51 protein-coding genes and 1 other annotated feature (1 of these 52 running past the window's edge) are annotated in these 57,671 nt (G+C 47.3%); of the genes, 13 read left to right on the forward strand and 38 right to left on the reverse strand.

The annotated features are described in order from the left end of the window. Positions 1 to 897: 897 nt before the first annotated feature. The 12 genes from FJQ58_RS07645 to FJQ58_RS07700 all read right to left on the reverse strand — a co-directional run bounded on the left by FJQ58_RS07645 (position 898) and on the right by FJQ58_RS07700 (position 14,113). Entirely contained in the window at positions 898 to 2,544 is a 1,647-nt protein-coding gene (locus tag FJQ58_RS07645; protein WP_139991917.1) for a putative polysaccharide biosynthesis protein, read from the reverse strand. A 20-nt stretch (positions 2,545 to 2,564) separates the two neighbouring features. Further along, positions 2,565 to 3,290, reverse strand: coding sequence for a ThuA domain-containing protein (locus FJQ58_RS07650; RefSeq protein ID WP_139991919.1), 726 nt, complete (start codon positions 3,288 to 3,290; stop codon positions 2,565 to 2,567). Between the two features lie 24 nt (positions 3,291 to 3,314). Continuing rightward, on the reverse strand, positions 3,315 to 3,797 hold the full coding sequence (locus tag FJQ58_RS07655; protein ID WP_139991921.1) for a DUF456 domain-containing protein: 483 nt from the start codon (positions 3,795 to 3,797) through the stop codon (positions 3,315 to 3,317). 7 nt (positions 3,798 to 3,804) lie between these two features. Further along, positions 3,805 to 4,557 carry a Cof-type HAD-IIB family hydrolase gene (locus FJQ58_RS07660; RefSeq protein ID WP_139991924.1) on the reverse strand — a complete coding sequence of 251 codons (753 nt, stop codon included), beginning with the start codon at positions 4,555 to 4,557 and terminating at the stop codon, positions 3,805 to 3,807. Positions 4,558 to 4,817: 260 nt separating this feature from the next. After that, positions 4,818 to 6,284, reverse strand: a complete 1,467-nt coding sequence (locus tag FJQ58_RS07665; RefSeq protein WP_139991926.1) for an ABC transporter substrate-binding protein — start codon at positions 6,282 to 6,284, stop codon at positions 4,818 to 4,820. 168 nt (positions 6,285 to 6,452) lie between these two features. Continuing rightward, entirely contained in the window at positions 6,453 to 7,322 is an 870-nt protein-coding gene (locus tag FJQ58_RS07670) for a metal ABC transporter permease (protein WP_139991929.1), read from the reverse strand. Further along, a complete protein-coding gene (locus FJQ58_RS07675) occupies positions 7,319 to 8,260 on the reverse strand; it encodes a metal ABC transporter permease (protein WP_139991931.1) in 942 nt (313 codons plus the stop codon). The genes FJQ58_RS07670 and FJQ58_RS07675 overlap by 4 nt, the downstream gene beginning before the upstream one ends. Positions 8,261 to 8,262: 2 nt before the next feature. Beyond that, on the reverse strand, positions 8,263 to 9,069 hold the full coding sequence (locus FJQ58_RS07680) for a metal ABC transporter ATP-binding protein (protein ID WP_139991934.1): 807 nt from the start codon (positions 9,067 to 9,069) through the stop codon (positions 8,263 to 8,265). A 33-nt stretch (positions 9,070 to 9,102) separates the two neighbouring features. Further along, positions 9,103 to 10,062, reverse strand: a complete 960-nt coding sequence (locus FJQ58_RS07685) for a metal ABC transporter solute-binding protein, Zn/Mn family (protein WP_139991936.1) — start codon at positions 10,060 to 10,062, stop codon at positions 9,103 to 9,105. Positions 10,063 to 10,351: 289 nt separating this feature from the next. Further along, complete coding sequence (locus FJQ58_RS07690) at positions 10,352 to 12,451, reverse strand: peptidoglycan D,D-transpeptidase FtsI family protein (protein ID WP_139991939.1); 2,100 nt, start codon at positions 12,449 to 12,451, stop codon at positions 10,352 to 10,354. Positions 12,452 to 12,500: 49 nt separating this feature from the next. After that, complete coding sequence (locus FJQ58_RS07695) at positions 12,501 to 13,637, reverse strand: transglutaminase domain-containing protein (protein WP_338016130.1); 1,137 nt, start codon at positions 13,635 to 13,637, stop codon at positions 12,501 to 12,503. A 26-nt stretch (positions 13,638 to 13,663) separates the two neighbouring features. Then, positions 13,664 to 14,113, reverse strand: coding sequence for a hypothetical protein (locus FJQ58_RS07700; protein WP_139991944.1), 450 nt, complete (start codon positions 14,111 to 14,113; stop codon positions 13,664 to 13,666). Between the two features lie 161 nt (positions 14,114 to 14,274). On the opposite strand from FJQ58_RS07700, the gene FJQ58_RS07705 reads away from it, so the two are divergent. After that, on the forward strand, positions 14,275 to 15,438 hold the full coding sequence (locus tag FJQ58_RS07705; RefSeq protein WP_139991947.1) for an MFS transporter: 1,164 nt from the start codon (positions 14,275 to 14,277) through the stop codon (positions 15,436 to 15,438). A 389-nt stretch (positions 15,439 to 15,827) separates the two neighbouring features. Beyond that, a complete protein-coding gene (locus tag FJQ58_RS07710) occupies positions 15,828 to 16,199 on the forward strand; it encodes a toprim domain-containing protein (protein ID WP_139991950.1) in 372 nt (123 codons plus the stop codon). Here FJQ58_RS07710 and FJQ58_RS07715 read toward each other — a convergent pair. After that, complete coding sequence (locus FJQ58_RS07715; protein ID WP_139991954.1) at positions 16,196 to 16,801, reverse strand: SCO family protein; 606 nt, start codon at positions 16,799 to 16,801, stop codon at positions 16,196 to 16,198. The genes FJQ58_RS07710 and FJQ58_RS07715 overlap by 4 nt on opposite strands. Positions 16,802 to 16,826: 25 nt before the next feature. Next, positions 16,827 to 17,705 (reverse strand): heme o synthase, encoded by an 879-nt coding sequence (cyoE, locus tag FJQ58_RS07720; RefSeq protein ID WP_139991957.1) that lies wholly within the window; start codon positions 17,703 to 17,705, stop codon positions 16,827 to 16,829. Between the two features lie 240 nt (positions 17,706 to 17,945). Here cyoE and FJQ58_RS07725 point away from each other — a divergent pair, with 240 nt between their 5' ends. Together FJQ58_RS07725 and gerQ are read left to right on the forward strand one after the other, a co-directional pair. Then, positions 17,946 to 18,368: a cell wall hydrolase gene (locus FJQ58_RS07725; protein ID WP_139991960.1), complete on the forward strand. Its 423-nt coding sequence runs from the start codon at positions 17,946 to 17,948 to the stop codon at positions 18,366 to 18,368. A 36-nt stretch (positions 18,369 to 18,404) separates the two neighbouring features. Beyond that, positions 18,405 to 18,965, forward strand: a complete 561-nt coding sequence (gene gerQ / locus FJQ58_RS07730) for a spore coat protein GerQ (protein WP_238403884.1) — start codon at positions 18,405 to 18,407, stop codon at positions 18,963 to 18,965. Here the strand turns inward: gerQ and FJQ58_RS07735 are convergent. Next, a complete protein-coding gene (locus FJQ58_RS07735) occupies positions 18,962 to 19,264 on the reverse strand; it encodes a hypothetical protein (protein WP_139991963.1) in 303 nt (100 codons plus the stop codon). The two genes, gerQ and FJQ58_RS07735, sit on opposite strands and share 4 nt — an antisense overlap. A gap of 90 nt (positions 19,265 to 19,354) precedes the next feature. On the opposite strand from FJQ58_RS07735, the gene FJQ58_RS07740 reads away from it, so the two are divergent. Beyond that, positions 19,355 to 20,341: a metal-dependent hydrolase gene (locus FJQ58_RS07740; protein WP_139991966.1), complete on the forward strand. Its 987-nt coding sequence runs from the start codon at positions 19,355 to 19,357 to the stop codon at positions 20,339 to 20,341. A gap of 131 nt (positions 20,342 to 20,472) precedes the next feature. On the opposite strand, the gene FJQ58_RS07745 is transcribed toward FJQ58_RS07740, so the two are convergent. Beyond that, complete coding sequence (locus tag FJQ58_RS07745; RefSeq protein WP_139991969.1) at positions 20,473 to 20,688, reverse strand: alpha/beta-type small acid-soluble spore protein; 216 nt, start codon at positions 20,686 to 20,688, stop codon at positions 20,473 to 20,475. Positions 20,689 to 20,821: 133 nt separating this feature from the next. Between FJQ58_RS07745 and FJQ58_RS32270 the strand changes: the two genes are divergently transcribed. Continuing rightward, complete coding sequence (locus FJQ58_RS32270; RefSeq protein ID WP_162341377.1) at positions 20,822 to 20,998, forward strand: DUF5325 family protein; 177 nt, start codon at positions 20,822 to 20,824, stop codon at positions 20,996 to 20,998. A 33-nt stretch (positions 20,999 to 21,031) separates the two neighbouring features. Here FJQ58_RS32270 and trpS read toward each other — a convergent pair whose 3' ends face one another. Continuing rightward, a complete protein-coding gene (gene trpS / locus FJQ58_RS07750) occupies positions 21,032 to 22,021 on the reverse strand; it encodes a tryptophan--tRNA ligase (RefSeq protein WP_139991972.1) in 990 nt (329 codons plus the stop codon). A 73-nt stretch (positions 22,022 to 22,094) separates the two neighbouring features. Continuing rightward, positions 22,095 to 22,352 (reverse strand) — a binding site (T-box leader). 178 nt (positions 22,353 to 22,530) lie between these two features. On the opposite strand from trpS, the gene FJQ58_RS07755 reads away from it, so the two are divergent. Both FJQ58_RS07755 and FJQ58_RS07760 read left to right on the forward strand, forming a co-directional pair. After that, complete coding sequence (locus FJQ58_RS07755) at positions 22,531 to 23,493, forward strand: permease (protein WP_238403885.1); 963 nt, start codon at positions 22,531 to 22,533, stop codon at positions 23,491 to 23,493. After that, positions 23,490 to 24,401, forward strand: coding sequence for a TIGR03943 family putative permease subunit (locus FJQ58_RS07760; RefSeq protein ID WP_139991978.1), 912 nt, complete (start codon positions 23,490 to 23,492; stop codon positions 24,399 to 24,401). Before FJQ58_RS07755 ends, FJQ58_RS07760 begins: the two co-directional genes overlap by 4 nt. 51 nt (positions 24,402 to 24,452) lie before the next feature. Here FJQ58_RS07760 and FJQ58_RS07765 read toward each other — a convergent pair whose 3' ends face one another. Next, a complete protein-coding gene (locus FJQ58_RS07765; protein WP_139991981.1) occupies positions 24,453 to 24,857 on the reverse strand; it encodes an O-methyltransferase in 405 nt (134 codons plus the stop codon). A gap of 514 nt (positions 24,858 to 25,371) precedes the next feature. Between FJQ58_RS07765 and FJQ58_RS07770 the strand changes: the two genes are divergently transcribed. Beyond that, complete coding sequence (locus FJQ58_RS07770; protein ID WP_139991984.1) at positions 25,372 to 26,637, forward strand: methyl-accepting chemotaxis protein; 1,266 nt, start codon at positions 25,372 to 25,374, stop codon at positions 26,635 to 26,637. A gap of 74 nt (positions 26,638 to 26,711) precedes the next feature. Here FJQ58_RS07770 and FJQ58_RS07775 read toward each other — a convergent pair whose 3' ends face one another. Further along, positions 26,712 to 27,527, reverse strand: a complete 816-nt coding sequence (locus FJQ58_RS07775) for a hypothetical protein (RefSeq protein WP_238403886.1) — start codon at positions 27,525 to 27,527, stop codon at positions 26,712 to 26,714. Positions 27,528 to 27,603: 76 nt separating this feature from the next. Continuing rightward, the gene (locus FJQ58_RS07780; protein WP_139991987.1) at positions 27,604 to 28,497 is read right to left on the reverse strand and encodes a fumarylacetoacetate hydrolase family protein; all 894 of its coding nucleotides are present in this window, start codon (positions 28,495 to 28,497) and stop codon (positions 27,604 to 27,606) included. Between the two features lie 150 nt (positions 28,498 to 28,647). On the opposite strand from FJQ58_RS07780, the gene FJQ58_RS07785 reads away from it, so the two are divergent. Continuing rightward, positions 28,648 to 29,472, forward strand: coding sequence for a polysaccharide deacetylase family protein (locus FJQ58_RS07785; protein ID WP_139991990.1), 825 nt, complete (start codon positions 28,648 to 28,650; stop codon positions 29,470 to 29,472). 65 nt (positions 29,473 to 29,537) lie between these two features. On the opposite strand, the gene FJQ58_RS07790 is transcribed toward FJQ58_RS07785, so the two are convergent. The 9 genes from FJQ58_RS07790 to yicI all read right to left on the reverse strand — a co-directional run bounded on the left by FJQ58_RS07790 (position 29,538) and on the right by yicI (position 38,521). After that, a complete protein-coding gene (locus FJQ58_RS07790) occupies positions 29,538 to 30,182 on the reverse strand; it encodes a 3D domain-containing protein (protein ID WP_139991994.1) in 645 nt (214 codons plus the stop codon). A 126-nt stretch (positions 30,183 to 30,308) separates the two neighbouring features. After that, the gene (locus FJQ58_RS07795) at positions 30,309 to 31,103 is read right to left on the reverse strand and encodes a CAP domain-containing protein (RefSeq protein WP_139991997.1); all 795 of its coding nucleotides are present in this window, start codon (positions 31,101 to 31,103) and stop codon (positions 30,309 to 30,311) included. A 233-nt stretch (positions 31,104 to 31,336) separates the two neighbouring features. After that, positions 31,337 to 32,023 carry a peptidoglycan recognition protein family protein gene (locus FJQ58_RS07800; RefSeq protein WP_139992000.1) on the reverse strand — a complete coding sequence of 229 codons (687 nt, stop codon included), beginning with the start codon at positions 32,021 to 32,023 and terminating at the stop codon, positions 31,337 to 31,339. A 145-nt stretch (positions 32,024 to 32,168) separates the two neighbouring features. Further along, a complete protein-coding gene (locus tag FJQ58_RS07805) occupies positions 32,169 to 33,065 on the reverse strand; it encodes a DUF4097 family beta strand repeat-containing protein (RefSeq protein ID WP_139992003.1) in 897 nt (298 codons plus the stop codon). Continuing rightward, entirely contained in the window at positions 33,062 to 33,619 is a 558-nt protein-coding gene (locus FJQ58_RS07810) for an HAAS signaling domain-containing protein (RefSeq protein ID WP_139992006.1), read from the reverse strand. Before FJQ58_RS07810 ends, FJQ58_RS07805 begins: the two co-directional genes overlap by 4 nt. Continuing rightward, positions 33,616 to 33,936: a PadR family transcriptional regulator gene (locus FJQ58_RS07815; protein WP_139992009.1), complete on the reverse strand. Its 321-nt coding sequence runs from the start codon at positions 33,934 to 33,936 to the stop codon at positions 33,616 to 33,618. Before FJQ58_RS07815 ends, FJQ58_RS07810 begins: the two co-directional genes overlap by 4 nt. Positions 33,937 to 34,150: 214 nt before the next feature. Then, complete coding sequence (locus FJQ58_RS07820; protein WP_139992012.1) at positions 34,151 to 35,170, reverse strand: Gfo/Idh/MocA family protein; 1,020 nt, start codon at positions 35,168 to 35,170, stop codon at positions 34,151 to 34,153. A 48-nt stretch (positions 35,171 to 35,218) separates the two neighbouring features. Beyond that, a complete protein-coding gene (locus FJQ58_RS07825) occupies positions 35,219 to 35,989 on the reverse strand; it encodes a sugar phosphate isomerase/epimerase family protein (RefSeq protein ID WP_139992015.1) in 771 nt (256 codons plus the stop codon). A gap of 210 nt (positions 35,990 to 36,199) precedes the next feature. Next, positions 36,200 to 38,521 carry an alpha-xylosidase gene (gene yicI / locus FJQ58_RS07830; protein ID WP_139992018.1) on the reverse strand — a complete coding sequence of 774 codons (2,322 nt, stop codon included), beginning with the start codon at positions 38,519 to 38,521 and terminating at the stop codon, positions 36,200 to 36,202. Between the two features lie 171 nt (positions 38,522 to 38,692). On the opposite strand from yicI, the gene FJQ58_RS07835 reads away from it, so the two are divergent. From FJQ58_RS07835 to FJQ58_RS07845, 3 genes are all read left to right on the forward strand, one after another. After that, positions 38,693 to 39,604: an AraC family transcriptional regulator gene (locus FJQ58_RS07835; RefSeq protein WP_139992021.1), complete on the forward strand. Its 912-nt coding sequence runs from the start codon at positions 38,693 to 38,695 to the stop codon at positions 39,602 to 39,604. A 160-nt stretch (positions 39,605 to 39,764) separates the two neighbouring features. After that, entirely contained in the window at positions 39,765 to 39,992 is a 228-nt protein-coding gene (locus tag FJQ58_RS07840; RefSeq protein WP_138754710.1) for a 3-dehydroquinate dehydratase, read from the forward strand. Positions 39,993 to 40,165: 173 nt separating this feature from the next. Further along, positions 40,166 to 41,065: an ArsR/SmtB family transcription factor gene (locus FJQ58_RS07845; protein WP_139992024.1), complete on the forward strand. Its 900-nt coding sequence runs from the start codon at positions 40,166 to 40,168 to the stop codon at positions 41,063 to 41,065. A gap of 109 nt (positions 41,066 to 41,174) precedes the next feature. On the opposite strand, the gene FJQ58_RS07850 is transcribed toward FJQ58_RS07845, so the two are convergent. From FJQ58_RS07850 to FJQ58_RS07890, 9 genes are all read right to left on the reverse strand, one after another. Then, on the reverse strand, positions 41,175 to 46,265 hold the full coding sequence (locus FJQ58_RS07850) for a golvesin C-terminal-like domain-containing protein (RefSeq protein ID WP_139992027.1): 5,091 nt from the start codon (positions 46,263 to 46,265) through the stop codon (positions 41,175 to 41,177). A 244-nt stretch (positions 46,266 to 46,509) separates the two neighbouring features. Further along, complete coding sequence (locus FJQ58_RS07855; RefSeq protein WP_139992029.1) at positions 46,510 to 47,718, reverse strand: SGNH/GDSL hydrolase family protein; 1,209 nt, start codon at positions 47,716 to 47,718, stop codon at positions 46,510 to 46,512. A gap of 7 nt (positions 47,719 to 47,725) precedes the next feature. Beyond that, positions 47,726 to 49,966, reverse strand: coding sequence for an FAD-dependent oxidoreductase (locus FJQ58_RS07860; RefSeq protein WP_202915231.1), 2,241 nt, complete (start codon positions 49,964 to 49,966; stop codon positions 47,726 to 47,728). A gap of 84 nt (positions 49,967 to 50,050) precedes the next feature. Next, on the reverse strand, positions 50,051 to 51,670 hold the full coding sequence (locus tag FJQ58_RS07865; RefSeq protein ID WP_238403889.1) for a response regulator: 1,620 nt from the start codon (positions 51,668 to 51,670) through the stop codon (positions 50,051 to 50,053). Between the two features lie 2 nt (positions 51,671 to 51,672). Further along, positions 51,673 to 53,412: a sensor histidine kinase gene (locus FJQ58_RS07870; protein WP_139992035.1), complete on the reverse strand. Its 1,740-nt coding sequence runs from the start codon at positions 53,410 to 53,412 to the stop codon at positions 51,673 to 51,675. Between the two features lie 77 nt (positions 53,413 to 53,489). Further along, the gene (locus FJQ58_RS07875; RefSeq protein ID WP_139992037.1) at positions 53,490 to 55,076 is read right to left on the reverse strand and encodes an extracellular solute-binding protein; all 1,587 of its coding nucleotides are present in this window, start codon (positions 55,074 to 55,076) and stop codon (positions 53,490 to 53,492) included. Positions 55,077 to 55,142: 66 nt separating this feature from the next. Further along, positions 55,143 to 56,012: a carbohydrate ABC transporter permease gene (locus FJQ58_RS07880; RefSeq protein WP_139992039.1), complete on the reverse strand. Its 870-nt coding sequence runs from the start codon at positions 56,010 to 56,012 to the stop codon at positions 55,143 to 55,145. 13 nt (positions 56,013 to 56,025) lie between these two features. Continuing rightward, positions 56,026 to 56,973, reverse strand: coding sequence for an ABC transporter permease (locus FJQ58_RS07885; protein ID WP_139992041.1), 948 nt, complete (start codon positions 56,971 to 56,973; stop codon positions 56,026 to 56,028). Between the two features lie 238 nt (positions 56,974 to 57,211). Then, positions 57,212 to 57,671 carry the 3' portion of a GNAT family N-acetyltransferase gene (locus tag FJQ58_RS07890; protein ID WP_238403890.1) on the reverse strand. 53 nt of this gene lie beyond the right edge of the window, so the window shows 460 of its 513 coding nt (coding positions 54–513); the start codon falls outside the window, past its right edge; it ends in the stop codon at positions 57,212 to 57,214.

The raw sequence follows: 57,671 nt of genomic DNA on the forward strand, positions 1-57,671 counted from the left end.
ATGGCTGCCTACCATGAATGGCGAAACAACCGTTGATATCCATTCCGATAAGCTAGATGAGATTTTACACACAAATTTGGACTTGACCCCAATCTGGCTGCTTTACTCAAAATAGGTCTAAAAACTAGCTCTATTCCAGCCTCAACCCACCAATTTACCGCTAAAACGCCATTCCAAAGATATTTAGATCTATAAAATAGACCTATTTCTCCCAATCTAGCTGCTAACTCAAAATAGGTCTATAAATTAGATTTATTCCAGCCTCAACCCACCAATTTACCGCTCAAATTCCATTCCAGAGACATTTAGATCTAAAAAACAGACCTATTTTTACCAATCTGACTACTTTGCTCGAAATAGGTCTAAAAATTAGTTCTATTCCAGCCTCAACCCACCAATTTACCGCTAAAACGCCATTCCAGAGTCATTTAGATCTAAAAAACAGACCTATTTTTCCCAATCTGGCTGCATTACTCAAAATAGGTCTAAAAATTAGTTCTATTCCAGCCTCAACCCACCAATTTACCGCTAAAACGCCATTCCAGAGTCATTTTAATCTAAAAAACATTCCAATTTATCCCAACCGATATAAGTTGAACTAAATTTACTCATACCGGCCGCTGCTTGAGTAGCTCTAAGAATCCGACTACAAAGGCGAATACTTCGTTCCTTCAGAACGATCTTCTCGCTTCGCTTAAACTTCATTTCTTGTGTTCAGCACCTAGCTTCTCGCAAGCAACAAAGGGGGTATCCCTCAAGGCCAATGGCCTTGAGGGATACCCCCTCTTTACGCAAAGTACACGGATAGAAACACGCTTTAATCCAAATGAAGAAGCTAACCTCAACCAGGCAAGGCATGAAGCCGTTCAGCATTCATATCTCACGCAGCAGCACAGCCTATCCTACTGTTTTCTTGTAGAACGGCTTGAGTAGCAGCGTCATGCCTTTGCGCAGCGGCCCGGGGAATGAACGGACATCCTCAGGCGTTATGACGCGCAGGGCTGCAAGCAGCAGCAAGTATAACCCGCCTACGATGGCTGACGTCACGGCTGCTGCCAGAAGATAGGACAGCTTGTCTGGCCAAGCTTTTGTCCATTCCAGGACCCCATATTCAGCGGCCCAGCCGGCAAGAGCAGGTACGGCAATCGCTGCGAGATAAGCGAACCATTTGCTGCCAAGAATATTAAGGCTGACTTCCTTGTTGATCTGTCTAACATTCAGCAGCGTTATGACAACGAAACAAATGGTAGAAGCAATAATAAGTCCATAAACGCCGAATACCGGCGCAAGCGCCAGACTGAACACAATCTTTAGCCCGAGACCGATAAAGGTGTGGTACATGGGCAGCTTGGATTTATTCAAACCATATAAGATCGAATTGGAAATCATCATCGTAATTTGAAAAATCGCGCCCGCGGTCAGCATAGCAACGGTACCGCTTCCTTCAGGGCTTGTAAACAGCAGCCCCGTAACGGAAAAAGAAGCTACGGTCAAAAGCAAGGCCACCGGCACGCCGGTAAAGCAAACGATTCGCATGACCAGCGAGGACTGGCGCTGCACTTCCTTCATATCATTCAATGAAAACGCAGACGAAATGACGGGAATGATCGAAGCGCCTAGCGCAATCGCCAAAATAGGCGGGATGCCGGCAATCCCCATCGCTTTCGTCGTGTAGTTAGCTAATACTTCCGTTGCAGCTGTCGCATTGTAGAAGGAATTCGTTAACCGCATAAACAGCGTCATATCAAAAAAGTACAAAAATTGCACGGTCATCGCCGTTACAACCGCAGGAATCGAAGTTGCGAATATTTCCCGGTAAATAGTGCGGTAAGGCAAAGCAACACCTGATTTCACAGGAGACTGCGGAGCGGCTACTGCTGCTCTAGCCTTCTCTGTAACGTCCTGCTTCTTCAGCTTGCGCCAAAACCACATCATGACCCCAAACGCCCCGATGCTGCCAAGGACCGAGCCAAAAGCAATCGCCGCGGCACCATACTCATCGCCCCAGCCCCAACCGAGCACGATAAGTGCCAAGCCAATACCGCCGATTAGACGCAAAATTTGTTCCATAATTTGCGAAATACCGCCTGCGGACATAATTTGCCTTCCCTGAAAATAACCGCGCATCATGGCAATGATCGGAAACAGCAGCAGTGCGGGAGCGATAGCTCGCAAGGACAGTACCGAATCCGGCACCTTGGATATTTTTTCGTACGCAGGCGCAAAGACGAACATGGCTGTAGCTAGAAGCACTCCCGTCACCGCTCCAAACATCAGAGCAGCTTGGTAGATCCGTTTCGCTTCATCGGGCCTGCCTAGCGCATAGCGCTGCGAAATCATCTTGCTAATCGAGAGCGGAATTCCCCCGGTAGCAATCGTTAAGAGCAATAGATAAATGGTGTTTGCAGAGTTAAACGCCGCCTGTCCGGCGGACCCCAGCATGTAATCAAGCGGTATGCGCTGAAATAGCCCTAGAAAACGCACGATCAGCGCAGCGGCCGCCAGTATGAGTGTGCCTTTAATTAATGAGTCTTTTTTTAGCATAGTCGTTTATACAAGTCTCCCTATCCTTTATTGCCAATGGGCTCCAGCGGCTGATGATTGCCGCGGACCGGCACAGCGGCATGTGATGGGGCAGCCCAGCGAACGCCATTTTGAATGACCTGAAGCACCTGAGGGTTATAGTAGGTTGGATATGTCTCGTGTCCCGGGCGGAAGTAGAAAATTTTGCCTTGCCCCCGGCTGAATGTACAGCCGCTGCGGAACACCTCTCCGCCTTCAAACCAGCTGACGAATACAATGTCATCCGGCGTCGGAATATCGAAATGCTCGCCATACATTTCCTCATGCTCTAGCGTAATGTACTCCGGCAAGCCTGCTGCAATCGGATGCGACGGATTGACGACCCACAGCCTCTCTTTCTCGCCTGCTTCCCGCCATTTCAAATCGCAGCTGGTGCCCATCAGTTTCTTGAATATTTTAGAGAAGTGGCCGGAATGAAGCACGATTAGCCCCATGCCTTCCCATACGCGCTGCTGAACGCGCTCTACGATCGCGTCATCGACTCGGTCATGCCCCATATGCCCCCACCAGATTAGAACGTCCGTATTGGCCAAACGCTCCACGGTTAGTCCATGCTCTGGCTCCTCCAGCGTTGCCGTTGCCACTTCGATCTCGCCGCTGGCAATACCATTTGCGAGTGCCTGATGAATGCCATCCGGGTATACGTTCTTCACTTCTTCATGAATTTTCTCATGCAAAAACTCGTTCCATACCGTTACTTTAATCATCGCAGCATCCACCTTTATCATCAATTAGAGTACAAGCCACAGTACAAACGCCACAATCATCGCCAGCTGCAATAGCACTTTGACAACTACACTTGTAAACAAGCCTACTACCGAACCAAGCCCTACCTTAAGTGAATCCTTCAGGTTTGTTCCGATAATAACCTCCCCAATAACCGCACCTGCGAAGGGACCGATGATCAGTCCAAACGCGGGAATAACGAAAGGACCAAGGATGAGACCGATCGTACTGCCTATAATGGAAGCTTTAGAGCCGCCAAACCGCTTGACGCCCCAGGCACTGACGGCATAATCGGCAATAAACAGCACGATGACAATAACGGTCTGGATGAGCCAGAACCAGAAACCAAATTCTTTGAAGGAAAAAAACCATCCGTAAATAAAAAACGCGCCATAAATCGCAAGCGCACCGGGGAGAATGGGATAGATGGCTCCGGCCATTCCCACCACGAATAATAAGATAACAAGACTCCAGCCTAAAATATCCATACGTTTCTCACCCTTTCAAAACGTATCGTTTAATTACCTCTGCAACGCCATGCTCATTGTTGGTAAAGGTAATAAAATCGGCGGCTTCCTTGACGGCCTCCTGAGCATTGCCCATCGCCACACCAAGCCCAGCCTCGCGAATAGCTGCAATGTCGTTCAGGCTGTCGCCTACGGCAATCACCTGCGACATTTCGATATCGAGAAGGCCGCACAGCTCTTGCAGCGCGCTAGCCTTGGATACGCCTAACGGGTTAAGCTCCAAATTCCAAGGAGAGGAATTCGTAATCTCGAGCGCCCCCCAGCTTTGCACCTCGGCGAGCAGCTTGGCTCTAATGCTGTCATCCTCGGTGTAATATCCGAATTTCAACCAGTGATGGGAGTCATAATCATCCGCTGGATTAATCCATTTTTCTTTATTGAAAATATCATTGGCGGTATACGCCCAAAACCATGGCTCTCCATGTGCGAGTGCCAGCTCATGCAGCCTTCTGACATAAACGGAGCTTAAATGCGTCCGTTTGTGCAGCACATGCGGGCGATGCCATATTTCGCTGCCGTTTACGGTAATCATAGGCGTTTCCAGCTTAAGCTGCTCCGCGTAGGGCAGTGCGCTGCGAAAGCCGCGTCCTGTCGAAAAGCTGACAATAACCCCTGCATCAAGCGCTTTTTGAATCCATTCCGCATTTTTCGCGCTAATTTCGCTTTGCTCATTCAGAAGCGTCCCGTCCATGTCGAGCGCAACCAGTTTGTAGTCTCCCAATATTGTGCCTCCTCGTAAAAGCCGATTCACTGTTGTTATCTCACTAGTAAATTATTTTAGCACATTTGCGTCAGATTCCAAATGAAATTGAAGTTTAAAGAACTGGACCGCACAAAGTGAACCGGCTATCGCCTTCCTTTGGCGGCGCGGTTCACTCCGATAAATATTGAGAATGAATGTCACAAAGATATACTTTCCGACTACTAAAAAAAGAACAGCCTCCGCCAAATGGCGAAAGCATGCTCTTCATTTCTCTTCCGTTATTGCTCCTCAACCGTAACGGATGATGAAGCCCCGCCCTCTACCGCAGGCACATTTGTAGCTGCAGCTGTATCTTCCTTCACTGGATCTTCTTTCATAATCATTTCCTGCCCTTGCACTTGAAGGAGATCAAGCGCAGCATCAAGCGACTGCTTGTCATCCTTCACCTTCTGAAGCTCCGTCTGCGCAGCTGTCATAAATTCATTCCAAAAATTTTGTGGCAGCTTGTCATAATCCTTGTAAGCATTAAAGGTGCTCGGCTTTAAATTATAATAAGCGGCATAATTGCGTCCTTCTGTATCTGTAATATATTTGGTTCTAACCGGCAAGCCATTATAATTGTTGGACTTGGACTTCACCCTCGCATATTCATCACTGCTCAAATAGCTAAGCAACTGCCATGCGGCTTCCGTATTCGTTGCCGTGGCGCTGATCGCTAGCAAATTGTGAAAGGATGTCATGCTTGACTGGTCGGGATTTTGCTGACCAACGGGCACGGTGACGAGATCCCAGTTTTTCACAATCTGATCCTTAACCTTTTCATTGCTGCTGGCTTGCTTGATTTGGTTTACAAAACTGCTGTCCCCAATCGCCATCGCAAGTCGCCCTGAGACAAAGGGATCTCTCAGCAAATAGTCTTCATAGCTGCTGGCAGAAGGTCCATCGGTTGACTGCTCGTACATGATGCTGTCATAAAAAAGAGCCTTTGACGAAAGTGCATCGAGCGCTGTTTGGAATACATTTTTCCAAGAATCCGAATTGATCGTTACCTGCTTCTGTGCGGGATTCACATAGCTGATCCCTTCCGATGCCGCAAAGATGCTCGCCATTTGAAACAAATCATCGTTATAGCTCATTTTCAAACCGTATACGCGCTCTTTAGGTTCGCCTTCCGTTGGAAAACGGCGAGCCAGCTGAAGCGTCTCGCTCCAGCTCATGCGATCGGTTGGATACTCGATTTGGTATTTATCGAATAAATCCTTATTATAGTACAACACTTGGCTATAGAAGCTCGGAGTCATCGCGTACAGCCTGCCGCCGCCCTGCTCGCGCAAGTAGTCCAGCATGCCCGGGATTAACCCTTCGGTATCGTATTTCTCCTTCTCGATCAACGTATCGAGATCATACAGCTTGCCATCCAATGCCCATTCTTTGTACTGATCGCCGCTCAGCATCAGAATATCAGGCTGCTTCTCTTCGATAAACTTATCGAAAGCCGCTTCATAATCTTCCTGCTCGCCAGAATAAATGCTTTGTGTGTTTAGAACTTCAATCTCAATATTGGGATACAAAGCCGAAAAAATCATTCCATAATCTTGAAAAAACGAACCTTCATCATAATACATCACCTTAAGCGTGGATGGCTCGTTTTTATCAAGCCCCTTATCGCCGCCTCCAAAGCTGCAGCCTGTTGCCACTAAGGCAGTCAGAGCGATTGGCGTAACCATTTTGAACCATGCTTTCATCTTTTCTCCCTCTCCCCTATCAATATATCCTAATATGTACCAAATATAGTACGTAGGTTACTGAAATAAAGTTGCAGTTTTATCTCATTTTTTGTATATACACAGCAAAAAAAGCATTCATAATTTGAATGCTTTTTTGTGCTGTAATGAATTCTTTTACATATTCGATTAAGCTAGCTTTCTGATCCGCAGCTTTTTGATGATAATGCCCTGTGACGGCGAGAACAAAAAAGCAAGGATGAACAGAAAGCCTGCCGCGCACACCATGCAGCCTGCAATGGACGCATCCAGCAGCACTGCTGCCCCGTACCCGAGGAACGTGCTTGCTACGCCTACCGCCACGCTTAAGGCAATCATCAGACCAAGACGGTCTGTCAGCAAATAAGCGGTCGAAGCCGGAATAATGAGCAGCCCTACGACCAAGATCGCTCCAACGCTCTCGAAAGAGCTGACCGTAGCCATAGACACAAGACCCATCAACAAATAATGAAAAAGGGCAACCGGTATGCCAATCGCGGCCGCAAGCGCAGGATCAAACGCGCAAAGCTTAAACTGTTTGTAGAATAGTCCAATTACCGTCGAAATAATCAGTAGGGTTGTGCCTAGCAGCCATACGGCTTTCGGCCCCATGTTTACGCCGCCCAGCTCCCATATATTCCAGTGCACATAGGCGATTTCACCGTACAGGATCGCATCCTGATCCAAATGCACCTGGCGTGCATACAAGCTAACCAAGACGACCCCTATCGCGAACAAAGCAGTAAACACTACGCCTATGGAAGCATCGGACTGAATCCCGCTTTGCTGAAACATTTGAATCAGGAACGTCGTCAGCAAGCCGCAAAGCAATGCCGCAAACATCATCAGCAGCGAGTCCCGAGAGCCGCTGAGCAGGAATGCAATTACGATACCCGGCATAACCGAGTGGCTGATGGCATCGCCAATCATAGCCATTTTGCGAAGCACAAGAAATACCCCAAGCACACCGCAGCAGCTCGCTACAAGCGCACCCGTTAGCAATATCCAAAAATCACTCATAAGGCTGCCTCCTTCTTTACGCTGCCCTCAAGCTGAAGCTCATTTTCCCGATGGTAACGCTGCTTGACGCTTTTGCGCAGCAGCCGTTTGGCTACCAATCCGCGCTGCGGCCCAAACAGGATAGATACTACGAATAGCAAAGTAGCAGCAAGCACCGTTACGGGGCCCGTCGGCAAATTAGATACCGAAGCGCTTATCCATGTGCCAATGGCTCCGCTGACTGCTCCAAACAAGCCCGATAGCACGACCATCAGTCCCAGTCGGTCGGTCCAATACCTAGCTGATACCGCCGGTGTAATGAGAAGTGCCGCAACAAGCACAACGCCTACCGCCTGTATGCCTGCTACTACGGCAACGACAATGAGCAGCATCAGCAATTGCTCCAGGAAAGCGACCGGATAACCAATACCTCTAGCGAAACCAGGATCAAACGAAATAATTTTGAACTGCTTAAACAGCAGCGTGCAAACGGTAATAAGCGAAATACATACGACAGTCATCGTGATGACATCCGAAGCAATCATCGAAGCTGCCTGCCCGAACAAGAACTTATCCAGTCCTGCTTGATTGCCATAGCTCCCATGCTGAATTAAGGTCAGAAGCACGATACCGAGTCCGAAGAAGGCAGATAGCACAATTCCCATTGCGGCATCCTGCTTCAGCTTGGAGTTGCGAGTAATATATCCGATGCCAAAGGTAGCGATGATTCCCGCTATACCGGCACCTATTAGGAAAAGCCCAATCGATTTTATGCCGGTAAGCATAAATGCGATACATATTCCGGGTAAAGCGGCATGCGCAAGTGTATCTCCCATAAGGCTTTGTTTCCTCAAATAAGAGAAGCAGCCGATAACGCCGCTGCTAAGTCCTAGCAGCGTACAGCCTAAGAAAATCCACTGCATATTCGGATCAGCCAGCATTGACCATATGCGTTCCATTCTTACTCACCCTTTCCGTCAAACCGGGACGGCGGCTGCAGACTGCGGTCCAGAAAAGCAAGCCTACCGCCATAAGTATGCTGAAGCAGCTCCTGCGTAAAGGTTTGCTCGGTCGGACCGAAACCTTGAACCTCGACGTTAAGCAGCAATACCGAATCAAAATAATCCTGAACCGTCGCGAGATCATGGTGAACGACAATAACGGTTTTCCCTTGCAGCTTCAGCTCCTGCAGCAGCGTAATAATCGCTTTCTCCGTTGCGGCATCCACGCCTGCAAAGGGTTCATCCATAAAATATAGCTTGGCGTCCTGAGCAAGCGCCCGGGCTAAAAATACACGCTGCTGCTGCCCGCCGGAGAGCTGGCTGATCTGCCTTCCTGCATAATCGGCCATACCGACCTTAGCCAGGCACTCCAGCGCAAGCGCCTTATCTTTGGCCCCTGGTCTACGGAACCACCCTAAATGTCCATAACGTCCCATGAGGACAACATCAAGCGCATTCGTCGGAAAATCCCAATCCACCGATTCCCGCTGCGGCACATAACCGATCATCTTCCGCTGCTGCCTATAAGGCTTTCCATACACTAGCACCTCGCCGCCAATGCTTGGGATAAGACCTAAAGCAGCCTTCATCAAGGTTGATTTGCCTGCCCCGTTTGGACCGATGACGCCAATCAGCTCTCCTTCGTTTACTTCAAAGGTCACATTCCGAAGCACGGGCTTCTTCTGATAGGCCACGCTCAGACCCGTTATGCTAAGCGGAGCAACGGTTGTTGTCCTTGATTTTACTGGTGTAGGTGTTTGAATCATCGTTATCACTCACTTTCGTTCCCTTTGTATTTGCTATTTCAAAGCGGCTACAATCGTATCCACATTGTGCCGTACCATTCCGATATAAGTGCCTTCCGCCGTTCCTGCATTGCCCATGGCATCGGAGAACAGCTCGCCGCCAATTTTAACCTCATGCCCTAGTTGGCGTGCGCCTTCAATGACCGATTCAATCGACTTTTTCGGAACGCTGGATTCAATAAACACGGCTTTGATTTTCTTCTCCACGAGATAGTCGCGCAGCTTGCTGACGTCCTTCGAACCGTACTCAGACATCGTATTCATGCCTTGCAAACCCGTGACAGTCAGACCATATGCCTCGCCGAAATACCCAAAAGCATCATGTGCAGTGACCAGTATGCGGCTTGCTTCTGGAATTGTTGCAATTTGTTCCTTCGCGTAAGTATCCAGCTCTTCGAGCTGCTTAATATAGGAATCTGCCTTTTCTTTGTAATAATCAGCATGGGCGGCATCCTTCTCGACCAACGTATCGCGGATGACCTCTGTAGCTGAAATCCAAAGCTTCACATTAAACCAAATATGCGGATCATGCATGCCTGCTCCTTGCCCTGGCGCTGCATGCAGCTGCTCTTCCGTTAAATACTCGGACACCGCAACCGTCGGCTTTCGCTTCTCCAGCGCTTCAAACATTTCCGCCATCTTGCCTTCCAAATGCAAGCCGTTATAAAAAATAATGTCGGCGTTATCCAGCTTCTTCACATCGCCTTGCGAAGCTTTGTACAAATGGGGATCGATTCCCGCCCCCATCAAGCCGCTCACCTCGACATATTCACCGCCAACGTTTTGCACAACATCGGTGATCATTCCTGTCGTTGCCGTAATATTCAGTTTGCCGCTCCCGCCGGTTGTCGCTTTATCCCCGCAGGCAGAAGTTACGATTGCCGTAACTGTCAAAAATACAATGGTCATAATAAATCTCCGTAAAGCCGAATTTGTCTTGTACCCCTTGCGCATGAATAAAAACCTCCCAGATCCTTGTCATTTTTTATATGCATAAACATTTGCCCTTATGAATCTTAGTTTGCCTAATGCCTTTTTTTTAATAATACACAAAAATGTTTCTCTAGTGCAACATTTATTTTAAAATGGGCCCTTCGTTCTTTTTCGTATGTATCCGGGAGGGCTTGAGAAGCTGGATGAATATACAAATGCCTTCCAAAAGAAAAGAACCTTCAACGCCGCTTTTAAGCGGCATGAAAGGTTCTTTTTGTGCTAATATGAAGGCCTAATTCTGCCTAATGGATTATTCGTTGTTGCCAAGAGCGGTATCAATAGCGTCTGTTCCATTTCCAGAAGCTGTATCATTATCCGCAGCACCGTCAGTATCGGTCGTCGCGGTTTTTTTCTTCGGTTCGCCATTCAAGCCGACTTCTTCGTCATACGCATCGAAGATTTGCCGCGCGATTGGCGATGCTCCGTAGCTTCCGAAGCCGCCATCCGGCACAACTACGGCGACTGCAAGCTTAGGGTTTTCGGCAGGGGCATAAGCGATAAATACCGCGTTCTCTGCCCGCCGCTTGGCTACATCCTGCTCGGAAGTACCCGTCTTCCGCCTGTAGGTGTAGTCAACGCCTTCAAAGCCCTGCGAGCTTACCTTAGACATACCAAGCTCGATTTCTTTCCAGTATTCTTCTTTAAATACCACTTCGTTCAAAATTTCAGGCGTAAATCCTTGCAGAAGGTTTCCATCCGCGTCTTTAATTTCATTAACGAACTGCGGCTTCATCCGTTTGCCGTGATTGGCAAGCATCGCTGTATACTGGGCAAGCTGCAGCGTTGTATAACGGCCTTGCTGACCGAACGAAGCTTGGATTAAGGCAGATTGCGCACTGCCTCGCTCAGCCTCACCAAAGTACTCAATTATCCCTTTGGTTTCACCAAACAACCCGCTCTCGGTAAGCACGCCAAGCCCAAATTGCTTCATGTAGTCATCCCAAATTTCAACGCTGCTTCTTCCTTCAACCGTGCCGCGCTTATAAAGTCTATCGCCAATCATAGCAGCCATAAATGGATTAGACGAATATTGAATAGCGCCCGCAGCATCGATATTTCCATATACATGCCGCTGTGAATTTCGAACAAAGGTCTCATAGCCTTTTTTACCGTAAGTGAAGACACCGGTATCATTAAAGTAAGTGCTGGTGGTAAATAATTTCTCATTAAGTCCGATCAAGACAGACAGCGGCTTCATGGTCGAGCCGGGAGGAACGATCGAGGAAGGATGTTTTTTGCGTTCCTCCTCCGAATCATATTTACCGTAAACACTGCGAATCGTTCCATTTTCGAGTACGTTCGAGAAATTCTCATAATCCTCAGCGCTGATTCGCCCGCCCGCCCAGATGTTCGGGTCATAATCCGGCATGCTTGCCATCGCAACGACTTTCCCGGTATCGACTTCCATAGCGACCGCAAAGCCGGTTTTGGCATAATCTGCCCGCTCGTATTTATTTGAAGAAGTCGTTATTTTCTTCAATTGGTCCATAATGGCTTGTTCTGTTTTGAGCTGAACGTTTTTGTTAATCGTCAAATAAATGTCTGAGCCCTTTTGCGGATTCGTAATTTGCATAGGACCGATAATCCGCTCTGCGTTGTTGACCGGATAGGTCTTCAACCCATTCGTACCGCGCAGGACATCCTGATACATGTATTCAAGGCCGTCCATGCCCACGTCCTCTTCCTCCAAATATTGAAGAGTCGCGTCTTTCTCCGTCGTTTTTTCCTTATAGAAATCAACGGTTTCACGGACGCCCTTATATTTTTTGAGGTAGCCTACCAACTGCACGGCGATGGAGTTCGAATCATAATTCCGAACGCTCTCCTCCATAATTTCAATCCCTTTATAAGCGGCTTGGTTCTCCATCAAATAAGCGATTTCTTTGTTTGTTAATCCGGATTTAATGCGTCGCGGCGTCGAGATGTTGTTCCTTCTGAAATCAAGGTCCATCTGGCGAATAATATCATCAACCGTCATCGCTTTTGCCGGATCGCCGTATTCCGTGAACACCTTAAACAGCTCTGCCGCCATTTCCCTTGCATTATCTTTGGCTGCCTCCAGCTTAAGCTCAGGCTGAACCGTAAAATAAAGGGATTGCGTCGATGTCGAATAAGCGATTGCATAACCTGTAGAATCATAAATATTGCCGCGAATAGGCGGAATTTTGACGCTGCGAGTGCTCTTGTCGAGCCCCTCTGCGCTGAGCATAGGCCCCTCCACAAACTGCAAAATCGCGAGCCGAACGATCAAAATACTAAATAATGCAAACGTAATAAAGAAAAATAAGTTCAATCGGAACGAAAAATGGCGCCGATTTATAATTTCTCGCTTCTGCGGATCATCTTGCATACTTAATCACCTCATATCTTATAAATAAATGAACCAAGCCTTGCTTTGCTTAAGCCTCGCGTATATGCGTGTCGTCAAAAGCAGGCGGATTAAACCAGTCCCCTGCATTGGCCCAAGTGGCATCTAGCGGAATCCAGCCTGCTTCGCCTTCGCCAATCTGCACCTCGTTCCAAGCATGCGGACCAAAGCCCCCGCGGCCATCCGCTCCCATTCCTGTCACGACCCGCACCTCTAGACCTGCTGACCTTGCCATGACGGCATATAAACGCGCTATATCGATACATACGCCTATTCGCGTCTCAAATGTTTCGGGCGGTGTCTGTTCCTTCCAAATGCCCTGCTCCTCGTAATTGCGAGCTTTGTCATAATCGTAAGCAATTCTGGTGCCAAGCCAATCGTAAAGGCTGCGTGCCTTCTCTTCTTTCGTTTGCGCATCCTTAGTGACATAAAGTGCCGCCTGCTCGATTTCCGCAGGAATGGCGTAATCGATAATCTCATACTTGCGTTGTAAAATTTGCTTAAACTGCGATTCAACCGCTTTGGTAAGCACAGGACCTTGCCCTGCCAGAACGTCACCCGCAACCGGGGTCAGCCATTCAGCAGCTTGAGAATAAACCTGTGATTCAGATATTTTGTCGACAAACCAGCCGTTTGGCATCAAGGACACGTAAACGAACAACAAAGCAACGAATATAAAGGATCGCCCCGCGCCATGCGCAGCGCCAATGACAGCTCCCACAACGCGGCTTGCGCTTCTCTTTCCTCTTAAGCCGTCCACAGGCTCTTCCCTGCCGCTGCGAAGCACGCCTTCCACAGAGCGCCCGATAAAGGGCTCAATGAAAGCCGCCAATACACGCAGCAGCAAATAGCCAAGAATAAATAGAACGGCGTAACGAAGCAATGCAAAATCACGTAGGCTTGTAAGCAGCGTATACCACGCTTGCTCCAGGCTGCTAAGCTCTTCGAGCGGCACCTTTACGCGGACGGTGAGCCACTTGGCCAACATCGGCGATAATTTATTCGTAAGCTGCGCGGCCAGCACCAAACATAGGACAACGACAATGCCCTCCCATACAAAAAAGAAAAGACGCCTCGCAGATCCCGATGCGCCTCTTCTGATCCCCTGCACAAGAGAGCCAAGCAGCAAGAAAAGCACAATAACGGCAACAGGCTCCAACTTGCTCAATGGTTCAATCCAGCTTGTCATAACCGTTACCCGTTCTGCTTAGCTTTATCGATGAAGGTTTGTATCGTACTGTCAATCTCCCACTTGCCGAGCTGGGTGCCGCGAAATGAAACCGCAACTTCGTTCACGCCAGGCTCTCCGGAGAGCTCTACATTTTTGGTTTTGACGGTAAAGGTTCCGTCTCCGTTATTGACGAACGTGGCATCCTTCGCCTCGCCGACCATCGCATTAATGGCTTCTTGCTTGACGGTATCCGCTACCTTCGTCCCGATCTCTTTCAAGTCATCCATACTGTAGCCGCTGTATACGACAAGGCCCAGTACGATCGCTGCTACGAGCGCCCATTTCAGAACGGTCTTCACAATGCGCACAACAATGAGCAGAACGATAAGCGCGATAACGAGCACAAGCCAGTGTTCCTTGAAAAAAGCTGTCCATGTGTCCAAATCATAGGTCGAAAAATTCAAAAAGTCCAAACGCGATCCCCTCCATTATACCTCGTACACTTTCCCATTACAAAATATTATAACCTACGAAATTTAGGGCGTAAACGCTTGCTTCCTTTTTATCCAGACATATCCTGTCCCATTTAAACGTACAAGTATATAAGTATTGTAATTGCAAGGAGGGCAGCCCTGTGAAAACCGCGGTTTGGCTTTATTTATTTTTGTTTGTCGCCTTTTTCGATTTGCATGCGCAATACCCAATTTTAACGCCCTTTGCTATCTCATTAGGAGCGGCCCCTTCCTTTATCGGACTGATGATGGGCATGTACTCCATTACTCATTTGCCGGGCAATCTGATCGCAGGCTTTGGCGTTGACCGCTATGGCAGCCGATTTTTCATTGTATTCAGCCTCATGGCGGCAGGGGTCGTACTCTTATTCCAGTCCCATGTAACCAATCCATGGCAACTGCTGCTGCTGCGTTCCATCAGCGGCTTCGTGCTGGCTTTTCTATCGCCGGCCTGCCTTTCCTTGCTTGCCAAAATGACAACCGACCGCGCCGAGCAAGGTAAGCTCATGGCTGGCAACGGTCTTGTCCATACCCTAGCTTCTGTAGTATCGCCAGCTGCCGGTGCATATTTAGTAGCCAAAATCGGATTCACAACCGCCTTTACGCTGCTTGGCTGGATTCTGATCGTAACTTCGGTCTGCGCGCTCTTTTTTATAAGGGATATCAAGCTGAACGCCGAACCGAACCCGGCTCCTGCCGGGCAAGCAAAAAGCAAACCAAAGCTGCCGCTCGAGCAGCCTGTTCCGATTCCTTGGCTCGTGTTCCTGCTGCCGGTTGCTCTGAGCTGCGCACAAGGCATTCTATCCTTCGAGCTGCCGCTGCTTGCCAAGACGCAGGAAGCCATGATGACAACGGGGCTGCTTTTCTCCGTGGTAAGCATAGGAGCGCTAGTGACGCTAAGCATGCTTTTCTTAAACCGCGTATCCGCTTATCAGCGAACCTTATGGGGCTCCCTTATTTTAGCGATCATCTATTTTGGCATTGCATCGCAGGTTCCGTTGCCGCTTATGGTCATGCTGCTTTTTGTCGGGATGGCCAAAGGCGTCATCCTTCCTGCCTTATCCACCTTGCTCATCGAGCTTAGTGGAGGCGCTAGATATGGCCGGACTTTCTCCGTCTTGTCCATCGCCTTTTCCGTAGGCGCGTTTATCGGTCCGATGGCTGCCGGCCAAATTCGAGAGCATGTATCTCCTTATTATATCGCCTTTGTCGCACTCATGATCGCGGTTACCCTGCTTCCTTTGCATATTTCGCGCAACCATTCGTCCCGCACCCATTTTTCATGAAATGGGTAAGAGCACAGGGCTAATTCCCCTCCGCTACATAGACTGCATTATGGCAAATGACTAGCCAAGACAGCACGATCCTGCTGATGGCTCAGCACTCTTTTGCAAAAGAAAAGGGGTGAATCCAAACATGTCTGGAAATGTAGCTTCCGTAAATCAAGGTTGCGGGCACAACGGCCACCATCACAATAACATTGGCATTATTCTAGTCTTGTTTATCCTGCTCGTGATTATCGCGTGCACTTGCTTGTACTAATCGATAACGGCCTGCCTCGCGCAGGCCGTTTTTTCCCATTGCACAGAGTCTCGGTAAAAACCGAAATAGGTGGTACACTATACTTAAATGCAAGGCCCTTTATTCTAATTCATTCGTACCCGAGGTGATGGCCATGGATATCGCCATAATTGTAGAAGGAAAAAACGATAAATCGAGGCTTAGGCGCGTGCTTCATGAGGAGATTCCAATCTATTGCACATTCGGTACTCCTGGCTCGGAGCAGCTGGACAAGCTTCGCAAGCAAGTTGGGCATCATCAAGCCTATATCTTTACTGACAACGATTCATCAGGCAAAAGAATTCGTTATTTGCTGCGCGACGTTTTTCCTGACGCCGAGCATATTTATACCCGCAGAGGTTATTCCGGCGTTGAGCACACGCCAGAAGAATATTTAATTGAACAATTAGAAAAGGCGGGCCTCGACGCGCATATTAACTATGCTGCGCAGAGCCCCGCCTCCATATGGAGCAAAGATGAGTTCTAAATAATTTTGTTCAATTCGGCTAAAATCTCGTCTGCCGTCAGCTCTTCCTTGCTTCCGTTGATCCATTTGCGAATTTGGCCGTCTTTGTCGACGATGGTAATCACGTTCATATGGGTATAGGAACCATCATCTTCTTTCCGTACGGCTACGCCAAAATCCTTAGCGAGCTGAAGCGTGCTCGTTTCTTCCCCGCGGAGAAAGCGCCAGCCGTTCAAGGCCGCAAAGTTGCGCTCTGCAAAGGCACGGATAACCTCCGGCGTGTCACGCGTCGGATCGAAGGTAATAGAGATCAGCTCCGCCTTCGTTCCTAGCTTCCCTTGCGCTTCGAGCTTCTCCTGTACCTGCGAGAGCAAGAAGGTCGTTGGCGGGCATACGTCCGGACAATTGGCAAAGTAGAAATACACGATCCGAGCTTTGCCGTTGGTTGATTCAAGTGACACCGGCTGACCGTCAATATCGGTCATCTCGAAGGCTGGCGCAGCCATTTCGATTGGCAGCGTCTGCTTCGGCGCCATGCCGTAAGTAATAAATAAATAAATGCCCATAGCTGCGCAAAGCGCAAGTACCGCTATCTTGAAGCTATGCTTCTTCACAAACGCCACGTAAGTCACTCCCCAAAATTATCGCTTAAGAGCCTGTCGTATTCAAAATCATGACTAAAAAGATAACCATCAAATAATTTACCGAAATAAGAAAATTGGTTTTTGCCCATTTTTCCGTGTCCTTGGCGCCTGTCCCACGCAGCGTATGTACAAGCCATACAAGCCCGCCAACAATCGAGATAATTAAGAAATAAATGCCTACATAGCCATACGTGTAAAAGAATATCCCTGTTGGCAGAAGCAGCAGGATATAAGGGATCATTTGCAGCTTCGTCCGTTTAATTCCTTTAACGACAGGCAATAATGGGAAGCCTGCCTCGCGGTATTCCTCTACTCTGCGAATCGCCAGCGACCAGAAATGGGCCGGCTGCCATAAGAACAATAGGGCAAACAAGATCCAAGCACCTGCATCAACTTCGTTCGTCACGGCACAGTAACCGATAACCGGCGGCATCGCCCCGGAAATTCCCCCTACCGATGTGCTCCAAGTCGATGTACGTTTCAACCACATCGTATAAATAACAATGTATACGAACCATCCGAGCAAGCCAAGCCAGCCCGATAGCGGATTGACAAGCAGAAACAAAATAAGCAAACCAACGATTCCCAAAATAATGCCGTATGCCAATACGGTGCCCGGCTGCATGCGGCCGGTAGGCAAAGCACGGTCTTTCGTCCGCTCCATCTTCAAATCGAGCTCACGGTCCCAATAATTATTAATGACGGTAGCGGAGGCAATCGTTAAGGTTGATCCAAGCAGCGCCCAAAGGAGCAGCATGAAGTCAACGTTCCATTTAGAAGCGACCAAAAAACCACCTAGTGCAGCAAACACATTAAGTCGAAGTAGCCGCGGTTTTGTCAATGCAATTAAGTCTTTCAGCACGAAGCGAGCCTCCCGAGTTATGCGACAAGACGCCTGATGCGTCTATCATCCATTGATGAATCGTTCTTAATCATACCGAAAAAAGGTTGCGATGACAACGTTCGACGGCTTTGTTCATCATTTTGCCACGCAAATTGTGACAAATCATTTAGTAACCAATTGACTGGGCGCCGAGTACACTGACTATGTAGATTGATGCCCAGATGAATCAGCGCATCAAACCTCTCATACGTATGCGAAGGGAAGTGACCCATCCAGTCTATGGCAGTCATTAAAACCAACTCCGAGGATACAAAAATGCTGGCCCGTCTAATGCGTGCCGAAGCTGAGGGCGAAGGTGAGCTCGGAATGCTGATGGTTGGCAATGTCGGCGTGAACCGCGTCCGCGGCAATTGCCTGGACTTCAGAAATATCCGCTCCATACCGGATATGGTGTACCAAAGCCCTGGCGGGTTCGAGGCAATAACCAAAGGTTATTTCTATCAGAGCGCACGGGACAAAGATATCCGATTAGCCCAAAGGATTATAAATGGAGAGCGCCAGCATCCTGCTTCCAATGCTCTTTGGTTTTTCCGTCCGGCAGGCGACTGCCCCGACACTTGGTATGACCAGTCCAACAGCGGTAGATACAAGGCTCATTGCTTCTTCATTCCAACGCCTGAGGATTGCCCCTCCGTCTATTAAAATCATTTCTAATGTGTGAAAGCGAGGAATTTTAACATGTCTAACGGTTATGGTTACAAAAATCAGGTAAGTCCCGCGAATACAGGTCCAACCCAAGGCTACGGCCACTATGGTTATCCAATGGGCATGCAGCAGCAGCCAATGGCTATGCAGCAACCAATGGCCATGCAGCAAGCCACCACATTCCCTGCTTTCCAGGCGCAAGCTCCACAAATGTCGCCGCCTATGGTTCCGAGCGGTTCATTTATTACGCCATCAGGGGGCAATATCGTTACGCTGCCCGCCGTTGAGGAATCCTATGTAGAAAACATATTGCGTCTTAATCGCGGCAAGATGGCGACTTTCTACATGACATATGAAAACAACCGTGAGTGGAACGCTAAAATTTTCAAAGGCATTATTGAGGCTGCCGGTCGCGATCATATCATCATCAGCGATCCTTCGACAGGTATGCGTTACTTACTTTTAACGCTCAATCTTGATTACGTGACCTTCGATGAGCCAATCGCTTATGAATATCCGTTTCAAGGCGGCGTCGTAAGCTCATCAACGCCACTTGGAACGGCAACCCTGGGCACAGTCAATTCTAGCCGTTAATTCCCCTTGGCTGCGCCAGGATGCACCGGTTTAAAGGTCCAGATATGCATCTTAGCCGCTCCTCCCTCGATCCATTCCGATATGCGATACCAAGAAGAACGCTCCCCGCAGCGTTCTTCTTTTATTTGCTCCGCTTCCTCGGCCGTTGCAGCGTTCCACACCTCCACGAACAAGCCTGGCTGATCTGTTCCTTCATATAAATAGAGGTTAGTCATGCCCTTGAGCAGATCACCCGTGTAGGCCAAATATTGCTCCCGCATTTGCGGCATGATACGATATTCTGCAAAACAAATATACATTTCCCTTCAGTCTCCTTTGGCTGGTATTGATAAAGTTCCCTTTCTCCGTCGATACTAAACGTGATCATTATGAATACAGGAGGAATGGACTTGGATACTGGCACACATCTTGTCATGGGCATTGGCCTCGCCGGTCTTGCAGCCGTCGATCCCGTCGTTGCAGCAGATACATCGATTCATACCGCGGTATTGCTCGGTACAGTAATCGGATCGCAGGCTCCAGACTTGGACGGGCTGCTGCGATTAAAAGGGAACGCCGTTTACATTCGCAATCATCGCGGAATTTCCCATTCGCTTCCTGCCATTGCGATTTGGACTTTATTAATAACCGGCATTCTGCAGCTCTTTTACCGCGGTTCCTTGCCATGGCTCCATATCGGAGGCTGGGTGCTGCTTGCCGTTTGCGTCCACGTGTTTACGGATTTATTTAATACGTATGGCACGCAAGCGATGAGGCCTTTCACGGAAAAGTGGATTTCATGGAATATCATCCATATTTTTGATCCCATTATTTTCACTGCACATGTCATAGCTATTTTACTGTGGGCAGGCGGCTTCGTAAATCCTGCATTTCTTTTTCCTCTCATGTATTTGTTCCTCGCCATCTATTTCGTATGGCGAACATTGACGGCCAGAAGCACCGTCCAGAGAATGAAGAAGCTTGATGACGAATATGAAGAGGGCGATGTTTACATCGCAATTCCAACGATCTCCTTGTCTGTATGGAATATTGTGAAGCAAGCAAAAAGCGGCGGCTTCGTCATTGGCAATTTGCGCGGCAGCTCTTTAAAATGGCTGGACAGAGTCCAGTGCTCTGAGCATCCGGCCGTAGCCAAATCCAAAAACGATCCCGCGATCCGCTCCTTTTTATATTTTACAAGCTTCGCTTGCGCCGACGTTCGGGAGCATCATTGGGGCTTTGAAGTCAGATGGTGCGACGTGCGGTATCGTCACCGCAAGCAATATCCGTTCGTAGGCGTGCTTCTTATGAATAAGAAATACGAGACCATCGGTTCCTATGTTGGCTGGTTAAGCGACGAGCGTTTGATGAAGAGACTTCGCATGGATACTTATTGATATTGACGCGGGAAAGCCCTTGGCGCAAAATAGAGGGGGCTTTCTTTTTTTTGAGCGTTGAACGTGCTTAAACAGCAAAGAAGCCCAAGGCATGCCTTGGGCTTCAATTCTTCATTGTGTATTAGTAGCAATTAGCGGTTGCCGCCAGAAAGCTGTTGTTCAGCAATTTGGACTAGCTTTTTCGTAATGTAGCCACCTAGGGAGCCTGCATCGCGAGTTGAAACGTTACCGTAGTAACCATCTTGAGGAATTTGCACGCCCAGCTCTTGTGCTGCCTCAAGTTTCATTTGTTGTAGTGCTTGGTTTGCTTGTGGTACAACGAGTTGATTGCTTCTGCTTCCTGCCATAATGTATTGCTCCTTTCGTCCTCTGCACTTTGATGTGTGTTGCAAGCTTGCAAGCTTATTATGTGCACTGTCACAGAAACTATTCTTAAATCTAAAAAAATATATTGACGATTTGTGAAGGAGAGAAAATACCGTGTCCAAACCGCTTTCTTTGTTCTTTTCTGTGCTAGCCATTCTCTTTATGAGCGCGATGGCTGTCTCCATTAGTTATAGTGGCTGGCTGGTATTGTTATTCGGTTCGCTTAGCCTTTTCACCATTGGAGCAGGCTTCATCGTGAAGGCGCGCCTGCGCAGAAAGAAACAAGGCTGACGCAAGCGCCAGCCTTGTTTTTTCCTCGATCCATTATGCTCGGGGCGCAAGAAAGCCCATAAGCTCTTTCACTTCTGCAAGCGTACGATCTGCAATAACAGAAGCACGCTCAGCCCCTTGTTTCAATATCTGATGAATCTCGCCCGAGCTGCGAATCTCATGATACCTAGCCTGCAATGGCTCGATCACAGAAACAACATGCTCTGCTAGCTCCTTTTTGAACGGCCCGTAGCCTTGCCCCTCATAACGAGCCTCAATTTCTTCAATACTCATATTGGCACAATGCGAATAGATGCTGATTAGATTGCTAACTTCCGGTTTGTTCGCAGGGTCATATTTTACTTCACGCCCGGAATCGGTCGTCGCCCGGCTGATTTTTTTGCGGATAACGTCCGGTGGATCAAGCAAAGCAATAAAGCTGCCTGCGTTCGGATTGCTTTTGCTCATTTTCTTGCTGGCATCGTCGAGAGACATCACTCTGGCGCCAACCTTCGGAATATATGGCTCCGGAAGCGTGAAGTAGTTGCCGAATCTTGTATTAAAGCGGTGCGCCAGATCGCGAGTCAGCTCCAAATGCTGCTTCTGGTCGTCGCCCACAGGCACGAGGTCTGCATTATAGACCAAAATATCGGCGGCCATGAGCGTTGGATAAACGAATAAGCCCGCGCCAACCGAATCTTTGCCTGACGATTTATCTTTGAACTGCGTCATTCTCTCTAGCTCGCCCATATTGGCAAGCGTCGTAAACAACCAGCCAAGTTCTGCATGGGCCCTCACATGGGATTGAACGAATACATTGGCTTTCAGCGGATCAATGCCCGCAGCAATAAACAAAGCGGCTACCGCCTCCGTCTGTTCTCTCAGCGCTGCTGGCTCCTGAGGAACCGAGATCGCATGAAGATCCACAACCATAAAGAAACATTCCTCCGTATGCTGCAGCTTTACGAAGTTTCGCATGGCTCCGATATAGTTTCCGAGTGTAAGCTGCCCGCTTGGCTGAATGCCGGAAAGTACTTTTTTCATCTTAATTCTACCCCTTTTCATCATCAATTTCTGGACTGGCCAGCTTATCAAAAAACGCAAAAAATCCCCCGCCGCAAGGGACGAGGGACCGTGGTGCCACCCTAATTCGCTTATGGAACGCTTGTTATACAAAAGCGCTTGTTCATCCATAAGCCTTGATGCTCCGTAACGGGGAGCTGCCGTACAAACATATAAAGGAGGCTATTGCCGTCCGTTTCCGCATGTAGGCTCCGGGCCCCATTCAGCATCGTTGCTTGCGCCGGTTCGCACCCTCCACCGGCTCTCTGCACGCAAAACAATCGAGCTTACTTATTCCCATCATTGCATTTAAAACGATTATACCTTTGTGAATCATAAAGTCAAGCGGATAAAAAATTGTCCTATTGTAAGGCGTACGAGCATACGCTATACTGATAATCGTAATCCTTACAATGAAGAGAGGATATTACACTATGCTCAAATTTTTATTTCGCTTCGGCACTCCCCTAATCGGGGCAGGATGTCTAGTTATGCTGGCTCTTATCTTAACGAACCGAGAACTGCCCGCGCATCTTTTCAGCAGTGCCAATTTGCAATCGTTCAAGATATTGTTCATAAGCATTATATTGGAGGCTTTCCCCTTTATTTTGCTTGGTGTCGTTTTTTCCGCTTTGCTTCAGGTGTTTGTCACCGATGCTATGATAAAAAAATTCACCCCCAAAAATCCCATTGCCGGCGTGCTATTCGGCGCCTTGCTTGGGCTGCTTTTTCCTTTATGCGAGTGCGGCATGATCCCGGTCGTCCGCCGCCTCATCCGCAAAGGAATGCCTGCCTACATAGGTATCGTTTATTTATTGGCCGGTCCCATCGTCAACCCTATCGTTTACGCGTCGACGTTCACAGCCTTCCGGACGACACCGACCATGGCTTACTCCAGAATGGGACTAGCTTTTGCCGTTTCGGTCATTGTCGGTTTGCTTTTATACAAGTTCATGCGCAGGAGCCCTCTTAAATCAGTGACCCCTGCAAGCTTTGCCCCTCACGGGCATTCGCATAGCCATGATCACGATTCGGCTGGCAAAGGCTTCCGGGGCCGTATCGCTTCGATTCTCTCTCATGCTTCGGACGAGTTTTTCGAAATGGGCAAGTATTTAATATTCGGCGCTCTTCTGACAGCCGTGCTTCAGACCGTCATTGACCGCAGCACCCTGACTGCTTTTGCTGATCAGCCCTTATTTTCCTATTTGTTTATGATGGGTTTTGCTTTTATATTATCGATCTGCTCAACATCCGATGCTTTTATTGCATCGTCATTCAGCGGGATGTTCGATTTCGGTCCGCTGCTTGCTTTCCTCGTGTTCGGGCCAATGATCGATCTCAAAAACACGCTCATGCTGCTGACTACGTTTCGTGTTAAGTTCGTATTAATCCTTATTGCTTTAACCGCAGGCCTGACCTTGGTTGGCGCCTGGATCATGGAGGTATTGCTATGACACATCATCTCATTCGAGCAGCCATCTTGACCGGATTTGCCATGTTTATCGTATACCTTGACCGGACTGGAGAAATGATGCTTTATATTGCGCCCAGGATGGAGCTTTATGTTAAGCTCTCGGCAATAGGGCTATATGCCGCTGCCATTTACCAAGTCTACGCTGCTTTGCAAAAACGGCTCGGCCATGCTAACCCGGCATGTGATTGCGCACAGGAACCCTCGCCATCGATCTTCAAGAACATCATCATTTATGGGCTGTTTGTGTTTCCTTTACTGCTTGGGTTTCTCGTTCCCACAGGAACGCTTGGCAGCGCGCTCGCCTCCAAAAAAGGCGTTAGCCTAACGGGGATCAGCGGATACGAACGAACTTCCGCTCCAAACCCGCTTGCCCCAATCGGTGTAACTTCAGCAGAGGCGTCTCCTGCACCTGCCCAGCAGCCCAATGCGACCGCCACGGATTCTTTGGCATTACTATTTCCATATGACGAATATACGGAAGCCCATGCGGCATACGGGAAGAAGCTGTACGCGCAATCGCTTATCTCCGTTCCCGAGAAACAATTTATCGAGACCTTAACAACGCTTGACCTGTACCGCGAGGCATTTATGGGCAAAGAAATTGAACTGACTGGTTTTGTCTATCGCGAAGAAGACATGGGGCGCGAGCGCCTCGCCGTTAGCCGATTCGCGATGAACTGCTGCTCTGCGGATGCGCTTCCCTACGGCTTGATGATTATTTGGCCAAAAGCGAATGATTACGCCAAAGATGAATGGATCTCTGTGAGAGGATTCTTGACCACTTCCACTTACATGGGCAATGAGATCATCACGTTGGAGGCCATCAAACTCGAACGCATTAAAGCTCCTGAATCCCCTTACGTGTATCCCGACCTCGATTTTGGCTGATCGTCAAAGGAGGAGCTGGCACCAAGTGCCAGCTCCTCCTTTGCTCTATGTCTATTGTGAATCCCATAAATCATTTTTTCTCGGATAATAGCGTGAGTTCCAGTTGGCCATATTGTAATTCGACTCAAACAATATGCTTGCTGACCATGAATTGGCACTCGCCCTTACTGAGAAATCATAAAGAATTTCGCCATGCGTCCAATCCTTCCGATACCTCAGGGATTCGATCGCCATTTGCTTGAAGGCTTGTACCTGCGCTCCGGTCAATCCTTTATCCACGCTTTCAAACTTTCCGTTTTTGCTCTCAATCGGATGATGCCTGACTCCGAACTTCCCCACGGCATTATTTCTGATATGAATTAACACAGTGCCTGCTGTCGCATTAGTCAGTTCTCCCTCAAGCTGTCGAAACACAAATTCCACTTGCCTGGCAAGTGACGACGAATCCATTTGCATACTAATTATCCTCCTTTATGATTTTTTGGATATGAGTTTCCAATTAGACCTCAACGCATATTATATAGTTCATTTCTATCATTTTCAACAAATAAATTGATAATATTTTCAAATAATCATTATAATTCGACACAAAATTTATTTATTTTACTTTTTTTAACACAATTAAATAGAGACTTAGATTCCATTAAGCTGAAATTGAATCTTTTGTCGTAGGTTCGAACAACCCTATTTATAATCTACATCTTCATCTCCGAAGTCACGACTTTTGACATAGGTTTAAAGATAGATTCATTATCCAAATTTTTGTTACAGTAAATAAACAATATATAATCTCTTAACGGTAATGGTATCATTTTCTAATTATTGTTACACCGAAAAACGGTTTAGTATTTTCCGAAAAGCCGCTTGCGGTCCGTCATTTATATTTATTTTTTTATGAAACGACAATTATAGACCAATTTCGCGGCGGGTGCTATAATATGGATATTCTAATAAAAGGAGCGCTTACATAATGATCCAATGGTACTATTCGCTTTCCGTGCGCAATAAGCTGCTGATCACTTCTTATCTTAATTTAGCGGTGTTTGCCCTCATTATGCTTCTCATTTTATCCGTATCAGGTGGCTCGCTCATAGCTGGTATTATTGTTACAATCATTATGGCTATCCTTACTCTCCCATTTGTTTCATTTATTGAGAGATCCATCAATAACTCCTTTGATGAAGTGAAAGGAACGGCGCTTCGTATTTCCAAAGGCGATTTCACACAAAAAATTGATACAAGCTCATCGTCCGCACTAGGCGAGCTCGGACATTCCTTTAACAGCATGATCGATAAGCTTCGCGATATTCTAACGGAGACAAGCAGCATTATCCGTCATGTATCGGATACCAGTCACAGCATTTTTGACAAAAACAATAATATTCAGATTGCCATGCAGCAAGTAGCGGCGAGCGCCAATGAACTTGCGACGGGTGCGAATGAAATTTCCGAGGATGTCTCGGACATGAGCGAATCCATTACCGAGATCGAGGAGAAGGTATCAGACTACGCTACTTCCACCAAAGAAATGAATACGCGTTCGGAGCAAACTCTTCAGCTCGTTGACAAAGGTATGAAAGCACTGGACGTCCAAGCAGACGGCATGCGCCGCAACGTCGAGGCAACGGAGAAAGTTTCCGCTACGATCGAGGAGCTTGCCCGCAAGGCGAAAGGCATAAGCGCAATCACGACGACGATTTCGGATATAGCCGAGCAGACCAACCTTCTGTCACTGAACGCTTCCATTGAGGCAGCAAGGGCTGGCGAGCATGGCCGCGGCTTCGCGGTAGTCGCTCAGGAAGTGCGCAAGCTTGCAGAGGAATCCAGCGCCTCGACCAAAGAAGTGTTTAATTTAGTGAAAAGCATCGATGAAGGCATCAAACAAACGATCACTAACATGAAAACCAACGAAGAGGTTGTAAAGCTGCAAACGGAGCATATTAAAGAATCGGAAATGGTTTTCTCAGAAATCGTCCAAAGCGTACAATTTATTACGGACAAAATCTTTGTTTTCTCTCAGGAGAGCGATGTTATGCTTGAGAGCGCACGTAAAATTTCTGGAGCCATACAAAATATATCCGCCATTACTCAACAATCCGCTGCGGGTACCGAACAGGTGTCAGCATCCATGAACGAACAGATCGCTTCCGTTCAGGCCGTTGTAGAGGAAACGGAGCGGATGCGCACGATGGCCGCGCAATTGCTCAGAACCATTAGCGTTTTCAAAATGAAGTAAGCCATAGAATTAAAACAGACCACGCTCTCTCGCAGGAACAATGCGGAAAGAGGTGGTCTGTTTGTCGTTAGCGCTTATTTAGCTTGCTGCTCGGCTCTGTATTCTGTCCGCCTTTTGTCACGCTCAGCTTCTTTCAGCCGTGGGCAAGTAAAGCAGTAATAGCCTCCGTCAACCAAATAATACAGGCAGCAAGCTGCTTTCATCCGCACCTGTTTATCAGGGGATGCCAGTGACTCGGTCATACGGAGTTTGATGTTAAAAGGATTTTTGCTTCTGCCAAATATAGCACCGTCTATTGCTTTCACAATGCCGTAGTTTCTCGTTGCCTGCTCCTTAACCGACTCACATTCATCGGATTCCATCAACCTCTCATACCCGTATTCAAGCGAGGTGGGAATCTGGCTCCATAGCATGCCCACTTGCAAAGTGCCTACCTTCGCAATCGTCTCAAAAACCGGTCGCAACGTCTGCGAGATAAAGCTGCTGAGCTGCTCTTCCGCCCAGGCAGCCTGCTCTATCGGATCATCAGGTCCAGAATGAAGCTCCAAACGATTCAACAGAAAGTTAGTTGCATAATATTCACGGCCATTATAGGATGCTTTGTACAGTTGAACCGTTAGATTATTTAATGAAAGATCAGCTGTTTTATTCCAAGCAGATAACATATAAAGAAGTCCAAGAATTGGCCCTCTAAACCAGCCGGTCATATACACCTCTCCAACGGATGGATCCATCCCTTTGACAAGAGGAGTGTATAAATCTAATAACTGCTTCATTTTGATCTCATCGGTCAATTCAGCAGCTGGACAGCTAAACACAGGACTCTCTTGCTTTTTAACTGTTAGATCAAAATTATTTTCCAGCTTTTCCAGCATGGATTCATTCAGCACTTCGCACGTCCCCTCATTTCTACCCCTGTACAATTAATAACAATTGCATTAATTATACATTGGCCGACAATGATTATCAATGAGAGTCAACCATGGTGATCGTCAGCTCGCCAAGCAGCTCAATCTCTACCGTCACCACATCTCCTGCTTTCAAATAGACGCGCTCCTCCCTTGGATATCCGACTACTACGCCTTCTGGCGTTCCAGTCATAATGATATCGCCTGGCACAAGAGTCATGTGCTTGGAGATATAGCTGATAATGGCCCGACACGAGAATATCATATCCGCTGTATTGGAATGCTGTTTACGAATGCCATTGACACTGCAAGCAATTGTTAGAGCATCCGGATCGCTTACCTCATCGGCTGTTACGATGTAAGGTCCAATCGGCGCGAAGCCGTCGCAGCTTTTGCCAAGCATCCACTGCGAGGTGCGACGCTGCAGGTTCCGCGCAGATAAATCATTGGCACAGCTGTATCCAAAAACATAGTCTAGCGCGTCCGACTCCTCGACATCCTTAGCCGTTTTGCCTATAACGATCGTAAGCTCCGCTTCATAGTCGACCTCGTTGCTCGTATGCGGAAGCTTTACAGCATGGCCATGTCCGGTCAGCGCATTCGCGAATTTATTGAACAAGATGGGCGACGTTGGAATATCTGCCTTCGTTTCCTCTGCATGCTTGCGGTAATTTAGACCTACGCAGATGATTTTCTGCGGAGAGGAGAGAATAGGCGCAAAGGAAATTGCTTTCTCCTCCATCACGCAAGGATGACCTTGCGTAGAACTAATCTCTTTTGCGATCAAGCCCAGCTGGGCCAACGCCTCAGCTCCACCTTCGAGTATACCTTCCATCGTTGCTGGGACAGGCAAGCCCGTAGCCAGTGAGGCCGCTTCAACATCAATAATGCCCTGTTCCGTTTTGATGCCCAATTTCACTTGATTTTTTTCCTTATATTGCAGCAGCTTCATCTCATGCGCTCCTTTGAATGGGAATAAGAGAATAATGTTCTTTCATTATCTTAAGCTCGTCCTTTTTCAATGTAAAGCGCATGATTAGGCGCTGATTGGTTAAAATAGCGGCACAGAAATTTTATTATGAAGGATAAGGATGGATGTGGGATGTGGGATGCAACACGAAAAAAATGGCTGCCGATGATGAGCACCGCTTTATTGGGTATTTTACTGCTTAATGTGACCGCAGCTTCTGCTGCGGCTTCGTCCGGCACGCATACGCAAAGGCAAATTAAACCCGCAGCAGAAGCGAAAAAACAAAGAGCAGCCGATATGTCCTGGGTAAAGCTGCACAAGCAATTTCCAAATGCGTTCCTCCTGAATGGGCCTCGCCATGCCAGGAGAGTCGCTCTAACGTTCGATGATGCTCCCGACTCCAAATATACGCCTGCTATATTAGATGTGCTTGCCGAACATGATGTTTGCGCCACTTTTTTTGTTGTTGGAACACGTGCCGCCAAATATCCGGCAATGGTAAAGCGAATACATAACGAAGGGCATGTGATCGGCAACCATTCTTATAATCACGCCGTGTTGTCGACATTAACCTTAACTAATTACAAAAAACAAATTGGGAAAACCGATACCATTATTAAAAATATAATCGGTTACTCTCCTCATTTTATCCGGCCGCCCTATGGCGAAATGCTGCCGCAGCAGATCAGATGGAGCGAACAGGCTGGTTATACCATCGTCAATTGGGATGTTGATTCCGTGGATTGGAAAAACAACCCTAGCAGTGCCGCTGTTTTGAAAAACATAAAAAAAACGCTGCAGCCTGGCTCTATCGTCCTTCAGCACGCCGGCGGCGGAAACGGCCAAAACCTATCCGGCACGCTAAATGCTTTGCCAAAGCTGATCTACCTGCTTAAAAGCAAAGGGTATGAGCTCGTAACGCTGCCAGAGCTGGTTGGCCAGTCAGCCGCGCGATAAGCAGCTTGAACTAAAAAAACGTTAACTCGCTGCTTTGCGCGAATTAACGTTTTTTCAATAGAAGCCTATTCCAGAACGAATACTTTTACATTTTGAATGCCAAAGGACATCGCTTGGCTGGATACGCCTGGTACAAATATATCAATACGGTTGCCTTTGATCGAGCCGCCGATATCGGTTGCCGTTGCAACCATACCGCCTTGTGGCAATCCGTTATAGTCATAGCCGGTAACATAAAGCTTTGTTCCTAAAGGAATCATTTTGGGATCAACTGCAATTGTTCCTACTTTAAGCTTGTCCCCAAAATAGTCAACCGCGCCCCACTTGCCGTTCTCTGAAGCGGCAGAGGTATATGCCGTAGCTTGTACGATAAGCGCTTTTGAGTAAGCGTATTCTTTACCATTCATGGCAGTAACCGTTTTTGCGTCATCCGCTTCGGCTGCTTTTGCGGTAACCGTTTTTTGTACAGCAGATGCATCGGCTGCAGCAGTCGGAATCGTAAGCTTTAGGCCTTTATACAGGTTCAGTGGATCAATCTTTGAATTAGCTTTCATTAGTGTATCCAAGGGCACATTATATTGTTTAGATAAATTCCAAAATGTATCATTGTCTTTCGTTGTATGTGTTTGGGATGCCGCACTGACCGTTCCTGCTGCCATCATGACGGATAATCCGATAACTGCTGCAGCTACATTACGTTTTTTAAACATTAAGGTAAATCCTCCTATGCTATTCCGAAGTTTCACAACTTCGGCAGCGTTTTTGTCAAAAAAAATGGTTAAGGGCGACATGCGCCCTTAACGTTCGAGCTTCATCCAATCAATGAGTCACAGTGACTAGCCTGTAAATTCTTGAACCCACTCGCCATTCACGTAACCAACACCGATTTTCGTGAAGTTTTGGCTAAGAATGTTTGCGCGGTGACCTGCGCTGTTCATCCATGCAGTCATTACCTCTTGAGGTGTACGTTGACCCGAAGCAATGTTCTCGCCTGCATAGGAATAAGTGACACCGAATGAGCGCATCATATCAAATGGAGAGCCGTAAGTCGGCGAAGTATGGCTGAAATAGTTGTTATCGTCCATGTCTTTCGCTTTGGCAGTAGCTACTTTAGTTAGCAGCGCATCCGTCTTCAAAGCCGCGAGACCTGCTTTCGCACGCTCTTGGTTCACAAGTGTAACCACTTGGGATTGATACTCGCTCATCGATCCAGCATCCGTGCTGCCCGAGCCTGTGTTGCCTGTTGTTGAGCCATTGCCTGTGCTGCCTCCAGTACTAGGCTTTGTCGTAGTACCCGTACCCGTGCTTGGTTTCGTTACTGTACCAGAGCCTGTACCCGTGCTTGGTTTTGTTACCGTACCGGAACCCGTACCTGTGCTCGGATTCGTTGTACCTGTGTTGCCGCCTGTCGATGGAAATTGAATGGTTCCGCCGTTAAGCAGCTTACTAAGATCTATGCCATAACGATCTGCAATCTGTTGGATTGTATCTTGGCTAAGTGTAAAGGCTTGAATGTTGGAGTAGGTTTTCACAGCCGGTGCTGCACCTGCCGTTGGAGCCGTAAACCCTGTACCGATTACTGTTGCTGCGATTAGGCTGGCGACACCTACACGTATTGGTTGCATCTTCATGAATAATTCCTCCTAATAAGATAAGTTTTTTTATCCAAAGCGACTGACGACTGATGATCAATTCAGCAGCGTTTTCGTTTTGTTGGCGTGTCGTTCTTCCCGACGCCACTTATCTTACCATGGGGTTTTGGCCGTTTCATGACACAAAAACTGGTAAACTACTGAAAACAGCTAGCAAAACAGCACCGCTACTGCATTGTGAGAATATGCTCATCAACGGTTTTGCGCGAATATTAGAGTTGACCGCTGGCTTTTCGCAGTTCATTTGCCAAGCGGTGAATCTCATCGCGCTCTGCTTTGGTGGCCGCCGCGAACCATGCAGGAGACAGCCATTGGGCTATAATTTTGTTGGCATCGGTTGGACTCATCTCGACTTCCCTCCAATCGCGCACAAGCTCTAGAAAGGCCGGTTTACTTACGCCGCTTCCCGGACAGGTTTTGCCTGGGTTCATTTCGCGATGGAACTTGATCTGGCTCTCAGGAAGCTTCCACAGCGCAGCAATGCTGCTTGTCAGCTTAACGGCCGTAGCGAGCTGAGCTCCTTCAAGCTTCTCCGCCCCTACATCGAAATTACCGATCATCTCGAACATAAACGGATGGATCCGGTCATCATCCGAATCGTTATAGCCTACTGCCGAAGCAGGAGCTTGAAGCAGAGATCGGCCTTCCCAAATGTATCCGTCCGGATCAATGGTCGCGTGCTGGGCGATATCTCCCCAATTTTGCGTAATGGCATGAAACCTCCACATCGCTTGGATGATCTTAATCTTATCGGTTGCTTTGCGGTAATCCGCAATCGTCGGTTTCCAGGTCCCATGCACATGAACCTGCGAGAACTTGACCTTTGTCAGGTAAGGCTTGAGATACTCCATATATTCCGCGTAGGTGAATCTACGGAAGTTTTTGCGTTCAACAGCCATTTTGCATCGCTTCCTTTCGGGAAAACATCTCTTATAGCATATGCTGCGCGCTGAGAGCCGAAACGGCAGATATACAAAAAAGCAGGCTATGGAAATTTCCACAGCCCGCTTCTTCAACTTGTATAAACTTATATTTTTGCCCAGCTTATCGTTTGCCTAGCTTTATATTTCCGGTATCCGACTCCAATTCGATCTGGAGCTCTCCTCCGCCAATTACTCGTTTCACATTGTTTTTTGAATTACCGCTCTCCGACAAGCCCTCCCATTCGATTTGAGTTTTCCCGATCTCCTTATTAATTAGGATCGTTGCCGAAGTCGGTTGTTGATCAACGTTGATCGAAATATTGCCGGTATCCGTGCTAATCGCTATATCATTGTGCAGCTCCGCTGCATCCACGCGCACATTGCCCGTATCCGTCTCACCCTTTAGCCTTCCTGTTCCGTCTTCGAGCCTCACGTTACCCGTATTGGTTTCGAATTGAACCTCCGAAGCCGTATAATTAGATACTTTCAGGTCACCCGTATCGGATTTCAATGAGAGCTTTTTGGCTTCCAATTGCCCGATCGCAATGTTTCCGGTATCTGTTTCAAGCTCTAAGTTAGCTGCATTCAGCTTATCAATATTAATTTTTCCCGTGTCGCTTTCAGCTTGAAAGTTGTCCCATAGCTTCTCTGGCAGCTCAATGGTCAAATGCAAGTTTACGATGGATATGCCAAACGAAAAAAACTGGTTTCTGGTATTGCTTTTTATATAAAGGGAATCCCCTTTCGTTTCCGCAGTAAATACGATTTTATCCATCAGTTTCTTTGAAACATTGCCCTCCAGGCGCAGCTTTACTTTATTGGAGGTACCTTGCACATACGTTAGGTCAAAGGTGTCCGTTTCTGTGTAAATGGACTTTACAGCGGTCGCATCAATCGATTGTTCCTGCAAATACGGATCGCCTTTCAATTTAACGAAATCATTTTTATCAAAAACAAAGAAGGCACATATTACTCCAATGCCAAGCAATATAAGAGCAAAAGCAGCGAGCTTTTTCATTTATTATTCCCCCTGATGATTCTGGTATTGAATTTCAAATATTTTAAAGTCATTTTGTAGAAAGCACTTGTAAGGGCTCGCAAGCCGATCACCAGCAGGATCGTCAAGGCACTGAAAATTAAACCGATCGTGAGAGCCTGAGGAATCGTGAAGGTATCATTCAACCAGCTTTCAACAATGACCCCTACGCTTGCAATTCCCATAGCGACAGCAGAAGCCCAGAGCGCAAGCAGTACAGCAGCCAAGGCTAGATAAGGGCCAAGTATGAAAATCACATTGAATAATCCGAGGCTCACCGTCGAGAAGACGGCCTTGGAAAGCTTGCCGAAGCTGTTATTCGACTCGGCTTGGTTAACCCGGTATCCCAGCAGAAGCTCACTAGCGATGATTTTAGGGTCGCCTAGCTCACGAGCAGCATCCTCTTCGCTTTGTCCATTTTCAACCGCTTGCTGAAAGTGGATGTAATAATCATATAACCATTCCTTGCGCTGCGCTTCAGGGATCACCTTCAGCATGCCTTCCAGCTCCAGCATATACCGATCTCTTGTCGTCATGGCTTTAGTCCTTCCTCTACAATTTCATTTACGGCCTGGGTAAAGTTTTCCCACTCCGCAATCAAGTTTCTCATATGGTTCCAGCCATCCGGCGTCAAATGATAATATTTACGCGGCGGGCCTTCCGTCGATTCCTTCAAATAAGTCGAGAAATAACCGTCCTGCGTCAATCTGCTCAGCAGCGGATATACGCTGCCAACGGCTACCTCGAACTTCTCGGAAATTTTCACTGCCAGCTCGTAGCCGTAACGGTCGCCTCGCGTTGCCAGCACAAGCACGCATATTTCAAGTACGCCCTTTTTAAATTGGATGTTCATTCCTTGTCCTCCAGTAATGAAGTGAAATCTAGGCGGCTCGCATCCTGCGATATAAAGCATAGTTCACTATTCATCATTATAGTATAGCGGGGCATCGTGATTTGGTGTTTTTTACAATTTACCACATGCTATTCTATAATGCAAGATACTGTTCAAAAAAGAATACCTCCGATCGGACGAGGCAAGCTCGTTAATCGAAGGTATTGGGGTTTAATTAGTTAACTGAAATGAATTTGCCTGTCGCTTGCGATTCGAAAGCGCACAAGATGACTTTCAAGGAAGCACGGCCGTCTTCACCGCTTACCGCAGGCGTAGTGTTCGTTAGAATGCTTTCAAGGAAAGCATTAACAACACCGCTTGATTCTTGCTTGTCATTCGTGGAAATCGCGCCTACTTTATGTTTCTCTACCGTACCATTGCGAAGCTCAACGATTACTTGATCGTCATGATGCGTACCGATCTTCATTACGCCGTTCTCGCACCAAAGAATTGTGCTATTGTCTTCGCCTTTATAGTAAGTCCAGCTTGCTACAAGCGTGCCGATTGCGCCGCTCTTCATGCGAAGCAAGCAGGAAGCGTTATCGTCTACGTCAGTGTCCTTATCCAGCGTGCCTACAAAACCGGCTACTTCAGAAACCTCGTCATCGAGCATCCAACGGATCAAGTCGGATTTATGAACGCCCAAATCGCCCATTGCGCCCATAATGGCTTCTTTTTTACGGAAGAACCAGCTTTCTGCGCCATCGATGCTCCAGCCATCCGGTCCAGGGTGGCCAAAGGAAGTACGGAAAGTCAATACTTTACCAAGAACGCCTGATTGCAACACTTGCTTCGCTTTCACATGCGGAGGCATGAAGCGTTGGTTGTGGCCAACCATCAAATGTACGTTGTTTTTCTTAGCGGCTTCAATCATGGCTTCCGCTTCTTCGTCAGTTACAGCCATTGGTTTCTCAACCAGCACGTGAGCGCCAGCATTAGCTGCAGCAATAGACATAGGCGCATGCAATGCGTTTGGCGTACATACGCTTACTGCATCCGGCTTTATTTCTGCAAGCATCGTTTCGAAATCAGCAAACGCTTTGCCGCCATGCTCATTAGCATAATGCTCTGCACGCTCGATGATCGGGTCAACAAAGGCAACAAACTCTACATTTTCGTGGGCTGCATACTCTGGGATATGACGGTATTTCGAGATAGATCCGCAGCCAATCACTGCAACGCGTACTTTAGACATGTTATTTTTCCCCTACCTGTTCTGAATTAGAATATTTTTATTTTATGATTATTTGCTCAAAAAATTGCTTTTCATCCATTCCATGCTTTCAGCTACAGCCTCAAGCGGAGGGTTCGCGCAAGTGTCCTGCTCGACAATTAGCCACTCAACAGAAGCTTTCGAAGCAGCGTCGATAATATCCAGCAGCGGCAGATCGCCTCTACCCAGCTCAACCGTATCGATTTGCTCGCCTTTTACGCCTGCGCGGAAATCCTTCAAGTGAAGAAGCGGCAAACGGCCAGCATATTTCGCGATATAGGCAAGCGGATCTACGCCTGAATACTGCACCCAACCGATATCCATTTCAACCTGCAAATGCTGCGCATCAATACGCTCGTACATCGCATCAAATACGATTTGGCCATCAATTTCCACTTCGAATTCAAACTCATGGTTATGGTAAGCAAAAGTAATGCCCGCCTCGCGGAAACGCTTTCCATACTCTTCGAATTTCACGAGATGCCCGCGCCAAGCTTCCGTATCGCGCGCGTCAGCAGGCAACCATGGACAGATCGCATATTTCGCACCGATCGTCTGAAGGTAGGCAATTTCCTCGTCAAGCTGGCTCTCAAGGAGATGCAAGCCGATGTGGCTGCCGATTGCTTTCAGGTTCAGCTCTTGCAGCAAGTCGCGCATAGCTTCCGCTTTGATGTCGCCATATCCCGCAAATTCAACGCCTTCATAGCCCATTGCAGCAACCTTGCGAAGCGTGCCTTCAAAGTCCTGAGCCGTTGCATCGCGTACTGTGTACAACTGCAAACCTACGTTCATTCGTGTCATGTGAGCTGCACTCCCTTATATTTTTGATTTTAGTGTATTGGATTTTGCTTTACGCCTTTCATTATATCGACAGTCATCTATGAAAAACAGCTGTTTAATTATCCTTTTCTTATGCGATTTTGGTCAATGCTTGTTTATTTCGCTTAGAATACAAGAGCAGCCCTGCGAAAGCCAACCTTCGGCCTCCGCAGAGCTGCTCTACCCTGTCATTTAGATATGAATCGTAAACGCCAATGATTTTGAGCTTGGTGAGAGCTTAATCACATTCCCATTCACTTCAGCATTTACGCCATCTACGGAAATGATGTCGCCATGCCCTTTAATGCCAAACGAGAATGGTTTGCTGCTTCCGTCCACCTTCACAGAAATCGCATTTCCTTCGCGGCTTGCGGATACGGTAAGCTCTGTCGCGCCTTTTACGTTACGCACAAGAGTTTCTGCTGTTTTGCCATCCTCCAAGTTATGAAGCTCTAGCAATACGCCGTCCGCGTAATCGTAGTCCGGACGTATGTCATTAGCGCCCAATGCGATAATCGAGTTCGGACGAACGAACAAAGGCAAGCTGAAGAAATCATATTTCTCCTTGCGCCATGAACCGCCTTCTACCACCTCGCCCGTCAGCAAGTGCGTCCATTTGCCGGCTGGCAAGTAATACGTAACATTGCCTTGCTCATTAAATATAGGAGCGACAAGCAAGGAGTCTCCAAGCATGTATTGACGGTCCAAAATTTCGCTAGTCGGATCTTCAGGGAATTCAAGTACCATGGCACGCATCGAAGGCAAACCAAATTCGGTTGCCTGAACGGCTGTATTGAACAAGTAAGGCATAATGCGGCATTTCAGCTTCGTGAAGAAACGCGTCACATCTACGGCTTCTGTATCGTAAGCCCAAGGCACCCGGTACGATTTGCTGCCATGCAGACGGCTGTGGCTCGATAACAAGCCGAAGGCAAGCCAGCGCTTGAATACATGCTCAGGTGCCGTATTCTCAAAGCCGCCGATATCGTGGCTCCAGAAACCGAAGCCGGAAATCCCGAGCGACAAGCCGCCGCGCAGACTCTCTGCCATCGATTCATAATCCGCGTAGCAATCCCCGCCCCAGTGAACAGGGAACTTTTGGCCGCCAGCCGTAGCCGAACGCGCGAACAGAGCTGCCTCGTTCTTGCCAAGCTTCTCTTCAAGCACTTCAAATACAACTTTATTGTAGAGCTGCGTGTAGTAATTGTGCATTTTCATCGGATCAGAGCCGTCAAAATAAACTACATCCGTAGGGATGCGCTCGCCGAAGTCCGTTTTGAAGCTGTCGACGCCCATATCTACAAGCTCGCGCAAGTAGCTTGCGTACCAATCGCAAGCAGCCGGATTGGTGAAGTCAACAAGAGACATGCCTGGCTGCCATAGGTCCCACTGCCATACGTCTCCGTTTGGTTTTTTGACCAAGTAGCCGTTTTGCTTTCCTTCTTCGAACAAGCGCGAACGCTGTGCGATGTAAGGATTGATCCAAACGCAAATTTTCAGCCCTTTTTCTTTCAAGCGAGTCAGCATGCCAACCGGATCCGGGAACACGCGCTCATCCCATTTGAAATCCGTCCAGTGGAACTCGCGCATCCAGAAGCAATCGAAGTGGAAGACGTGCAGCGGCAGGTCTCGTTCCGCCATGCCGTCAACGAATGAATTAACGGTTTCTTCATCGTAGTTCGTTGTAAAGGATGTCGTCAGCCATAATCCGAATGTCCATGCCGGCGGCAGGGATGGCTTGCCCGTCAAATCGGTGTAACGGTTAAGCACTTCCTTCATGCTTGGGCCGTCGATGATGAAATATTCAAGCGATTCGCCAGCCACGCTAAATTGTGCTTTTTTAACTTTTTCCGATGCAATTTCGAACGAAACAAGCTCAGGATGATTGACGAATACGCCATATCCTTTGTTTGTAATGTAGAAGGGAATGTTTTTGTAGGCTTGCTCGGAGCTTGTGCCGCCATCTTTGTTCCATAGGTCTACGACTTGTCCGTTTCTTACAAATGGCGTAAAGCGTTCGCCTAGACCATAGACCCACTCGCCTACGCCAATATCCAGCTCTTCGCGCATAAACGTATTCCCGTTGTCTTCTTTAATGTAAGCCATCGATTTTTGCGTGCTGCCTGTAATGCGTTCGCCGCCGCGGTAGAAATCAACCGCCCAAACCGGACCTTTGCGAATATGAACGCTTAGATTGCCGCTGGTCAGCACAGCTTCGTTTTCATTTTCTTCTATTATAACGTGGTTGCCTGTCGCTTGGGACAGCTCGAATGCAGGTCCTCGTTCCGCAACGCCAGCGTGATGCACAAGCTTAACTCCAATAATGCCTGGTAATGGAGAATGGAAATGAACCGTCAGCAGCATCGTATCGAGCATATTTGACCGGTTAACGATCGGCTGCGGCGATGCGTATGCCGTCAGCTTGCCGTCTCTTTGTTCAAAATCATGAACCTGTACCGCTCCTAATACTTTGTATTCATCACGAATGAGCCAGTTGCCGTCTGTAAATTTCATGGACTGAACCAACCTTCCTGTTTTGTTTTATTTGCAATCCTTCATAATTGCATTATACTGATAATTAATCGAACTAATCTAACAGAATAATGCTCATCTATAGCACTATTTTGACGATCTGCCTCTGATGAAAGCCAAACCTAACGATACCTGCGCAGGAGGCTGTAACAAATGGATCAAACCACTCGTCATTCATTGAAGGAAGACCGTCTGCATGGCGACAATATGTTCCCGCTTGCCGCCTATTGGATTAAGCATCCGGAGGCGGGCATACCTGTGCTGGATTGCCACTGGCATGCAGAAGCCGAATTTTTTTACGTGCTTGAAGGCGAAGTGCTGTTTCAGGTTGATACCGATTATTTTCCCGTACGAGCGGGCGAGGCGGTATTTATCGACGGCGGCGATATCCACGCGGGCCATGCCCTTGGAGACGAAGCCTGCTCTTTTTGCGCCATCGTGTTCGATACCCATATGCTCGCAAGTGCTAGTTATGATGCTGCGCAGGAGCGTTTTATCTCCCCCCTGCAGGATAAGAAACGTACGTTTCCAAGGCATATTACTCCGGACACCGAATGGGGAACTGCCCTGCTCCAGCATTTGCAATGCATCATGAAAGCTTATGAGAGCCAGCCTCTCGGCCTGGAGCTTGCCGTTAAGGGACGTTTGTATCTGATGCTCCAAGAAATCGCGGAGCAAGGCTGCTTCTGCAACCGCACAGAGGCAAGCATGGCCGATACGACCAAAATCGACAGGCTGAAGAAAGCCATTGTCTATATGCAGCAAAATTTTCACCGTCCGGTTCGCATCTCTGAAATCGCCGACCAGATTCCCATGAGCGAAGGACAATTTTGCCGCTTCTTTAAGACGATGACAAGGCAGACGCCTATTGAATACTTAAACGCGTACAGGATCAGGCAAGCTACCGAGCTGCTGCTGAAGCCCGAGCTCAAAATATCAGCCGTAGCGCTAGATGTCGGTTTCGATCACATCAGTTACTTCGTTAAAGTATTTCGCAAAATGATGAAATGTACACCTTCCCAGTTCCGAAAAAAACAGGTGGACGTGCCAGAACGCCGGGGATAACGGGTTAACATGCAGCCGCAGTAAGCCTTTTTGCCAAAAGTTACAGCTTTGTAACCAAATTCTCACCGAATTTTAAGAATTATTTAATAATTGTCAGTTACACTATAAAAAAAATACTTTACACTATAAAAAAATCCTTAACGGGATGGAGGACCATACCATGAAAACGATGCTGATGTTCCAAAATAAAACGATACCCGTCTACTTAACCGATACGAATAAACAAGCCATTGAAAAACTGTCTACCGTTCTTAACCGCAAGCTGACCACTGGCAAAAACGCTTTGAAAACCTGTCTTAAATCTTTAATCAGCGTAGAGATTGTTGGCAGCGAAGCAACGCTTCACTCCTATTTCGAGCGTGATACATTAACGATTTCACTTTACTAAGTAATGGCAGCCAAAGAAGCCCCGCAAAGTCATATCGACTGTGCGGGGCTTCTTTTTGTTGTAAGGCAGCCTGTACAGCATGTTTGCTGCAACTATAGTGAACCTAAACATTGTATCATTAACTTTTGGGTTATATACTAAAAGAAACCAAACGGAATGAGGACTCTAGTCGCATGAACATTGAGGTAAACAGCCGCAATCTCAAATTTCTTGAATGCTTCGCATCAGAAACAAGAATCAAGATGATCGAGCTATTAAATCATAAACCAATGAACATCAAGGATCTGGCAGAGGCGCTCGGCATATCATCGGCGATCGTCACCAAGCATATTCAAAAGCTTGAAGAAGCAGCGATCGTTACGACGGAAAGCGTGCCAAGCACTAGAGGTAGGCAAAAAATTTGCCATCTCACGCTGGATTCGGCGACACTGCAATTTCGAGTGAAAGAAAAGCCCGATCAAAACCGCTACGCCGTTTCGATTCCGATCGGGCAATATTCAAATTACGAGGTCAAGCCAACCTGCGGACTTGCGTCTAGCACCAAAATTATCGGCATGGTCGACGATCCCCGTTATTTCTCCGACCCCGAGCATGTGAAGGCGAGCCATCTCTGGTTTGGCAGCGGCTTTATTGAATACCGCATTCCTAATTACTTAGTTGGCAAACAAACCGTTAGAAGCTTGTCCATCTCGCTTGAAATCTGCTCGGAAGCGCCTCATTACAACGAAAATTGGCCCTCTGATCTTTCCTTCTACATCAACGACAGATGTCTCGGTACCTGGACATGCCCAGGCGACTTTGGAGCCGTAAGAGGTGTCTATACGCCAGAATGGTGGGATCTCGGGACCCAGCATGGGCTGCTAAAGCAAATCACCGTCGACTCGGAAGGAGCCTTTATCGACGGCATCCGCATGTCCGACACTGCGGTAAACGATCTCAACTTAAGCATCGGCGAGGATATCCGGTTCCGCATTAGCGCGCCGGAAACGGCGGCGCACAGCGGCGGCCTCAGCATGTTCGGCAAGCAGTTCGGCAATTATGATCAAGATATTCAGGTTTATGTTGCTTACTAATAGTTGCACAGGATAACCTTCGTGCAGCAAGGAAAAAGCCGAGCGGATCGTTCCCATCCACTCGGCTTTTAAGGTTATTTTGCAATGTAAGCCTGACGCAACACCACTTTTATTCGTTAACTGGAGCCTCATTCGCAAGCAGCTCGGGACTAACGGAATGCCGTTCGAACTTGACAGCATCAACCCTCGTATAGATCATATCGGCAGGAAGCGTTGGCGGGTCAACCGTTGTAGGAGTAACTCTGGTTAAGCGAACATACTCGCTCCCGTCTCCCGTAAAGTCGAACGTTCCTAGATTAACCCATCCCGATGAACCGACTGTTGCATCGATATACGTAACCTCGGTACCCGACTGATGCTTCACTTCCACTTTCACATGATTATCGTTTGCCGTTGTATGGACAAGCTTGTAGATGGAGACCGTATATGTCCCCTCTGGGAACTGGCCTTTCCACGTGGCTGATGATCCTTGAACGGTAGAATAGCGGGACTTCACCCCTATTTTGTATCCGGCTAAATTGCTTTGGCTCCAAGACCCTTCGGTCGTGTATAGCCCCGTTGTATTTGTACTGTCGACGATAACCGTTAAGTCTTTGATCGTTATGGCCAAAGGTGGTGTTGTTAAGGTCACTCCGTCAAGCGTGACCGTGGCCCATACCTCAATGTGATCCGTTTCCCCATCGAGATGTAGAAGGGTCAAGCTGCCGCTGGTGTCCACTTCAGCCAGATCCGTACGATCAACGAAATACTGCACATTGGCCTGTGTCAGATCACCGATCAGACCGTTATCCAAATAGCCGGTTACGCTCAATTGTGCGGTTTGAGTCATCTGGAGCTCGTTCCGATCGGACAGGATCACCGCAGACTCCAATTGCGGCATACTATTCGGGTCCACCCACATGATTGCATCGGCAACTACCCGCGACTTGTTGGCCTTATTGGTTAGCTCCACATACCCGCTATCGCCTGCAGCAAAAGGATAATCGCCTAGGTGCACCCAAGTGCCTTTCGCCGTTGTCTCATCAACGGTAACCGTTTCGGAGCCCCCGCTATAATAAACGGTAAATGAGGCATTCGTTGCCCAATTTTCACTCGCAGCGGTTATTTGCGGAAGCTTGTAATACACACTGTAAGTCACGCTTTCCGGCAGCTCCGGCCGCCACATGATTTTGCTTGTAGCTGTGCCGGCCGTCGATTTGGCATACACATAATTATCATAGTAATAATCGTTAGCCGTCGTATCTCTTATCCAGGCTCCTTCTGTCTCCGCCTCCGTATTATCCACAATGATAGACGAACCATCCTGCCAATCGGGTTGGACTGGAGCTGCCGTTACCTGATCAGACAGATAGAGTGTCCGCTTGCGGGTCTGTTTCCCGTCCGATTCCACGTAATAAGTGAAGGTTTCGGATAAATCGTTCACCCGAATCGACCATTCCATCGGATATATCGTATCCGGGATGGTCGTATACGTAGCCCCGCCATCCAAGGAATAATGGATTGTCGCCGGTTTGGTCGTTTTTGCTTGCACATAAGCATCATAAACAGTTTCGTCAGGCTTTACGATCAGCATGCCTTTAACCGCATCGATTGGACTATGGATATCGAAGAAATAGCTTGCATCCGATGAATCGGCCGTTCTTACCTGATGCAGCGGCACGTCAATATTAAGTCCCTCTACGATAATAGCGGTTATTCCCTTGCTCGATACCGTAGCTTGTATGCTTCCGCCACTCATAAGCGCTTGCTCTGGCGTGCCATTATCTCGGATGATGGTTACGGTATAATCCTGTGCCGGGTTGAACCCAATGATTTGCGCATTCAGTTCAATCGAAGTCTGAACTTCATCGGACGATGAATTGCTTAGCCCGATATAAAATTTATCCCCGCTCTCTCCCGTTATCCAGTTTAATTGAGGATCGTTCGTCTGGATAATCCCCTTGGGCATCCAGAGCCAAACGTCGGAATTGCCGTAGAAATGACCTGGTTTATTGCCATAAAGGTGATATTTAAACCATAAAAAATTCGTTTCGAATACGGAAGGAAAGGCAATGCTCCCGTTCGATTTCAAGGATTGTTCACTGATCAAATAATCCATCGTTTGCCCGAGCTGCCCCGGTATATGGTGATAATAGATGGATGTAGCCCCGCTTGGTCCTTCCAAAGGGAAATCCGGTTCAAGTTGGCTGACGGCAAAGCCCTTATAGTAATAACCCGGATAGCTGGAATACCGTCCAATAACCGCATTATGAGCGATATCCTGCAGCAGTTTATCACCTGTATAGAGCGACAATCTCAGCATGAATGGGGCTTCCTGGGCATTCATCCGATAATAGCCGGTTGTACTTCCCGCTTCAAACGTCAATCCGCTCGGAGAAACAAGCCAACTATCCGCTTGTACGCCTCCGGCTACGTCTTCTGGGAGCTTGCTCCGAGGATATTGGTATTTCCCACTTTCCAGCCAATGGAACGACTCCGCGTAATTATACGTCTCGGGCTGCGGAATCGTAACGGTGCCTTCAGGAACTGGACGGGCAACGAACATGGTGGCATACCGTTTGGCTTCCTTGTATGCGGCATTTAAATATTTGGGATCCTGAGTTTCCTCGTAAAGCTCCAAAATCTCCATCCACAGCTTGCTGTAATAATAAATGAACTCATTTTTGCTCACATTGACGGATTCAGGAGTATCGATATGCTGCAGGATGTAGCTGTCGGCTGCATCCTTGGCAGCCTGTAAATACTGCGCCTCTCCCGTCATACGATACATCATGAGGGGCTGAATGACAGGCCCTCGGTCTTTCTGTTCAGGATCGCGTACGAGGTATTCTTCCTCTGCCAGCGCCCTAATTCCTGCCGAAGTGCCCATCATCTGATTAACAGCGGCTACGCTTGAAACATCGAACGGCAGGGTAGCCATTTTCCATAACGAAGGCACCCCGTATACTTTCTTCTGCGTCGGCGACCAACCGATGCCATTTCGCGATACGCCATACTGGACGGACGGCAAAGCTCTCGTATCGTAAAGCTGATCGTCCCCGGTCAAATAGTAAGCCCCTAGAAGAACCGCATTCGAGCTTGTTCGAACGCTATCTTCGTTTTCGATATCAATAAAGCCCTTGGCACGGCTCCACCACCCGCTAGGTGACGGGACAAACTGAACTGAGTCGTCCCCTTGCGGCTCTACCTTAAGCAGATCGATCATATTGAACATCGCGTCGGTAAGCGACAGGTCTGCGACATTTTCCCGATATGCCGAATAACCGTACTCATGGCGAAGAATATCCGCGTAGGACTCATAAAGGTTGCCGCGCTCCGCGATTAGCCCCATATGAAATTGATAGGTGCTTTCTGCGGCCATTTGCGAATAAGTCCCCAGCTGTGGGGCATAAAGAATCGGCTGCACGCTGCCTTCGTTGTTGACAAGGCTCATGCCAAGCCGCTGTTTCGTAACGCCGCCCGTCGGTTCAAATTCAACCGGAAGCTCTTCCGAAGGTACAAATACCCCATAGGTCAATGGATTTCCCGCACCGTCATTCTTCTCCACCAGACTCATCGGAGCGCTCAGCTCCCTCAAGCTTGTTGATTCCACCGTACCTACCATTTTTGCATGCGACCTGAAACCATTTAACACTTCATTAACGCCAGAGATTAGCTCTGTTGTGAAGGACTGATATCCAATCACATAATTGCCATCGCGGCGAGGTGTAAAGTTGAAGGAAACATCTGGTTTATTCCCTGCCATGGACCAGTTCACTTCAAAATCGTAATCGCTTCCATGCATAGAATCGGTTAATACCGCCGTTTGGCTGTCGGGAAAACTAATCCCGTCGAATGTAATCCAGCGTGTGTTCATCGTATCGTAGTAATTGGTTCGGCTTCCTGCATTCCCATCCAATAAAACCCATTGCTCCTCAAGCCTTTCCGCCACATTATGGATTGGCATCCAATTTCCCGTGTCCTCGTTCTTGTAGAACATGTCACGAACGATAGATTTGCCTCCATCCCATGCTGCCTCATAGAAGGTCGCCTTATAGTTTGCATTTTCAATGCTGCCTTTTTCCGTGTAGCTGAGATTCGTTAATGTGCGGCTCCGCAAGGCGGGCAACGGCGGTGCTTGCTGCCGGATATTCCCTTCAAATTTGACTGCATCTGCCCGGGTAATAATCGTGCCCGTCGTAGGCTGCGTCCGGGTCAGCCTAACAAATTCGGTATCGTCGCCACTAAAATAATACTCCCCCAAATCCACCCATCCAACCGACGGGCCCGACGAAGGCCTAAGATCCATAAACAAAACATCCGTAATCCCATTGTGAACAATCTCAATCTTTACATTACTATCTGCTTTATCCGCCCAATCAAGCTTATAGAACGATATTTTTGCCGTCCCTGCTTCCAATCGCGGATTCCATGTGATGCTTCTGCCTACGGCATCCGTATATTTGGAACTGGAATTATTGTATCCCTTCACTCCCGCGCTTGTGGTCCAATAAGGAGCGGAGAACCCGTTACTCGCGTTAGCTGCATCAACGGTGACCACATTGTCAATCGTAAGGCTTCCATCATCAATGATAATCGTCTTATGCGGCTCTTTCTGTTGAATATTCCCTTCGAATTTGACCGCATCAGCGCGCGTAAGTATCGTGCTCGTAGTGCCGGTAGACCGGGTCAATTTAACGAATTCTTCACCAACCCCGGAAAAATAGTACTCGCCCAAATCAACCCATCCCGCAGGATCGCCAAATGAGGGCCTCAGATCCATATAGAGCACATCTGTCGTTCCATTATGAACGATTTCGATTTTCACATTGCTGTCTGCCTTATCCTCCCAGTTAAGCTTATATAACGATATTTTCGCCGTTCCTGCTTCCAAGCGCGGATTCCAGGTTATCGATCTGCCTGCTGTACTCGTATATTTGGAGCTGGAATTGTCATACCCCTTCACCCCTGTGCTTGTGGTCCAATTGGGAGCCGAATAGCCATTGTTCTCGTTACCCGCATCAGGTGTCACAACATCATTAATCGTGATGCTCCCGTCATCGATGATAATGGTTTGATAAGGCAAGGTCTCCGCATAAGCGGTCCTTATTCCTGCTAGGCTGAAAGGAACTACTATCGTCACGATGAAAACGAATAAGAAAAACAGCTTCCTTTTGACCAAACCGCTCACAGCCTCTCCTTTTAATGATAACGCTTCCAAAATAATAATGCCCCCTTTGCTCGAATGATCGTAAAGAAGCAATTAGCCTTATCCTGCTGGCTAACCCTGCTCCGTCGTTTTTATCATAGCATGTCGCCCCATCTTGAAATTTCTTTCATTTCAACAATTTCTTATAAGATTTTAAGGAAATGATATCCTTTCCTTATCAAGAAAAAACCTACATCCTAATTGACCGCTCAATTGCAGTCAGATAGATTGTAGGTTTTCCAAGTGTACAAATCATTTATAATGGCGGCTGCACCACTAGCAGCTTCCCAAGCTGAATGACCGTTTGATCATACCAAGCTGGATGCTGCCGAACATGCTCTATGCTTCGTTCATTGCCGCCTGTCTCAAATATGGCCGCTTTGTCTGTCTTCTCGTTATCGATTTCAAAGCGAACCGTATGTTTCCCATTCGGCAGCACTGGCAAGAAAACATACTGATTTCGATTATGATCGTTATAGGGTGTGAATCGATCGATAAGGAAGGGTTCGCCTCCATCCACCGACACCTTCAATCGGCCGGAATCAGGCCCTCCGATATCGAATAACCCGATATGGGTCCCCTCGAATTGCACTGTGATAGCCTCTCCTGGATCGACTGCTCGCCAAAGGCCCGGGAACAACCAATTGTACTCGCGCACTAAAGCAAAATCATCGGGGGTCATGTAAGACCATCCTTCCGAAAAAAGAGCAATACGATCCAACGGCAGCATGGATGCATACTCCCAAGGATTACCCGGGACCAATGGATTCTGGGGCAAGTGATGTTCCACTCTTCCTTGATCTTCGCGAAGCTCGCTTATTTTCTCAAATGACCTAGTAATCGTATCCGTGTAAATCTGATGCCCTTCGGGAATTGTCGGATGGACCGAATCATGTGTAAAAATAACGGCTTCCGGAATGGACTGATCTGCCCTAGAGGTGAAAATGAGCTTTCCCTCGGATACCAACTGACTGACCGCTACGCCCAGATGAATGGAAGGAATTCCGTAATAATCGGCCACTTCCTCCTGCATAAGAGCCCCCTTCTGGTATTCGCCGGATTGGAATAAGGCCACATCCCGCTCCTTCAGCGTATAAACGAACAAAATATCGGTAAATGAGCTTCGCTTGCGGATTTGACGGACAATCCCTTCGATCCGTGCCTTCGACTCGGAAACGCCGCCATCGTTGCCAACAAACTCAACAAACACGAGATCGGGCTGATGACGCAGCACATCCGTATCCAAGCGGGCGCAGCCGAGGTCCGATCCTGTCCCATCAATGCCTGCGTTCACTGAGTGGATTTCCGCATGGGGATACTTGCCTTGAAGCCAATCTCCCGTCATGACCCTGTATCCTTGAGAACGCGTATTGCTGCCGCCAAAATAAACGATTGTCACGTTTTCCCCGTTTTCCAACTTCGAAATGACATTCGGCAGCCCTCTTCGAGGGAAAAGTTCCTTCATCGCAACTTCACCTGCCCTCGCTTATTATTTTCGGTGCAAAGCATTTTACGGCAAACACTTCATAGTAAGGAGTTCCATAGGTTGCGCAGAATTGAATCCGGATTCGGGTTACACGTTTCGTTTCCACCTTATGTTTATTCAGCGTAAGATAATTTCCGCGGACGATGATTTTTTTCTCGCTTCCTTCTTCTAAGGTCAAGGTCACATCATAGTCTTGGATAAGGAGCTCGATCGGATCGTCGAAATGCTCCAAATCCAGCCGTGAGTTGAACACAAGATGGATTTCCTCCACATGTTTGGGGCTTGCAAAGCATAATTCCAACCATTCCTGTCCTTCAGTACGTTCAGATATCCAACCGTTCGGCAGACCATAAGGCCTGGAGAAGCCATTGACAACATTCTCGGGGCTATACATATTTTGGGATGGCAATAGGTCTTTGAAGCAAATGCTCTTATTCAGCTTCTTCAGCTTAGACGGCACTTCAGGCCTATAATGGAAGCTGACTGCTCCTGTCAACCTCTCTTCGTTGCCGTATACGGTAAGGCTCGCCGCACCTTCCAGTACGATGTAGATTTTGTCGTCAGCCGGCTTTTTGCAGCCGAGATCCAGCGTAATCCAGTCATCGTGACCTGCTGCTATAACTAAGCGGTAATCGTTCAGCTCGCTGGAGGGAATATAGTTCTCCTTCCGCTCCCCGCCAAACAGCTTCACCTGCAAAGTTTCCGCTTGCTCGGACCTATTTTTAATTTTGATCCGCACGCTTTCAGCCATGGATGTCTGAATCGGCAAAACCAAACACAATGCTTTCTCCAAGGAAATCTCTTCGGTTGGATGAAAATTATCATAGCTGCGCTGAGACGAGGCACGAATCGTTAATCCGTCGGCGAAATAAGGATCCAACTCCTCTTGAAGCCCCACAATCGTTTGCCCGTCCCGAAGCAGCTGTGCCTGAAGCTCGCCCATATGGGCTTTGACTATGTCCGCGGGGTCTGCGTCGTATTTCAAGCATAACGCAGCAGCCGTTCCTACCGCCTGCCCCATACAACCGCAGGTTGCCATGACCCTTGTAGATCCGAAAGCCACATGGGTAGCGCTTATATTGCGGCCAGCGAACATGAGATTAGGAATATTGCGTGAATACAAGCTGCGGAAAGGGAGATTGTACAATCCCGGCACGAAATTCCATGCTGTAGCCGGCCCCTCATCGTAGATGCCTTTATTCGCATGCAGATCCATATACCAACCTCCGACGGATACTGCATCCTCGAAATGAGGCTTTGCTGTAAGATCGTTCTGCGACAGCATGTGCTCCCCTATAAACCGCCTTGACTCCCGCTTCCCCGGTATCGGGCATACATAATCCAAGATGAGATTGTCCACATCATCAAACTCGCCGCTATTTTTGATATAATCCCAAATCCCGTACACCAATTTCCGCAGTTCCAAGGCGATGTCTTCATTATTTTTGATAATATCCATATGTCCGCCGTATTCCAGCCACCACAATCCGCCAAGCCCGTTGATTTTCCTTGGAAAAGACCGATGGTTTAAGCCTTTTCGGATACTATCAAAAAAAGGCAGCTTCGTAATATCATACGCAAAGCCAGGCCTTTTGTAAGGAACGGAATAGTCTACGTCACGGGCTTGAAACAGAATCGTATCGCCCATGGTGTAATGGTCCGCCACCTCAGGAGCCAGCTCCTCGTTATATTCATGCTTCGCCTCTCTTCCCCATCGGAAGTGAGCGCCTGCTTGATATCCGACAATGCCATCGCCTGAGCAATCGATGAAGGTTCGGCTTGCAAAACGAAATTTTCTTTCGGAAGCGAGTTGAAGGCCGTCCACCCATTGAATTCTGCCGTTCTCCATGCCCGTTTCATGCACGCATGTATTCAGGAATAGGGAAATGTTAGGCTCAGCATAAACCATATCCAATAAGACCGTATCCGATAGCGAAAGCATAAGCTTCTTGTTGTATAACGGATTATAGTGAAAGATTTTCAGCTTGAGCTCTTCCACCAACCCGCCCTCGCGCGCATAATAGGATGGGCTGTTTCCGAGATATGCCGAGCCGTTGATATGAACCCTGACCTCGCTGCTCGCATTGCCCCCAAGCACCGGCCGATCATTAATAAGAGAAACCTGCAGCCCTTGGCGTGCGGCAGCAATGGCAGCGCATATCCCAGCAATACCTCCGCCTACGACGGTTACATCTGCTTTTATAAGCTCCATTTTGATAACCTCCATGATTAGATGCTCCTATCATGGTAATTGTTTTGAACCTTTTTTTTTTACATGATTTCGCGAAAAAATCATACATTTTTCGCATCCTTATTTGGATTCGTACCGCGTCATTTTTATCCGGTATTGCTTGGGAGTATCACCCGTATATTCTTTAAATAGTTTGCAAAAGTACCCTTCATTGACGATGCCTACTTCCTCGCACAATTCCAACAAAGAATAATCCTTCACATTTAACAGCTCGAGAGCCAATTGGATTTTTTTACGGTTGATGTAGCTGATCACACCTTCGTTCATTGTTTTTTTGAATAAGCTGCTAAAATACGACGGTGCCAAATTCACATCCTCGGCTATGGCCTCCAGCGTCAATCGTTGTTTCAGATTCTTCTCTATAAACTGCATGGCACTCATAATTTCTGCGCGATGCAATATTTGCCCCGCGTGTACATATTCGAAGGTGAAGTCGCAAATATAGGCAAGTTGTTCTTGAAATGCCATAAAGTCCATGGGGAATTCTGCTGCCTCCGCGGCCAGCTTGTTCCCCGATTTAAACTTCACGGTAATGTCTCTGTACAAGTCTCTAAGCATCGGCGCCATAATCGACTTATGGATTTTATGGTCCGTAACAAATTGGTTTAGTTCGGCAAATGCATTCTCCAGCTCTTCCTTGGAAACCTTGCGGCTCACCCATAGAAGAAAATCAGCCAGTTTCTGCTGAAAGTCTGCTTTTTTGTCATTATGGTAGTGGAACCGATGCATCGGTGTTTTTACTACTTTGTCTGTATGATAATAGAAATCCTCACTCACATTTTTTGCTTCCGTGTACGCTTGTTTGATCGATTCCCAGCCTCGGTGCGGGCCTCCGAAAGCGACGGATACCCTTTGATTTAAATATTGCTGCAAATGAGAGACGATCTGCCCTCCCAATGATTGGCAAGCGTATTCCGCTTCCATATCGCTGCGGCTATTTTCCCAGGAAAGAAAGCCAATAAATCGATTATCGGACAGATCCGCAGCTACGCCGCTTCCGCCATTCATCACCGTTTCTTCGATTACATTCGTTATCGCATATTTCAAAATGCTTTGATCAGCGGCTGAGTACTCGTTCCGGAAACTTTCATACGTATTCATTTCCACGATGAAGCAGCAATAGTTGGCTTGAAAGAAATGAAACTGCATGCGATTGGCAAAGTCCGATGCCCGATGGGAAGGGATTTCCCCTCGGATAAGCTCGTTAAAAAATTGCTTGCGGACTCTATATTTATTTTCTAGCACGGATACGTTTAACGATTGAAATTCTGCTTCCTTTTTCTTAACCTCATTGAGAATTCCAGCCGCCTTCGATAGAGCCCGATCCAAATCCGCTTCCCTCAGCGGAACCTTAACAATGTACTCCAAAATGTTGGCATGAATAGCACGTTGAGCGTATTCAAAGGATGAGTAAGCGGTCAATAGGATATATTGGGTTTGGGGGAGCTTCGGCTTTAGCTGCTCGATCATGGAGATTCCATCCATTCGAGGCATAACGATATCCGATATAATGATATCCGGTTTAAGCTTTAAAATTTCCTCGATCCCATCCAGCCCGTTATTCGCTTTTCCCACTAGAACGAATCGCCTATCCCTATGGGAGAGCTCGTTAAAAAACAATTCCAATCTCTGAATAATTAGGTCTTCATCATCAACAATGAAGCAGGTATAGTCTCTCACGATTATGCATCTCCTTTAAGCAAGTCTGTCGGGAATATAGCGCGTACACGGGTTATTTCCTTAGGTATGCTAATAATTTGAAGCCCGAATTGTTCTCCGTAGTGAAGCCTTATTCGGCCATGAATGTTATTTAAGCCGATTCTTTTTCTCTTTACTTCCACGTCACTCGGTGCAGAAGTTAAAATATGCTTTATTTTATCGGCCGGGATTCCCTCGCCTAGATCAATGACTTCTATGATGACGATTCCGCCCTCCGAGTAAGCATGAACCGTGATCGGTCCCTCGATCCCGCCTCCGTTATAGCCATGGAAGATGCTATTCTCCACAAGGGGCTGCAGCAGCATTCGAAAAACCGGAAAATCCATTAACCCTGCTTCAATATTTTCAATCAATTGGAAGTTTCTGTTGTACCGGATGTTCTGGATTTCAATATAGTCCGCTACGTTTCGTAATTCCTGACGCAAGGAAACTTTCTCTGAAGCGTCATCTATTCCGTATTCCAATAATGAAATGAGCGACCCGATCACCACATCTACTTTCTCTATTTGTCCCAGACGTATAACATTGCTGATTGAACCAAGCGTGTTATACAAAAAATGAGGGTTGATTTGGGACTGCAGCACTTGAATCTCCAGCTTTCGCTCAAGCTCATTATGAAGCTCCGCTCGCCGAATCAATTCCACAATTTGCTGCAGCATACGGTCGAAAGCGCGGGAGAGATCTCCGAACTCATCATTACGGTTAATGGTTATTGTCGTTGTGAGGATGCCTTGCTCCACCCGTTTCATTTTAGTTTTGAGCAAATAGAGCGGATTTCTTATATACTTGGCAATTAAAAAGGAAATGAACAAGCTTAAGAGAAGGCCTGCAGCTAGAATCTCAATATAATAGGTTTCCAGCCTGGACAGAGCCGCTTTCAAGCGTGATTCATCGTTAATGGAGATGATGGTCCAATTGAATTTCTCCGTCGGTTTTTTCAGAAGGGAGACCAGCAAACCATCCTTGGTATGCAGTTGAAGGCTTGTTTCTGCCGTATCCAGAATCTGTTCCGCTGACGTTTCCCCGATTGAAAACGTATGATCTTGAATATTCAGCAGTCCTCTATTTTCCGAAAATCCGGCAATGATCTTACCCGATGCGGTGATCAGAGCCAAATTCATTTGTTCTTGTTTATTAATCTTGAACAAGGTTTCTTCAATGGCATTTAGATCCAGATCTACCGCAATGGCCATCGGAAACGGAGCGCCGTTCAGATAGCGAACCATTGTAACTGTCCAGCCGGAATACTTGGATTTATAAGGATCGCTGACGAAGGTCGTCCTTTTATTCTTGTCGGCCGCATCAAATAATGGCGCTCTTTCCGCTAAAGGTTCATCGAAAATACGGGTAGGCGTGCTTCCGCCTACAATGGATAAATCGCTTTTGATCAAATAAATATTACTGACGTAATTACTGTTGAGTTCATATAGCTCTCTTAATTGCTTTTTGATGACTTCCGTATTGTCAATGTTAGCTTTCACCGATGTTTCGACCGAGAACAGGATCGTCTGGAAGGAGGAAAAATTAACGGTGAAATACTGATCGACCTTGTCGAGTATTTGGTTGGTGTAGTAGATGTCATTGGTTCTTATTTCTTTTTGGACATAGCGGTAGGACAATTGGCTTATCAAGATTATGCAGCCTAATACAAACGCAAACACGATAAAAAATAATTTTAAAGGCAAGCTGATTCTTCTGCGCATTGCTCATCTTCCTTTGGAGTCCGTATTAAAATGACAATAAAGAGAGGGGCTACGAATAAGCCACTCTCTTCGTTCATTTACTTGATTAAGCCTGCTTCTTTAAATTGCTTGATTGCCGTTTCCTTATATTTTTGCATATCAAACTTGGTATCCAACGTTTGGAGGAAATTGTCCCAATTGGATAATGGATCTTTGCCCGTCATAAATTTGACTAAGCTTTCATTAATGAAACGCGAACGGTCAGTTGCCAAGGTATCGCTAGGGTCAGCGGTCAATAAGTTTCCAGGCAGCGTTGGCCCCACATATTGCTGATTGTTCACGAAAGCTTCTGCCGTCTTAGGATTCTGGAAGCTGAAGTACTCGGCATCGTCACCACGGCGCGGCATTCTGTAATGATCGACCCATAGGTACTTTTCTTTCATTTCCTTCGATAATTCGGACGTTTTATTTTTGATCTTGCCGTCCACTACGTCCCAATGAATCCCTTTGATTCCGTATGCAAAATTCGGATAGGCTTCTTCGTCCGTAAAGAGGTAATTTAGCATGGACAAGATCCGAATGATTTTGTCCTTATCCGCTTTCTTGGAGATCGCCCATGAATTGCCTTGGAACGATTTTCTCTCTACGATTTGATCGCCGTAAGGGCCTACCATCGGCGGAATCACGATCCATTCCGGCACCTCTCCGCTGATTTCTTTCATTTTCTGCTGATAATCCGGCTCCAGCCTGCGCGCATCCCTGATCATGAAGCCGACTTTGCCCTTAAATAGCTTTTGGTCCAACAAGTCAGGCGAGGTCATCGTCACCCAATCGGGGTCTACCACATTGGCTGCCATCATTTTATTAATGTAAGCAAGCGCTTCTTTCATTTTAGGATCGATAAATAGGAATACCGGTTCATTGTCTTTCACTTCGATGGCTGATGGAGGATTGACGCCGAACATCCACATCAGGCTATCGAAGCCGTAGGTTTGCAGGCTGCCCTCTTTATTCATACCGCCGATGAAGCCGTACGTATCCTTTTTGCCGTTTCCATCCGGATCTTTCTCTGTAAAGGCTTTCATCACTTCAAACAACTCGTCAGGTGTCGTTGGCACTTCCATATTTAGCTTTTTCAACCAATCGTTGCGGATGAAGAAGCTTCGGCTGATACCGTTTACATTATCATAACCTGGAACACCAATGGTTTTCCCTTGATAGGACATTGCCTCCCAGGAGTCGCTGCTAAAACGTTTCTTAAGTTCTGGAAACTGATCCAAATAAGGCGTTAAATCCGCCAGCACGCCTTGATCATAATATTGCGCGAGGTCGGACCGACTCTTCAAGAAAAGCAAATCCGGGATATCCCCGCCTGCAATAAGCGTATTTAGTTTGGTAGTTGATTGCCCAGCCTGAGGAATCATCATATCCAAGTCGATGTTCATTGCCTTCTCCAGCATTTGCCGTTGAATGTCTTCATCGCGTGGAGGAATCGGAGCGGCAGCGTTGAACGTGCCTTGGTTAAACATCGTAATTTTCATTTTTTTCGCAAACGCGTTATCCGTGGACGGTGAGCTGTTCGAAGCTGCCGGCTTAACCTCTTCTTGCTTCCCACATCCCGACAATAGCGTTCCGAGCCCTACAACAGCAGCCAGAATAGCAAATGAAATTTTTGTTCTTTGCATATTGACCTCTCCTTTGCTTGTATATTATCACGGTTTCCCCGTAACAACCTAGATAAGATTTGCTTTTTAACCTTTAATCGATCCCATGAGCATACCCTTGGTAAAATGCTTTTGCATAAACGGATAAACGATCAGAATCGGGACCGTAGTTACGACAACAGCAGCCATTTGAACTGCGAACTGACTAACCGTTCCGGTATTGGCCATCGACTCCGCGCTTTGATTTGCGATGTTAAGCAAAATGTTGCGCAAGACGACTTGAAGCGGCATTAAGTTCGCATCATTGATATACACAATTGCATCGAAATAACTGTTCCAATGCCCTACTGCGTAAAATAGGGAAATCGTGGCGAGGACAGGCATGGACAGCGGTAAAATGATTTTCCATAGCGACTGAAGTTCACTTGCGCCGTCTACTCTTGCCGACTCCTCGATTTCAGCAGGCAATTGCTCGAAAAACCCTTTAATGATCACTAGATTAAATGCACTAATGAGATGCGGAACAATCAGAACCCATGGGCTATTTAACATCCCCAAAGAGCGGATTAACAAATAAGTCGGAATTAGTCCCCCGCTAAACATCATCGTAAACACAATGAATAATAAAAACGTGCTGCGTCCCGGCAAATATTTTTTGGATAACGGGTACGCTGCGATTACCGTGAAAAACACATTTAACGCTGTGCCTACAATCGTTCGGAACAGCGTTATTTTATACGCCTGCCCAATGCCGTTAGATACGAATACCTCTTTATAGGCTGCAAAGGTAAAGGATTCCGGTATAATCACAATCCCTCTTCTTAACACTTCCGATTCCGGTGTTACCGAAACAGCGACCACATATAAAAAGGGAAGCAAGCAAAGCAGCGATAGCACAATAAGAATAAAATAAACGGTTGATTGCCATGCTTTTTCCCCGATCGTCAGCTTAACCATATTTCATACCACCTCACCAAATTTGCCCATCGAATTTTTTGGCAATCTTGTTCGCAGCCAATACTAAAATAAATCCGATGACAGCTTTAAACAATCCCACAGCAGTTGCGAGGCCAATCTTAAGACGCTCCAGCCCCTCGCGGTATACCCACGTGTCAATAATATCGATTTTCTCCTGGTTAAAAGTATTGGCAAACATGAAGATTTGGTCAAAACCAGCGTCTAGGATATGGCTCAATTTCAGAATGAGCATCAAAATAATGACGCCACGAATGCCGGGTAAGGTTACATGCCAGAGCTGTCTCCATTTGGAAGCGCCATCCATTCGAGCCGCCTCGTATAAACTTGGATCAATCCCCGCTAGTGCGGCAAGGTATAGAATCGCTCCCCAACCAATGTCCTTCCATATTTCAGATGAGATGACCAGCAGTCTTCCCCAAGCAGGCTCCGTTAAGAAAGAGATGGGTTCAAAACCGTTTTCCTTCAAAATCATATTAAAAAGTCCATCGCCCGGGGCTAATAATGCGACCATCAATCCATAAACAATGACCCAAGACAGAAAGTGGGGCAAATAAGTAATGGTTTGTACAATTTTCTTAAACCATTGGGTATGAACTTCATTAAGCAGTAAAGCAAGTGCGATGGGAGCGGAGAAACCGAACAATAGCTTATACAGCGATATGACAATCGTGTTTCTCATGATGTCCCAGAAATAAACGCCGTTAATAAAATCTTGGAAATTTTTCAATCCCACCCAAGGGCTATCCCATAACCCCAAAGCCAGATTGTAGTTTTTAAAAGCAATAATGATTCCCGCCAAAGGAATGTATTTGAATACGGCAAAATAAACTAATGCCGGAAATAAAAGAATGTACATCACTTTATACTTTTGTATGGCTCTTATCCACGAATTCCGCTTTTTAGAGATGGGAATGGCTTCCGCTGCCAATTTCGTTTGCATGTCATCACCTCGTCTTTATTTATATTTGTATAATAGCACCCCCCTATCAGATAAATTTCTGTTATTTCGAGAATTTCTTATAAGATATTAAGTAGGTATTGGCTTAGTAAATTCCATGACCCTAGGCATGAAAAAACGGACAGAGTGACCGCCGCCGTTTCTAGGCGCCTTCACCTTGTCCGTCAATTTTGTCGCATGGGCTGCGATGTATAGTTTCGCGCCATACGGCTGTGCTTCGCTACCGTCTTTCCTTTGTAAAGTAAAGCACCAGATCATCATCCACGCAAACGTCAGTCCCTGGTATGACTGGTTGCTCCTTGTACATCACGCCTCGGCCATCGGGAATATAGCCTCGTTTGACGTATAATCTCTGAGCATTGCCGTAGCTCTCGTACAAGCCTACGCCGATGCCAACAACCCGGTGCTTATCGAATGCGACTTTTTCTACCGCATCCATTAATGCCGATCCAATGCCAAGCCGGCGCAGCGTGGGCACGACATCAAAATTATTAATTTCCGGAACGCCGCTTTCAACAAAATGGGGATAATGGGATGTCTTTAATAGATGCAGCCATCCGGCAAACTGGTCATCATGGAGCGCAATTAGCGTAGTCCGTTCTCCCGTCTTGTTTTCTTCCCAGCATCGATTGATGTAGTCTAACGGTTTTCCGATATTGTGATGATTTAGCGCCTGAAAG

The sequence above is a fragment of the Paenibacillus paridis genome, assembly GCF_006345825.1.
Classification (GTDB): Bacteria; Bacillota; Bacilli; order Paenibacillales; family Paenibacillaceae; genus Pristimantibacillus; species Pristimantibacillus paridis.

Excerpts from the sequence above, each read along its gene's own strand:
- FJQ58_RS07645 (WP_139991917.1), bottom strand. The coding sequence starts at position 2,544 with ATGCTAAAAAAAGACTCATTAATTAAAGGCACACTCATACTGGCGGCC.
- FJQ58_RS07650 (WP_139991919.1), bottom strand. The coding sequence starts at position 3,290 with ATGATTAAAGTAACGGTATGGAACGAGTTTTTGCATGAGAAAATTCAT.
- FJQ58_RS07655 (WP_139991921.1), bottom strand. The coding sequence starts at position 3,797 with ATGGATATTTTAGGCTGGAGTCTTGTTATCTTATTATTCGTGGTGGGA.
- FJQ58_RS07665 (WP_139991926.1), bottom strand. The coding sequence starts at position 6,284 with ATGAAAGCATGGTTCAAAATGGTTACGCCAATCGCTCTGACTGCCTTA.
- FJQ58_RS07670 (WP_139991929.1), bottom strand. The coding sequence starts at position 7,322 with ATGAGTGATTTTTGGATATTGCTAACGGGTGCGCTTGTAGCGAGCTGC.
- FJQ58_RS07675 (WP_139991931.1), bottom strand. The coding sequence starts at position 8,260 with ATGGAACGCATATGGTCAATGCTGGCTGATCCGAATATGCAGTGGATT.
- FJQ58_RS07680 (WP_139991934.1), bottom strand. The coding sequence starts at position 9,069 with ATGATTCAAACACCTACACCAGTAAAATCAAGGACAACAACCGTTGCT.
- FJQ58_RS07685 (WP_139991936.1), bottom strand. The coding sequence starts at position 10,062 with ATGCGCAAGGGGTACAAGACAAATTCGGCTTTACGGAGATTTATTATG.
- FJQ58_RS07690 (WP_139991939.1), bottom strand. The coding sequence starts at position 12,451 with ATGCAAGATGATCCGCAGAAGCGAGAAATTATAAATCGGCGCCATTTT.
- FJQ58_RS07710 (WP_139991950.1), top strand. The coding sequence starts at position 15,828 with ATGGATATCGCCATAATTGTAGAAGGAAAAAACGATAAATCGAGGCTT.
- FJQ58_RS07725 (WP_139991960.1), top strand. The coding sequence starts at position 17,946 with ATGGCAGTCATTAAAACCAACTCCGAGGATACAAAAATGCTGGCCCGT.
- gerQ (WP_238403884.1), top strand. The coding sequence starts at position 18,405 with ATGTCTAACGGTTATGGTTACAAAAATCAGGTAAGTCCCGCGAATACA.
- FJQ58_RS07735 (WP_139991963.1), bottom strand. The coding sequence starts at position 19,264 with ATGTATATTTGTTTTGCAGAATATCGTATCATGCCGCAAATGCGGGAG.
- FJQ58_RS07745 (WP_139991969.1), bottom strand. The coding sequence starts at position 20,688 with ATGGCAGGAAGCAGAAGCAATCAACTCGTTGTACCACAAGCAAACCAA.
- trpS (WP_139991972.1), bottom strand. The coding sequence starts at position 22,021 with ATGAAAAAAGTACTTTCCGGCATTCAGCCAAGCGGGCAGCTTACACTC.
- FJQ58_RS07755 (WP_238403885.1), top strand. The coding sequence starts at position 22,531 with ATGCTGGCTCTTATCTTAACGAACCGAGAACTGCCCGCGCATCTTTTC.
- FJQ58_RS07760 (WP_139991978.1), top strand. The coding sequence starts at position 23,490 with ATGACACATCATCTCATTCGAGCAGCCATCTTGACCGGATTTGCCATG.
- FJQ58_RS07765 (WP_139991981.1), bottom strand. The coding sequence starts at position 24,857 with ATGCAAATGGATTCGTCGTCACTTGCCAGGCAAGTGGAATTTGTGTTT.
- FJQ58_RS07770 (WP_139991984.1), top strand. The coding sequence starts at position 25,372 with ATGATCCAATGGTACTATTCGCTTTCCGTGCGCAATAAGCTGCTGATC.
- FJQ58_RS07780 (WP_139991987.1), bottom strand. The coding sequence starts at position 28,497 with ATGAAGCTGCTGCAATATAAGGAAAAAAATCAAGTGAAATTGGGCATC.
- FJQ58_RS07785 (WP_139991990.1), top strand. The coding sequence starts at position 28,648 with ATGTGGGATGCAACACGAAAAAAATGGCTGCCGATGATGAGCACCGCT.
- FJQ58_RS07790 (WP_139991994.1), bottom strand. The coding sequence starts at position 30,182 with ATGTTTAAAAAACGTAATGTAGCTGCAGCAGTTATCGGATTATCCGTC.
- FJQ58_RS07795 (WP_139991997.1), bottom strand. The coding sequence starts at position 31,103 with ATGAAGATGCAACCAATACGTGTAGGTGTCGCCAGCCTAATCGCAGCA.
- FJQ58_RS07800 (WP_139992000.1), bottom strand. The coding sequence starts at position 32,023 with ATGGCTGTTGAACGCAAAAACTTCCGTAGATTCACCTACGCGGAATAT.
- FJQ58_RS07805 (WP_139992003.1), bottom strand. The coding sequence starts at position 33,065 with ATGAAAAAGCTCGCTGCTTTTGCTCTTATATTGCTTGGCATTGGAGTA.
- FJQ58_RS07810 (WP_139992006.1), bottom strand. The coding sequence starts at position 33,619 with ATGACGACAAGAGATCGGTATATGCTGGAGCTGGAAGGCATGCTGAAG.
- FJQ58_RS07815 (WP_139992009.1), bottom strand. The coding sequence starts at position 33,936 with ATGAACATCCAATTTAAAAAGGGCGTACTTGAAATATGCGTGCTTGTG.
- FJQ58_RS07820 (WP_139992012.1), bottom strand. The coding sequence starts at position 35,170 with ATGTCTAAAGTACGCGTTGCAGTGATTGGCTGCGGATCTATCTCGAAA.
- FJQ58_RS07825 (WP_139992015.1), bottom strand. The coding sequence starts at position 35,989 with ATGACACGAATGAACGTAGGTTTGCAGTTGTACACAGTACGCGATGCA.
- yicI (WP_139992018.1), bottom strand. The coding sequence starts at position 38,521 with ATGAAATTTACAGACGGCAACTGGCTCATTCGTGATGAATACAAAGTA.
- FJQ58_RS07835 (WP_139992021.1), top strand. The coding sequence starts at position 38,693 with ATGGATCAAACCACTCGTCATTCATTGAAGGAAGACCGTCTGCATGGC.
- FJQ58_RS07840 (WP_138754710.1), top strand. The coding sequence starts at position 39,765 with ATGAAAACGATGCTGATGTTCCAAAATAAAACGATACCCGTCTACTTA.
- FJQ58_RS07845 (WP_139992024.1), top strand. The coding sequence starts at position 40,166 with ATGAACATTGAGGTAAACAGCCGCAATCTCAAATTTCTTGAATGCTTC.
- FJQ58_RS07855 (WP_139992029.1), bottom strand. The coding sequence starts at position 47,718 with ATGAAGGAACTTTTCCCTCGAAGAGGGCTGCCGAATGTCATTTCGAAG.
- FJQ58_RS07860 (WP_202915231.1), bottom strand. The coding sequence starts at position 49,966 with ATGGAGGTTATCAAAATGGAGCTTATAAAAGCAGATGTAACCGTCGTA.
- FJQ58_RS07870 (WP_139992035.1), bottom strand. The coding sequence starts at position 53,412 with ATGCGCAGAAGAATCAGCTTGCCTTTAAAATTATTTTTTATCGTGTTT.
- FJQ58_RS07875 (WP_139992037.1), bottom strand. The coding sequence starts at position 55,076 with ATGCAAAGAACAAAAATTTCATTTGCTATTCTGGCTGCTGTTGTAGGG.
- FJQ58_RS07880 (WP_139992039.1), bottom strand. The coding sequence starts at position 56,012 with ATGGTTAAGCTGACGATCGGGGAAAAAGCATGGCAATCAACCGTTTAT.
- FJQ58_RS07885 (WP_139992041.1), bottom strand. The coding sequence starts at position 56,973 with ATGCAAACGAAATTGGCAGCGGAAGCCATTCCCATCTCTAAAAAGCGG.